General features: G+C 72.8%; 44 protein-coding genes, 1 tRNA gene, 2 pseudogenes and 1 riboswitch (1 of these 48 only partly in view). Of the genes and pseudogenes, 23 read left to right on the top strand and 24 right to left on the bottom strand.

Annotation, left to right across the window (positions count from 1 at the left end; translation table 11 throughout):
• Positions 1–159: 159 nt before the first annotated feature.
• Complete coding sequence (locus tag ACFVYX_RS26010; RefSeq protein ID WP_389683898.1) at positions 160–1,494, bottom strand: hypothetical protein; 1,335 nt, start codon at positions 1,492–1,494, stop codon at positions 160–162.
• A gap of 287 nt (positions 1,495–1,781) precedes the next feature.
• Between ACFVYX_RS26010 and ACFVYX_RS26005 the strand changes: the two genes are divergently transcribed.
• Positions 1,782–1,856, top strand: a tRNA-Val gene (locus tag ACFVYX_RS26005).
• A gap of 253 nt (positions 1,857–2,109) precedes the next feature.
• Here ACFVYX_RS26005 and ACFVYX_RS26000 read toward each other — a convergent pair.
• Positions 2,110–2,291 (bottom strand): annotated as a pseudogene (locus ACFVYX_RS26000) (hypothetical protein); the annotation flags it as partial.
• 161 nt (positions 2,292–2,452) lie between these two features.
• Between ACFVYX_RS26000 and ACFVYX_RS25995 the strand changes: the two are divergent.
• On the top strand, positions 2,453–2,647 hold the full coding sequence (locus tag ACFVYX_RS25995; protein ID WP_389683897.1) for a hypothetical protein: 195 nt from the start codon (positions 2,453–2,455) through the stop codon (positions 2,645–2,647).
• 404 nt (positions 2,648–3,051) lie between these two features.
• On the opposite strand, the gene ACFVYX_RS25990 is transcribed toward ACFVYX_RS25995, so the two are convergent.
• Entirely contained in the window at positions 3,052–3,594 is a 543-nt protein-coding gene (locus ACFVYX_RS25990; protein WP_389683896.1) for an SMI1/KNR4 family protein, read from the bottom strand.
• A gap of 244 nt (positions 3,595–3,838) precedes the next feature.
• Between ACFVYX_RS25990 and ACFVYX_RS25985 the strand changes: the two genes are divergently transcribed.
• Positions 3,839–4,357: a hypothetical protein gene (locus ACFVYX_RS25985; RefSeq protein WP_389683895.1), complete on the top strand. Its 519-nt coding sequence runs from the start codon at positions 3,839–3,841 to the stop codon at positions 4,355–4,357.
• 114 nt (positions 4,358–4,471) lie between these two features.
• A pseudogene (locus ACFVYX_RS25980) lies at positions 4,472–4,974 on the top strand (GNAT family N-acetyltransferase).
• A gap of 115 nt (positions 4,975–5,089) precedes the next feature.
• Here the strand turns inward: ACFVYX_RS25980 and ACFVYX_RS25975 are convergent.
• The gene (locus ACFVYX_RS25975) at positions 5,090–5,383 is read right to left on the bottom strand and encodes a hypothetical protein (RefSeq protein ID WP_389683894.1); all 294 of its coding nucleotides are present in this window, start codon (positions 5,381–5,383) and stop codon (positions 5,090–5,092) included.
• 248 nt (positions 5,384–5,631) lie between these two features.
• Here ACFVYX_RS25975 and ACFVYX_RS25970 point away from each other — a divergent pair, with 248 nt between their 5' ends.
• Positions 5,632–6,171 (top strand): DUF4231 domain-containing protein, encoded by a 540-nt coding sequence (locus tag ACFVYX_RS25970; RefSeq protein ID WP_389683893.1) that lies wholly within the window; start codon positions 5,632–5,634, stop codon positions 6,169–6,171.
• A gap of 81 nt (positions 6,172–6,252) precedes the next feature.
• Here the strand turns inward: ACFVYX_RS25970 and ACFVYX_RS25965 are convergent, their stop codons facing one another.
• Positions 6,253–6,702, bottom strand: a complete 450-nt coding sequence (locus ACFVYX_RS25965; protein ID WP_389683892.1) for a lamin tail domain-containing protein — start codon at positions 6,700–6,702, stop codon at positions 6,253–6,255.
• A 125-nt stretch (positions 6,703–6,827) separates the two neighbouring features.
• Here ACFVYX_RS25965 and ACFVYX_RS25960 point away from each other — a divergent pair, with 125 nt between their 5' ends.
• On the top strand, positions 6,828–7,634 hold the full coding sequence (locus tag ACFVYX_RS25960; protein ID WP_389683891.1) for an MBL fold metallo-hydrolase: 807 nt from the start codon (positions 6,828–6,830) through the stop codon (positions 7,632–7,634).
• Here the strand turns inward: ACFVYX_RS25960 and ACFVYX_RS25955 are convergent.
• Complete coding sequence (locus ACFVYX_RS25955; protein ID WP_389683890.1) at positions 7,576–8,334, bottom strand: GntR family transcriptional regulator; 759 nt, start codon at positions 8,332–8,334, stop codon at positions 7,576–7,578. The genes ACFVYX_RS25960 and ACFVYX_RS25955 overlap by 59 nt on opposite strands.
• 189 nt (positions 8,335–8,523) lie before the next feature.
• On the opposite strand from ACFVYX_RS25955, the gene ACFVYX_RS25950 reads away from it, so the two are divergent.
• Positions 8,524–8,748: a hypothetical protein gene (locus ACFVYX_RS25950; protein ID WP_389683889.1), complete on the top strand. Its 225-nt coding sequence runs from the start codon at positions 8,524–8,526 to the stop codon at positions 8,746–8,748.
• 155 nt (positions 8,749–8,903) lie between these two features.
• Positions 8,904–9,164: a DUF2277 domain-containing protein gene (locus tag ACFVYX_RS25945; protein WP_389683888.1), complete on the top strand. Its 261-nt coding sequence runs from the start codon at positions 8,904–8,906 to the stop codon at positions 9,162–9,164.
• Here ACFVYX_RS25945 and ACFVYX_RS25940 read toward each other — a convergent pair.
• The 5 genes from ACFVYX_RS25940 to ACFVYX_RS25920 all read right to left on the bottom strand — a co-directional run bounded on the left by ACFVYX_RS25940 (position 9,124) and on the right by ACFVYX_RS25920 (position 12,917).
• A complete protein-coding gene (locus ACFVYX_RS25940; protein ID WP_389683906.1) occupies positions 9,124–9,747 on the bottom strand; it encodes a DedA family protein in 624 nt (207 codons plus the stop codon). The genes ACFVYX_RS25945 and ACFVYX_RS25940 overlap by 41 nt on opposite strands.
• 285 nt (positions 9,748–10,032) lie before the next feature.
• The gene (locus tag ACFVYX_RS25935; protein WP_389683887.1) at positions 10,033–10,593 is read right to left on the bottom strand and encodes a DoxX family protein; all 561 of its coding nucleotides are present in this window, start codon (positions 10,591–10,593) and stop codon (positions 10,033–10,035) included.
• A gap of 184 nt (positions 10,594–10,777) precedes the next feature.
• Entirely contained in the window at positions 10,778–11,428 is a 651-nt protein-coding gene (locus ACFVYX_RS25930) for an HNH endonuclease family protein (protein WP_389683886.1), read from the bottom strand.
• 442 nt (positions 11,429–11,870) lie between these two features.
• The gene (locus tag ACFVYX_RS25925) at positions 11,871–12,539 is read right to left on the bottom strand and encodes an HAD-IA family hydrolase (protein WP_389683885.1); all 669 of its coding nucleotides are present in this window, start codon (positions 12,537–12,539) and stop codon (positions 11,871–11,873) included.
• A 162-nt stretch (positions 12,540–12,701) separates the two neighbouring features.
• Positions 12,702–12,917 carry a peptidoglycan-binding protein gene (locus tag ACFVYX_RS25920; RefSeq protein ID WP_389683884.1) on the bottom strand — a complete coding sequence of 72 codons (216 nt, stop codon included), beginning with the start codon at positions 12,915–12,917 and terminating at the stop codon, positions 12,702–12,704.
• On the opposite strand from ACFVYX_RS25920, the gene ACFVYX_RS25915 reads away from it, so the two are divergent.
• The 3 genes from ACFVYX_RS25915 to ACFVYX_RS25905 all read left to right on the top strand — a co-directional run bounded on the left by ACFVYX_RS25915 (position 12,901) and on the right by ACFVYX_RS25905 (position 16,957).
• The gene (locus ACFVYX_RS25915) at positions 12,901–13,446 is read left to right on the top strand and encodes a hypothetical protein (protein ID WP_389683883.1); all 546 of its coding nucleotides are present in this window, start codon (positions 12,901–12,903) and stop codon (positions 13,444–13,446) included. The genes ACFVYX_RS25920 and ACFVYX_RS25915 overlap by 17 nt on opposite strands.
• Positions 13,447–14,040: 594 nt before the next feature.
• On the top strand, positions 14,041–16,101 hold the full coding sequence (locus ACFVYX_RS25910; protein WP_389683882.1) for a DHA2 family efflux MFS transporter permease subunit: 2,061 nt from the start codon (positions 14,041–14,043) through the stop codon (positions 16,099–16,101).
• A gap of 106 nt (positions 16,102–16,207) precedes the next feature.
• Positions 16,208–16,957 (top strand): hypothetical protein, encoded by a 750-nt coding sequence (locus ACFVYX_RS25905; protein WP_389683881.1) that lies wholly within the window; start codon positions 16,208–16,210, stop codon positions 16,955–16,957.
• Between the two features lie 20 nt (positions 16,958–16,977).
• Here ACFVYX_RS25905 and ACFVYX_RS25900 read toward each other — a convergent pair whose 3' ends face one another.
• Together ACFVYX_RS25900 and ACFVYX_RS25895 are read right to left on the bottom strand one after the other, a co-directional pair.
• Positions 16,978–17,463 (bottom strand): GNAT family N-acetyltransferase, encoded by a 486-nt coding sequence (locus ACFVYX_RS25900; protein WP_389683880.1) that lies wholly within the window; start codon positions 17,461–17,463, stop codon positions 16,978–16,980.
• A gap of 65 nt (positions 17,464–17,528) precedes the next feature.
• Entirely contained in the window at positions 17,529–17,855 is a 327-nt protein-coding gene (locus ACFVYX_RS25895; RefSeq protein ID WP_389683879.1) for an antibiotic biosynthesis monooxygenase family protein, read from the bottom strand.
• A 12-nt stretch (positions 17,856–17,867) separates the two neighbouring features.
• On the opposite strand from ACFVYX_RS25895, the gene ACFVYX_RS25890 reads away from it, so the two are divergent.
• Positions 17,868–19,031, top strand: a complete 1,164-nt coding sequence (locus ACFVYX_RS25890) for a serpin family protein (RefSeq protein ID WP_389683878.1) — start codon at positions 17,868–17,870, stop codon at positions 19,029–19,031.
• Between the two features lie 104 nt (positions 19,032–19,135).
• Here the strand turns inward: ACFVYX_RS25890 and ACFVYX_RS25885 are convergent, their stop codons facing one another.
• The 3 genes from ACFVYX_RS25885 to ACFVYX_RS25875 are packed head-to-tail and all read right to left on the bottom strand — an operon-like array spanning position 19,136 to position 22,239.
• On the bottom strand, positions 19,136–19,816 hold the full coding sequence (locus tag ACFVYX_RS25885) for an O-methyltransferase (RefSeq protein WP_389683877.1): 681 nt from the start codon (positions 19,814–19,816) through the stop codon (positions 19,136–19,138).
• The gene (locus ACFVYX_RS25880; protein ID WP_389683876.1) at positions 19,813–20,934 is read right to left on the bottom strand and encodes a DUF2330 domain-containing protein; all 1,122 of its coding nucleotides are present in this window, start codon (positions 20,932–20,934) and stop codon (positions 19,813–19,815) included. The genes ACFVYX_RS25885 and ACFVYX_RS25880 overlap by 4 nt, the downstream gene beginning before the upstream one ends.
• Positions 20,935–20,979: 45 nt before the next feature.
• The gene (locus ACFVYX_RS25875; RefSeq protein ID WP_389683875.1) at positions 20,980–22,239 is read right to left on the bottom strand and encodes a cytochrome P450; all 1,260 of its coding nucleotides are present in this window, start codon (positions 22,237–22,239) and stop codon (positions 20,980–20,982) included.
• A gap of 228 nt (positions 22,240–22,467) precedes the next feature.
• Here ACFVYX_RS25875 and ACFVYX_RS25870 point away from each other — a divergent pair, with 228 nt between their 5' ends.
• A complete protein-coding gene (locus ACFVYX_RS25870; protein WP_389683874.1) occupies positions 22,468–23,646 on the top strand; it encodes a steroid 3-ketoacyl-CoA thiolase in 1,179 nt (392 codons plus the stop codon).
• Between the two features lie 91 nt (positions 23,647–23,737).
• On the opposite strand, the gene ACFVYX_RS25865 is transcribed toward ACFVYX_RS25870, so the two are convergent.
• From ACFVYX_RS25865 to ACFVYX_RS25840, 6 genes are all read right to left on the bottom strand, one after another.
• A complete protein-coding gene (locus tag ACFVYX_RS25865) occupies positions 23,738–24,139 on the bottom strand; it encodes a transglycosylase SLT domain-containing protein (RefSeq protein ID WP_389683873.1) in 402 nt (133 codons plus the stop codon).
• A gap of 286 nt (positions 24,140–24,425) precedes the next feature.
• A complete protein-coding gene (locus ACFVYX_RS25860) occupies positions 24,426–25,310 on the bottom strand; it encodes an ECF transporter S component (protein WP_389683872.1) in 885 nt (294 codons plus the stop codon).
• Positions 25,307–27,001: an ABC transporter ATP-binding protein gene (locus ACFVYX_RS25855; protein ID WP_389683871.1), complete on the bottom strand. Its 1,695-nt coding sequence runs from the start codon at positions 26,999–27,001 to the stop codon at positions 25,307–25,309. The genes ACFVYX_RS25860 and ACFVYX_RS25855 overlap by 4 nt, the downstream gene beginning before the upstream one ends.
• The gene (locus ACFVYX_RS25850) at positions 26,998–28,215 is read right to left on the bottom strand and encodes an energy-coupling factor transporter transmembrane component T (protein WP_389683870.1); all 1,218 of its coding nucleotides are present in this window, start codon (positions 28,213–28,215) and stop codon (positions 26,998–27,000) included. Before ACFVYX_RS25850 ends, ACFVYX_RS25855 begins: the two co-directional genes overlap by 4 nt.
• A gap of 212 nt (positions 28,216–28,427) precedes the next feature.
• The gene (locus ACFVYX_RS25845) at positions 28,428–29,096 is read right to left on the bottom strand and encodes an SCO2322 family protein (protein WP_389683869.1); all 669 of its coding nucleotides are present in this window, start codon (positions 29,094–29,096) and stop codon (positions 28,428–28,430) included.
• Positions 29,097–29,110: 14 nt separating this feature from the next.
• Positions 29,111–30,361, bottom strand: coding sequence for a prenyltransferase/squalene oxidase repeat-containing protein (locus tag ACFVYX_RS25840; RefSeq protein ID WP_389683868.1), 1,251 nt, complete (start codon positions 30,359–30,361; stop codon positions 29,111–29,113).
• A gap of 95 nt (positions 30,362–30,456) precedes the next feature.
• A riboswitch (cobalamin riboswitch) is annotated at positions 30,457–30,531 on the bottom strand.
• A gap of 289 nt (positions 30,532–30,820) precedes the next feature.
• Between ACFVYX_RS25840 and ACFVYX_RS25835 the strand changes: the two genes are divergently transcribed.
• Positions 30,821–32,476: a serine/threonine-protein kinase gene (locus ACFVYX_RS25835; RefSeq protein WP_389683867.1), complete on the top strand. Its 1,656-nt coding sequence runs from the start codon at positions 30,821–30,823 to the stop codon at positions 32,474–32,476.
• 4 nt (positions 32,477–32,480) lie between these two features.
• Here the strand turns inward: ACFVYX_RS25835 and ACFVYX_RS25830 are convergent, their stop codons facing one another.
• Positions 32,481–33,518, bottom strand: coding sequence for an MBL fold metallo-hydrolase (locus tag ACFVYX_RS25830; RefSeq protein WP_389683866.1), 1,038 nt, complete (start codon positions 33,516–33,518; stop codon positions 32,481–32,483).
• Positions 33,519–33,640: 122 nt separating this feature from the next.
• Between ACFVYX_RS25830 and ACFVYX_RS25825 the strand changes: the two genes are divergently transcribed.
• The 4 genes from ACFVYX_RS25825 (at position 33,641) to ACFVYX_RS25810 (ending at position 36,702) form a co-directional block, all read left to right on the top strand.
• Positions 33,641–35,113, top strand: a complete 1,473-nt coding sequence (locus ACFVYX_RS25825) for an aldehyde dehydrogenase (RefSeq protein ID WP_389683865.1) — start codon at positions 33,641–33,643, stop codon at positions 35,111–35,113.
• On the top strand, positions 35,113–35,346 hold the full coding sequence (locus ACFVYX_RS25820) for a ferredoxin (RefSeq protein WP_389683864.1): 234 nt from the start codon (positions 35,113–35,115) through the stop codon (positions 35,344–35,346). The genes ACFVYX_RS25825 and ACFVYX_RS25820 overlap by 1 nt, the downstream gene beginning before the upstream one ends.
• A gap of 131 nt (positions 35,347–35,477) precedes the next feature.
• A complete protein-coding gene (locus tag ACFVYX_RS25815; RefSeq protein ID WP_389683863.1) occupies positions 35,478–36,053 on the top strand; it encodes a hypothetical protein in 576 nt (191 codons plus the stop codon).
• Between the two features lie 100 nt (positions 36,054–36,153).
• Positions 36,154–36,702 carry a hypothetical protein gene (locus ACFVYX_RS25810; RefSeq protein ID WP_389683862.1) on the top strand — a complete coding sequence of 183 codons (549 nt, stop codon included), beginning with the start codon at positions 36,154–36,156 and terminating at the stop codon, positions 36,700–36,702.
• 146 nt (positions 36,703–36,848) lie between these two features.
• On the opposite strand, the gene ACFVYX_RS25805 is transcribed toward ACFVYX_RS25810, so the two are convergent.
• Positions 36,849–37,481 carry a TetR family transcriptional regulator gene (locus ACFVYX_RS25805; RefSeq protein WP_389683861.1) on the bottom strand — a complete coding sequence of 211 codons (633 nt, stop codon included), beginning with the start codon at positions 37,479–37,481 and terminating at the stop codon, positions 36,849–36,851.
• A 262-nt stretch (positions 37,482–37,743) separates the two neighbouring features.
• On the opposite strand from ACFVYX_RS25805, the gene ACFVYX_RS25800 reads away from it, so the two are divergent.
• The 5 genes from ACFVYX_RS25800 to ACFVYX_RS25780 all read left to right on the top strand — a co-directional run.
• Positions 37,744–39,066 carry a glycosyltransferase family 4 protein gene (locus tag ACFVYX_RS25800; RefSeq protein ID WP_389683860.1) on the top strand — a complete coding sequence of 441 codons (1,323 nt, stop codon included), beginning with the start codon at positions 37,744–37,746 and terminating at the stop codon, positions 39,064–39,066.
• Positions 39,067–39,235: 169 nt separating this feature from the next.
• The gene (locus tag ACFVYX_RS25795; protein ID WP_389683859.1) at positions 39,236–39,979 is read left to right on the top strand and encodes a class I SAM-dependent methyltransferase; all 744 of its coding nucleotides are present in this window, start codon (positions 39,236–39,238) and stop codon (positions 39,977–39,979) included.
• A complete protein-coding gene (locus ACFVYX_RS25790; RefSeq protein ID WP_389683858.1) occupies positions 39,976–41,064 on the top strand; it encodes a prenyltransferase in 1,089 nt (362 codons plus the stop codon). The genes ACFVYX_RS25795 and ACFVYX_RS25790 overlap by 4 nt, the downstream gene beginning before the upstream one ends.
• A 136-nt stretch (positions 41,065–41,200) precedes the next feature.
• Positions 41,201–42,961, top strand: coding sequence for an aminotransferase class I/II-fold pyridoxal phosphate-dependent enzyme (locus ACFVYX_RS25785; RefSeq protein ID WP_389683857.1), 1,761 nt, complete (start codon positions 41,201–41,203; stop codon positions 42,959–42,961).
• Positions 42,958–43,073 carry the 5' portion of a phosphatidate cytidylyltransferase gene (locus ACFVYX_RS25780; RefSeq protein WP_389683856.1) on the top strand. Its footprint extends 688 nt past the window's final position, so the window shows 116 of its 804 coding nt (coding positions 1–116); it begins with the start codon at positions 42,958–42,960; its stop codon lies beyond the right edge, outside the window. Before ACFVYX_RS25785 ends, ACFVYX_RS25780 begins: the two co-directional genes overlap by 4 nt.

Raw genomic sequence — 43,073 nt, 5'->3', positions numbered from 1 at the left:
CCTCGCCGCGTTGTCGTCGGTCGGCATGGCTCCGCCATGCCTCCTTCCTCCGCCTCGCGATGCACGGCACCGGACGCCACTCCCTGCTCCGGCCTGATCGACAAGACACCCCTAGAGCCTGCGCGCGCCTGTGCGCAGGGGCGCCCTCGGCCTCCCCGGTCAGTGACCGGCGCCCCGCTCCTCCCGGATCTGCCCGACGACGTGCGCGGCCGTGGCCCGTACGCCCTCCAGCTCAGTCAGGAAGTGCCAGTAGTCGGGGTGCCGGCCCTCCAGGGTGTCGACGGCACGGTCGAGCCGGGCGACGGCTTCGTCGAGGGGCCGGGCGTGACGCGGGTCGGGCGTGCTCCTGCCGTCCATCGCGAGCCGCTGGGCGTCCCGTACGGCGAACCGGGCCCGGTCGATCTCCTCCCTCGGGTCCTTCGCGACGGCGTCCAGGCGGCGCAGCCGGTCCCTCGCGGCCGAGACGGCCTCGTCGGTGGAGTCGAGCAGCGCGCGGACGGTGGAGAGCAGCGAGGTCGCGTCGGGCCACCGCTGCTCGGCGCGGGCCTCCGCCGCCGCGGCGAGCCGGTCCTCGGCCTGCCGGAGCGTCGTGGCGGCCTGCTCCGGCACATGCTGGAGGTCCTGCCAGCAGGGCGCGGTGAAGCGCCGCCGCAGCTCCGAGAGGACCGGCTCGACGGCGCCGGTGCGGGTGGTGAGCGCCTCGGTGCGGGTACGGAGGGAGACGAGCCGCCGGTCGATCTCGGCGGCCCGCTCGGGCAGGCGCTCCGCCTCGGCCCGTACGGCTTCGGCGTCGCGGAGGACCCGGTCGGCGCGCTGGAGGGTCTCGGGGACGCCGTGGCGGCCGGCGCCCTCGTTCAGCCGGGTGAGCTCGGGCCCGAGGGCGGCGAGCCGGGCGGCGAGGTCGTCGGCGCGCAGCCCGCTCTCCCGTACGCCGTCGAGTGCGCCGCTCGCGCCGCGCAGGGCCTGCCGGGCGCGCTCGACAGCGGGGGCGAGGCGGGCGAGCTGTGTCTCGGCGCGATCGAGCAGCGGCCCGAGACCCTGCTCGAACCGGTCGAGCTCGTCCTTCGCCCGGTCCAGCTCCTCCTTGGCCCGGGTCAGTTCCCCGCGGGCCCGGCCGGCGGTCGCGGCGTCGAGCTCGTCACGGTCGAGGTCGTGGGCGTCGACGGCGCTGATATAGGTGTGGCTGACCTCGTCGATACGGCGCCCGAGGGCCGCGAACCCCTCGACGGCGCGGCGCGCCTCGGGGGAACTGTCGACCGCGGTGATGGTCTCGATGGAGATGCGCAGTCCGCGCTGAGCGGTGTCGAGCTCGTAGAAGGCCGAGGCGGCGGCATCCTTGGCAGCCTGCGCCTCGGCCCGCTGGCCCTCGCCGCGCCCACCGAACCAGCGACGGGTACCGCCACCGGCGAAGGCGTGCGGCAGCAGAGCACCGACGAGCAGGGGCAACGCGAGAGCGAGCCGGAAGGACGACCCCCCACGCCCCGTCCGAGCCACTCCCCGGCCCGGCGCATCACGCCGCCGGACGCCGCCGGCCCCCCTAGCGTCGCTCGCCGCCACGTACCTCTCCCCGTGCTGTGTCCGCCGTGCCCGGTCCGATTCATTCTCCCACCAGGTAGGGACGAACACACGGGCCGATCAGTTCGCCGAAGACATAAACCTCCTCGTCAACGAAGAGTCACCACCCGACAACCCACCGTCCCCACCCGAGCGGGAACACCCACCGAGCAGGCATCCGTTTGCGGCACCCACGGGTGCGCCATGTAGGCTGTTGCCTCTTCCACGGGTGCGTAGCTCAGGGGTAGAGCGCTGCTCTTACAAAGCAGATGTCGGCGGTTCGAAACCGTCCGCGCCCACCAGTGCAGAGGCCCCCAGCCGATCATGGCTGGGGGCCTTTGACATCCACATCTGACACCGGCTGACCGACCACGATGAAGGTGACTTCTCCATCCAGGTCCTGCTCGCAGAGGACGCCACCTACGTGGGGGAACACCAAGCGGGTACGACCGGTGAGCGTCACGGGACGCGGTCGGCTTCCCAGGCGGAGGTCCGAGATGCTGTCCCTGCGCTGGGTAGCCGATCAGACGCGCCGGTGAACTGAACTCGAAGGCCCTACGGCCGGGGACGACTCCTGAGCAGCCGGTCCAGGTGCTCACAGCCTCCCGCTGGGTGTCCTGGACGACGGGGGTGTAGACGTCCATCGTCACGGCGATCTGGCTGTGCCCGACGATCTCCATCACGACCCGGGGTAGGACGCCGGCGGCGGTGAGGAGCGTCGCCGTACCCTGCCGGGCGGATCCAGAAGGCGGCGCTCGTGACGTACATCCGGTGGACGTCCCACAGCGACCAGGGCAGGCTCGTGGAGGCGGCGGACATCGTCGCGCCCGCCGCCCGGTGCGAGATCGTCTACGCGATCCCGGTCAATCGCTGACAGAGCACCACACAAGGGGGAGTCATGGAGTCGCTCGGTTTCGCCATCGGCGGTCTGGTCTGGGGTGCACCTGTTGCCGCTCTCGTGGTGCTGGTGGTCGTGTCTGCCGGGGTCAGCCGATGGCGGCGGAAGGCCATCGCAGCCCTGGAGAACGGCGAGCCAGATGCCGACAGGCAGCGCGCATCCGGGCGGCCGGTCGGCACGGCGGAAGAAGTCTGAGCGTGTCCCCGGAGCGTGTGCTGTCGGCGTGCTGCCGTCCGCCGCGATTGCGCCTCCCCCTTGGCGGCTAGCGCTGGAAGCATTCCTGCGTCCGACGACGAAGGGGGACAGGATGGTTCAGCCGAAGTGCGGTGCTCCTACCCAGAGCGGAGGCCGCTGCCAGAACAAGGCGATCACAGGTACCTCGCGATGCTCCAAGCACCAGGGACCGTGGTCCCCGTACGGGGTCGAGCAGCGGAAGAAGAAGGAAGCCGAAGCCAAGATGCGGAAGCTCCGGAAGAAGCGATAGAGGCCACCAAGTGGGCCGGCTGACACCCAGAACTGACCTCAACGGCGACGGACCCCTTCGGGAGGCACCCGACATTCGAACCGTCCGTAACCTGCGACGGGTCAGTACGGAGCGTTCAGTCCCACCAATCGTTCCCGGAGTGCCAGCGCTGCACCCACTCCTCGAAGCCCCACGCCTGGTCACCGGGCGCCGGGACGGCACCGACGTCGGCGATCATCCAGACCTCGCCGCGCCGGGGGCCAGTGGTCAGCAGGAGCCAGAACGACTGCCCGTCCTCGGACCCGAGAACGATGGACCCGTTGCTGAACGCGGCGTCGATCCGCGGGTCCTCGGGGTCGACACTCTCATCGTCCTCCCACGGCCAAGCTGCCCCCAGGGGGAATGGTTCGCCTGGCTGTCGCGGGCCGAGGTCGGGCCACGTGTCGGGCAGCCAGCCGAGCGGCTGCAGACCGCCATCGCCGGCAGGGCCGAGGCCGGACCCGTTGCTGATCTCCGCGATGAACGTCCTGTACGGCTCCGGGAGGACCACCCGGTTCTCCCGCTCCCACTCCGCGACGGCTTCATGTCCGAGCGCCGGCTCGCGCCATTCCGGCGGGAACGCAGAGCGCAGGAAGTCGAGAGTGGCTTCGGCGGGAGGCTGGTCACGTGTGTCTGGCACGGCAGCATCCTGGCAGAAGGGGCTGACACCCCTTCGCGGCTGCCTCACTCCGGAGCTGCCCAGGTCGTGAACATCGAGCAGAGTCGAAAGCGGATGCCTCCCGAAGTGGTGGACATCCGCTGTCTGTTCTCATGGACAAAGCCATGCCCCAGAGCGGCCGCACGCAGGGACCGGAGTCGTGAACCTCAGGGGCGGGATCGGCGTCACAATGATGGGGGCTGTTATCCACTCGGGAGGGGTGTGAATGGCGGATGATCTGCAGTTCAGCTGGGAACTGAGCGGCGCGGGGTGGGCCACGTACCGCATTGCCGACGGCACTTCGGAGCATCGGGGCCACGTCGGCTACTGCACGGACGCCTTCGCCGACCTGCTGTACGCCATGACAGGGCTCTACGGGAACTCGACCGGCGAACGCTTCTCGTTCGACCTCGAACCCGTCGAGCTGAGGTGGCGCCTCCGCCGACGGGGAGGGGATGTGGGCATCGCCGTCTACCGGTTCCCGGACGGGGCGACGAGTTGGGGCTCGCCCGACGACACGGGCGGCACCCTTGTCTGGAGCTCGGCTCAGCCCCGCAGCGTGCTGAGTCACGCGGTGATGGAGGCCGCCGAGACGGTGCTGCGGGTTCACGGCGAGGCCGGGTACCAGGAGAAGTGGATGCTGCACCCGTTCCCGGTCGCCGCTCTGCAGGACCTGCGGCGGCTCCACCGGCGCGGTGACGACTGCCGGCACGAGCAGTGCCGGAGCATCCCCGCACTGACGTGAGCTGAGGTCATTGACGCGGACGAATGGTGACTCTCGCGGTCTCCGTTCGCCACCTCGGCCTTTCGCCCGGTGCTTCAGTGTGGTTCGTGATGACCCGTGGGGCAGAGTGGGGGCATGACGACGTACGAGACGATGCCGTTCCACCTGGAGACCGAGCGGCTCATACTGCGGCCGTGGGACGAGTCGGACGCCGCTGAGTTCTGTGCCCTCCTCTCCGAACGCGGCAAGGGAACCCCCACGGTTGAGGCATCCGGACGTCCATCGCGGAGCTGCTCTCCGCGACGGCGGCTACGGGGATCGCCCTGTTGCCCATTCAGCGCCGTGACGAAGGTGACTTCATCGGCTACTGCGGGCTGATCATCGGACGATCCACCCTGGAGGAGCCCGAAATCGCCTATGAGCTGTTCCAGCACTCGCATGGGCGTGGCTATGCCACCGAGGCGGCTCGCGCGGTGCTCGATGCCGCCGTCGCGACCGGGCGGAAGCGGCTCTGGTCGACCGTCGGCGCGTGGAACGCCCCGTCGCTCCGTGTCCTAGAGAAGCTCGGGTTCGAGCGGGATCACGTCTCGACGGAAGACAACGGTGAAGTCGTCTGGCTCACACGCTCGTTGCCGTGACGTGGACCGGTGCGCCGTGAGCGGTCGTCTCCGCGGACGGCGGGGAGGACGGCGTGCGGGAGGGTGCCCGGCGGCTACCTGGTCCGGCCGTCCCGATCAGGGGCCTGAACCGGCCCTACCGGACGACGACGTTGTGGGCCGGAATGATCGTGGGCTGTACGTCGGCATGGCCGAGGTCCGCCAGGATCGGGCCGAAGGCCTTCGCGTGGGTTTCGAGGGCTTCCACGCTCTCCCAGACCTCGGTCACGCGGAACCCTCCGTCGACCGGCCCCGCCGCGTGGGAGATGAGGCCCGTGTTCGGCAGGTCCGCGAAGCGTGTGAAGCCCTGGCCGTCGGTGACGCGTGCGATGACGGCGTCGTAGAGCTCGTGTCCGGCGTCAGGGAAGTCGAAGGTGACGATGATGGCCATGGGGATGCCCCTCTCTCGGTCCGCCGCGAGGCTGCGGCAACGCCGGTGATGCTAGCGGTACGTGGTCGAGAGGGTGCACGGCGTGACGGTCTGTTCGTCGGTGGTCGGCGCTGCGGCTCGTGGCCCTCTGGGGCGGGCTGTACGGGCCCTCCGGGTGCGAGGGTGGCGTCTCGTCCCGTGGTTGTCTGCCTTGGTGGCACCGATGGCAGGGAGTTGACGGGTATTCAGCGCGACGGTGTACTTCCCGTATGGCTGACGTGGGGGACGCGCCCGAAACCGGGGTGCAGGGCGGTGAGATGACGCCGCAGCGGTACATCGAGACGAGGCTCTCGCAGTACCAGGAGTGGTACGACTCCAAGGCGACCCGGATGAAGGCGATGCATCTGCGGATGCGTACGGTCTCCGTCGTCGGCGCGGCGCTGGTACCGGTGTTCGTCAATCTCGATCTGGGCTTCGCGCGGGCCACGGCCACCGTTCTGAGTGTGGTCGTCGTCGCCGCCGTGTCGCTGGAGAGCGTCTACCGGTATCGCGAGCAGTGGAAGAACTACCGTTCGACCGAGCAGCTCCTCGGGCACGAGCGGGTCTACTTCGAGGCCAAGGTGGGGCCGTACCACGGCCTGCCGAAGCGGGAGGCGTTCTCGCTGCTGGTCGCCCGGGTCGAGAAGGCCATCGCCAACGAGAACTCCGCGACCCTGAACGTGATGACGCTCGGTGGGCAGGTCGGCGCCGACGTGCAGCAGCACGGCATCCCGTCTCCGCGGGTGTCGATGGAGTCCAGTCCGGACTAGGGCCCGTTCGTCGCGGATCGCGCCGGACCGGAGCCCCGGGGGCGTCCCCGGGGCCCCTCGTGTCTCAGGTGCGGTGCGCGGTCAGCACCACTTGTAGTCCACCCGCGTCGAGTTGTACGAGCAGACGTCGATGCGCGTGCCGTTCGACTTCTTCAGGGTCGCCGTATCGCGGTCGTTGTTCCAGACGTACGCGCCGCGGTTCTGGTAGACGTTCGCGGAGGTGTTCGCGCCGCGGCCCGTGCGGACCGTCACGATCTTGCCCTTGCCCAGCGTGAAGTTGCCGAAGGTGTACTTGTGGTTGGCCGCGTCCGTGAGCGTCCAGCCCCGCAGGTTGACCGCCGCGCCGGTCGTGTTGCGTATCTGCACGTACTCGGCGTTGAGGCTCGTGTTCGAGCGGAGGTCCGAGCCGGGGCTGTCGTAGTAGATCTTGTACAGGTGGACCGAGCCGGCGGCCTGTGCCTGCGTGGGCAGCAGCAGGATGCCGGAGGCGGCGGCCGCGGACACGGCCGCGAACGTGCGTGCGCGAAGCATGAATGTCCCTCAGTTTCTGCCGGGCGCCCGCCGATGGGGCCCGACGGGCACACAGAATACGCATGACCTTCACGTCGTCCGCACAAGAACGGGAGAGTCGGCGGGAGCTGATTTAGGGTTGTCCTATGTTCGACGAGTCCCTGCGTCTCACCGTCCTCGGCTCCGCCACCCCCTTCGCCCGGCCGGACAACGCCTGCTCCGGTCTCCTCGTCGAAGGCGGCGGGGCCCGCGTCTGGGTCGACGCCGGCAGCGGCACCCTCGCCGAGCTCCAGCGGTACGTCGCCCTCGGTGACGTCGACGCCGTGTGGATCTCCCATCTGCACGCCGACCACTCCGCCGACCTCCTCACCGCCTACTACGCCCTGCTGTACGCGGGCCTCGACGTGCCGCTTCCGGTGCCCCTCCTCGGTCCGCCCGGAATCGCCGACCGGCTCGCCGGGTTCCTCACCAACGGACCCGACCGCAGCCCCGTGGAGCAGGCCTTCGCCGTGGACGAGCTGTACGACGGGCATGCCGTACGGATCGGTGGGCTCACCCTGCGGTCCCGGGCCGTCACCCACGGCCCGCCGGCCTTCGCGCTGCGCGTGGAGGACGGGGACGGGCGGTCCCTCGTCTACTCCGGCGACTGCGAACCCTGCCCCTCGCTCGTCGAACTCGCCCGGGACTGCGACCTGTTCGTGTGCGAGGCCGACGGCGAGGTGCCCGGCCACCACTCCGCCGCGCAGGCCGGCCGGAGCGCGGCCGAGGCCGGTGCCCACCGGCTCGTCGTGACCCACGTCGGGGCGGGGACGCGGCCCGAGGACGCCGTCGCGCTGGCCGCCGCCGAGTTCCCCGGCGAGGTCGCCCACGCCGATCCCGGGCGCCGGTTCGAGGTCACGCGTCGAAGTCGTACTCCAGGACGTACGCCGACGAGTCCAGCGTCATCTCGTTGAGCTCCACGGCCGTCCCGGCCCCGGTGAACGCCGTACGCCCGATCAGGACCACCGGCGTCCCGAACTCCAGGGCCAGCCGGTCCGACTCGTCCGCCGTGGGCATCCGGCAGCGGATCTCCTCACGGAACCGCACCGGCCGGTGACCCAGCTCCGTCAGCCGCGCGTACGTGCCGCCCGGGCCCGTGTCCGGCTCGGTGATCGGCGTACCGCGCACCAGCTCCGCGGAGAGGTACGAGACGGACAGCAGCACCGGCTTGGCATCCAGGACGAAACGCCGGCTCCGGACACAGACCGGAGCGCCCGGCGCCAGACCCAGCGCCTCCGCGACCCGCGCGCCCGCCTCCGTCTCCCCCACCTCGATCTGGTCGACGACCAGATCCCGGTCCTCCACGTCGGCCGACCAGACCGAACGCCCGGTGCCCCACCGCTCGCCGGACAGCCGAGGGATGCCCCGGCGGCGCAGCGGGCGGAAGACGCGGACGAAGACCCCGGCGCCCTTGCGGGCCTCGGCGAGACCCTCGTTGCGGAGCACGGAGAGGGCCTGCCGCGCCGTCATCCGGGCCACCGCGTACGCCGTCATGAGGTCGTTCTCGCCGGGGAGCCGGTCGCCGGGCCCGAAGGCGCCCGACTGGATCGCGGTTCTCAACTCATCGGCGATGCGCTGGTACTTGGGGCGACGAGCGCTGTCCTGGTCAGTCACGGGCGGACCACTCCCTTCATTTGCGGGACACCCTACGGCGCGCCCCGCGGCCAGGGTGCACACGTGTGCGCCGCCCCGCCCCGCCGATCCATCCATCGGGGGACATCTCTAGAGATACGTTGACAGGGCGGGGCCGCCGGGCTTCCCTGGGTGTCCCCCCAAGCTTCAGGACCGGGACGGAGGGGAAGCGTGCAGCCACTGCCCGAGGTCGGTGACCTCGTCCGCGACACCGCCACCGGACGGGTCGGTTTCTATGTGGAGAGCGTCTCCGGGCGCTTTCGGATCCGGGCCGTCCACGGCGGCGTCGAGTGGGAGGCCGAACCCGTCGACGTACAGCTCGCCACGCCCCTGCGTGAGCTTCGGGCCAGGGCCGCCGAGATCAACGCGCGTAGCAGACGGGGCCTCGGCACCTGACGAGGCCGGGAAGAAGGCGGGGGCTCTCTGCCCTGATGAGGTCGGGAAGGCGGAGGGGCCCCCTCTGCCCTGACGCGGCCGGGCGGGTGGGGGAGCGGGGGCGCCCGGTGGGCGCCTTCTCGGCGGTTGTCAGTGGGGCGCGCCACACTGGAGGCATGTGCCGCAGCATCAAGACGCTCCGACCGCCCGCGCTGCCCGAGGAGGCGACCGAGGACGACATCCGCGCCGCCGCCCTGCAGTACGTCCGCAAGGTCTCCGGGTTCCGCGCCCCCGCCGCTCACAACCGTGAGGTCTTCGAGCGGGCCGTGGAGGAGATCGCCGAGGCGACCGCGAGACTCCTCGACGGCCTTGAGGTGCGCGGGGCGCACCCCGGTGTCAGGACGCAGCCGCGGGAGCCGCAGCCGGACGCCGTATGAGACAGGCGGCGAGACCGCCCGCCAGGAAGAGCGCGAGGGTCGACACCCCCGCGCTGAACCAGGTCGCGCCCAGCCACTGACCGCCGAGCCAGCCGAGCCCCACGCTGTACGAGGCCCAGGTGACACCCGCGAGCGCCGACCACGGCAGGAACTCCTCGACGCGCCGCTTCGCCGCGCCCGCGCCGAGCGAGACCACGGACCGGCCCGCCGGGGCGAAGCGCGCGAGGACGACGAGGAGGCCGCCGCCCCGGGCCAGCGCGGTGCCGAGACGTTCCTGCGCCACGGAAAGGCGCTTCGACCGGGCGATGGCCCGGTCGAGCCTGGCACCGCCCCGCCGTGCGAGCCGGTACGCCAGGAAGTCGCCGAGGACCGAGGCCGTGGCCGCGCAGAGGAGCAGGGGGAGCAGTGACGGTACGCCGGGGGTGGCCGCGGTGGCCGTCGCCGCGGCGGTGGCGGCGGTGATCACCAGGAAGCCGCTCGGCAGCACGGGCAGGAAGACGTCGAGCAGGATCGACGTCGCCACCACCGGGTAGATCCATGGGCCGGCGGTGAGCGACCGCAGCGATCCCAGGCTGTCGAGCAGATTCACAGGGCCAGAGCCTACGCGGGGGCGGGGAACCGCCTGCGGGGCGGGTGCCGGGGGCCCTGGTACGCGGGGGCGTGCCGGTGACGTGAAGGGCCGTGCGGGCGGCGGGTCGAGGGCGTGAAGGGCCGTGCGGGCGGCGGGTCGAGGGCACACCGAGGGCGGGTCGGGGATGCCCGCGTACCACTCGGCGGAGGGGCGCGGACGCCGCGTCCGCGCCCGGCGCCGCGACGGCGTCGTCGCCGTACGGCGCCCGTACCGCTCCGCCGAGTGAACAGTGAAGGGTCAGGCGGCGACCGGCGTGCCGTGTTCCTTGGGGGTCTCGCCCGTCCTGGGGGGCGTCGCGCCCGCGCCGCCCCGGGTTCCGAAGAGCCGGTCCAGGGCCAGTGCGCCCGGTCCGGTGAACACGAGCAGCGCGAAGGCCCAACAGAACAGGGCAGCGGTCTCGCCGCCGTTCTGCAGCGGGAAGAGGGACGCGGGCTGGTGGACCTTGAAGTACGCGTACGCCATCGAGCCGGAGGCGAGGAACGCGGCGCTCCGGGTGCCGAGGCCGGCCAGGACCAGGACGCCGGCGCCGAGCTGGATCACGGCCGCGTACCAGCCCGGCCAGGTGCCGGCCGGGATCGTGCCACCGCCCATCGCGCCGCCGAGGACGCCGAAGAGCGAGGCGGCGCCGTGGCAGGCGAAGAGCAGGCCGATGACGATCCGGAAGAGACCGAGCGCGTACGACTGGGCCTGGTTCAGGGGGCCCGCGAGGCCGTTCGCGCCGTTCTGGCCGGGTGAACCGTGCGAGCCGGGTGCGTGGTGGGGTGTCGTCGCGTCGGTCGCGTTGACGGGGTTGTCCATGGGGGGACTCCTTCGGCCTGACCGCGTCCGTGGGGTGGACGGGCAGTGGGGACGGGAACCGATGAGCCGCTAGGTTAGGCACCCCTCACTAATACTTGCAAGTTCAACATTCGACCGCCGGGAGGGTGTGGCAGGCCTCACCCTCTCAGCGGCCGTCGTTGACGCGGATTCAGCGGGTCTGGGGTCAGCAGCCGTTGAGGACGGACTGGAGGGCGCTCTTCTCGGCGGAGTCGATGCTGAGCTTCCAGTGGTACTTCACGTGCACCCACGCGCGGGCGTACGTGCAGCGGTAGGCGGTCCTGGAGGGCAGCCACTCGGCCGGGTCGAGGTCGCCCTTCGCCTGGTTGACGTTGTCCGTCACGGCTATGAGCTGCGGCCGGGTCAGGTCGTTCGCGAAGGCCTGGCGCTGCGAGGTGGTCCACGCGTTGGCGCCCGAGCGCCATGCCTCGGAGAGGGCGACGACGTGGTCGATGTCGAGGTCGGACGCGACGGTCCAGGTGGCGCCGTCGTACTCGGAGTACCAGCTGCCGCTGACGGAGGCGCAGCTGGAGTCCGTGACGACGTTCACGCCGTCGCGCTTGAGGACGGTCTCGCGGGTGTTGCAGGCGCCGGACTGGGTGATCCAGTGCGGGAAGAGGTCCCTGCTGTAGCCGGTGGAGGAACCTTCCGCCTTCACGGTGAGGGCGGCCAGGTAGGTACGGGCCGTGGTGGCGCTGACCGGGGTGGGCATGGCCGCCTGCGCGGCCGGCGCGGTGGCGAGGAAGCCGGTGACGGTGAGGGCGGCGGAGGTGGCGAGAACGGCGATTCGACGCGCGTAGACCATGCCGACGGGCATGTGAACTCCCTTGAGATGGGGGGACTGTGGCCGGGTGCCGTCCCCGCGGGGGGTGCCGGGCGGCGGCCCGGTCATCGTGGCGGCGCCAGGTTTCGGTGGGGGATGCGCCAGGTAACAGAGTGGCGACATGGACACGTCACATCAAGGGGTGTGAAGTGCCCGATGAAGTCCGGGGCTTCATGGGGAGTGAAGTACCCGATGAAGCACGGGGCTTCATGGGGAGTGAAGTACCCGATGAAGCCCGGGGCTTCAGCGGCGGGCGGAGCCCCGGGCGTACGGCGTGAGACCCCGGGCTCGTTTCCGGCCGGGGGGGCGGGTGTGCGAAGGGGCCGCAGCTCGCTTCCCGGCTCGGGGCCGGGCGTGCGACGAGACCCCGGGCCGTGTCCCCGGCCCGGGGTCTCGTCGTGTCTTGAGGCGGCTCCCGTCGTGCGGGAGCGGTGTCCTACGGGAGGACGGTCAGGAGGATCGAACCGTCGGCCGCGGGCTCGACCCGCAGGTGGGTGAGGTCGGCGACGTGGACGTCCGGCGCGAAGGCCGCCGCCCGCGGGCCCACGCCCACGATCCTCATGCCGGCCGCGCGGCCCGCCAGGATGCCGGCCTCGGAGTCCTCGAAGACGACGCAGTCCGCGGGGTCGAAGCCCAGCTCGGCCGCGCCCTTCAGGAAGCCCTCGGGGTCCGGCTTGCTCGCCCCCACTCGCTCCGCGGTGACCCGGGTCTCCGGCATCGGCAGTGCCGCCGCGCCCATCCGGGCCTGCGCGAGCGCCTCGTCCGCCGAGGTCACCAGGGCGTGCGGCAGCTCCGCGAGCGCGGCCATGAAGGCGAGGGCGCCGGGAACGGGGACGACGCCGTCGAGGTCGGCGGTCTCCTCGGCCAGCATGACCCGGTTGTCGGCGTAGTTCTCGTCCATCGGGCGGTCCGGGAGGAGGACGGCCATCGTCGCGTACCCCTGGCGGCCGTGCACCACCCGGAGTACGGCGTCCGTGTCGAGGCCCTGCCGCTCCGCCCAGCGTCGCCAGCAGCGTTCGACGACGGCGTCCGAGTTGACGAGGGTGCCGTCCATGTCGAGGAGGAGGGCGCGGGCGGTGAGCGTTGCCGGGGTGGTGGCGGGCATCGGGTCTCCAGAGGGGTGGTACGGAGAACGAAGCGGTCCCGCCCACCGGTCAGGGTATGCGGGCGGGGCCACTTTGTTTTTCTACGATACAAAACCGAGGGCCGTCTTGGCCAGCCGGTCCGCATACCGGGATCCGGAGCGGCCCGGGCGGCGGCCCCCGGTTCAGAGGTCGGAAGTGCTCTCCTCCAGGATCCGGCGCGTGTCCGGGCCGTACACGCCCACCGGGTCGCCCGGGATGTACCGCCACGACTGGTAGAGGGCCACCGCGTCCCGGACCTCCTCGTCGTACCTGCCGTCGATGCGACCGTGGTACACCCAGACGGCGGTGAGCCGCCGCTGGAGCTCCCGTACCTCCTGCCCGGTGGAGCCGAGGCTCAAGGTCAGCGCCTCCCCACCCTCCTCCGGCGCCTCCGTCGGAGGCGCCGTCGTGGCCGGCGCCGTCGTCGTCGTCGGCGGCGCGATCCCCGGCGCCGAGGACGAGGAGGGGGACGCCGTCGGCGCCGCAGCGCCCGTGGTGCTCGCCGAGGCGCTGGGTGACGCGGTGGTGCGGGTCGCGGAGGGGCTGGGCGTCGGTGACGCGGATGTCCGGCGCGGGGTGGGGGAGGAGGAGGCCGGCTCCGGACTCTCGGACGAGGCGGACGGCGACGGGGCCTCCGACACGGCCAGGTTCAGGGACGCGCTCGTGGTCACCTCGGGCACGGCCGCCCGGTCATCGGCCCCGTCCCCGCCGCCGAGCACCGCCGCCGCCAGGGCCGCCGTGCCCGCCACGGCGACGGCGGTGACGGCCGCCACCACCAGTCCCCGCCGACGGCCCCGGCCCCGCTCCTCGGTGGACGGTGGCGGTACGGCCCCGACGCCGCGCAGCAGCAGCGGCATCGTCTCCGAGGGGTCACCCCCGGGGTGGTGAGGGCCGGGGTACGGCTCCGCTCCATGAGCGTCGGCCGGGTAGGCCCCCGCCCCCTGAGTGTCAGCTCCGTACGCCCCGGGTGCGGGTGCGGGTGCGGGTGCCGGTACCGGCGCGGTGACGGTTCCCCCGTCCGGCCGGATCGCCGCCAACTGCGCCGTCGGCGGGTCGTCGGCGCCGCCCTCCACCCCGTACGGGCTGTCCCCCTCCCCGTACGGGCTGTCCTCCGTCCCGTAAGGGCCGTTCCCCACCCCGTAAAGACCGTCCCCTGCCCCGTAAAGACCGCCCTCCCCCTCCGGCGAGTCCAGCGTCACGTACGGCCTGATCCTGAGCGGATCGAAGTCCTCGGCCGCCGCCAGTTCCGCCCGGGCGCAGGCGCAGCCAGGTCTGTCTACACCACATTCAGGACAGACGTGTCCGGTCATGATGGGTCCCCTCCCCGATACAACTGCGAGCGATTATGCAGCCCGCCCCGTTCCGGCGGGCGAACAGTCGTGCCCCTCCGGAGGCCGTAACCGGACATTCGGACCAGGATGGAGAGGCCGTCCCATGGGCCGTCCGGCGGGACGCCCGACGAGACGCCCCGAGGAGACGCCCATGGCCCAGGAAGCAAGCCCCTCCCAGCTCGGCGGCGCCCCCGCGCCGGGGGAGGGGCAGAGCCACCGCACCGTCCTCGTCGCGATCGGCGCGCTCCTGCTCGGCATGCTGCTCGCCGCCCTCGACCAGACCATCGTCTCCACCGCCCTGCCGACGATCGTCAGCGAGCTCGGCGGCATGGAGCACCTGTCCTGGGTCGTCACCGCCTACATGCTGGCGTCCACGGCGGCCACCCCGCTCTGGGGCAAGCTCGGCGACCAGTACGGGCGCAAGAAGCTCTTCCAGGCGGCCATCGTCCTCTTCCTCATCGGCTCCGCCCTCTGCGGCATCGCCCAGAACATGCCGCAGCTCATCGCCTTCCGCGCGATCCAGGGCCTCGGCGGCGGCGGACTCATGGTCCTGTCGATGGCGATCGTCGGCGACCTCGTGTCCCCCCGGGAGCGCGGCAAGTACCAGGGTCTCTTCGGCGCCGTCTTCGGCGCCACCAGCGTCCTGGGCCCGCTGCTCGGCGGCCTCTTCACCGAGCACCTCTCCTGGCGCTGGGTCTTCTACATCAACCTGCCCATCGGGATCGTCGCCCTCTTCGTGATCGCCGCCGTGCTGCACATCCCGGTCCGCTCCACCCGGCACACCATCGACTACCTCGGCACCTTCCTCATCGCCTCCGTCGCCACCTGTCTTGTCCTCGTGGCCTCCCTCGGAGGCACCACCTGGGCGTGGGGCTCGGCGCAGATCATCGGCCTCGCCGTCCTCGGAGCCGTACTCCTCGTCTGGTTCGTGCGGGTCGAGCGGCGGGCCGCCGAGCCCGTACTGCCGCTCAAGCTGTTCCGGATCCGGACGTTCACCCTGGTCTCCGTCATCAGCTTCGTCGTCGGCTTCGCGATGTTCGGCGCCATGACCTATCTGCCGACCTTCCTCCAGGTCGTGCAGGGCGTCACCCCGACCATGTCCGGCGTGCACATGCTGCCCATGGTCGCCGGCATGCTGATCACCTCCACGGCCTCCGGCCAGATCGTCTCCCGCACCGGCCGCTGGAAGGTCTTCCCCATCGCCGGCACCGCCCTCACCGGCCTCGGACTGCTCCTCCTCAACGAACTGACGGAGACCAGCTCCACCTGGGAGATGAGCGTCTACTTCTTCGTCTTCGGCGCGGGACTCGGCCTCGTCATGCAGGTCCTCGTCCTGGTCGTGCAGAACGCCGTCGCGTACGAGGACCTCGGCGTCGCCACCTCCGGCGCCACCTTCTTCCGCTCCATCGGAGCCTCCTTCGGTGTCGCCGTCTTCGGCACGATCTTCACCAACCGCCTCACCCACAAGCTCGACGACGTCTTCGCCGCGGCGGGACCGGACCTGCCGCCGGGCATCGGCCCCGAGCAGGTCGCCGCCGACCCCCGCACCCTCACCGCGCTCCCGCCCGACCTGCGCCCCTCCGTCATCCACGCGTACGCCACGTCCATCACGGACGTCTTCCTGTACGCCGCACCCGTCGTCCTCGTCGCCTTCGTCGTCGCCTGGTTCCTCAAGGAGGACAAGCTGCGGGCCTCGGTCACCGCGCCCGACACCAGCCAGACGCTCGCCTCCAACCCCGTCGAACGCTCCTCGTACGACGAATGCGCCCGCGCCCTCTCCGTCCTCGGCTCCCGCGAGGGCCGCAAGGCGATCTACGAGAAGATCACCGCCCGCGCCGGGCTCGACCTGCTGCCCGCCGCGAGCTGGCTGCTGCTCCGCGTCCGCCGCCACGGCACCGTCGAACCGGCCCGGCTCGCCGAGACCGTGCCCGTACCGCTGCGGGTGATCACGGAGGCCTCCCGGCAGGTGGAGGAACGGCGCCTGGTCACCCGGGAGGGGCTCCAGCTCGTGCTCACCGAGGAGGGCGTAGCGGTGGCGACGCGGCTCGCGGCGGCCCGGGAGGAGTCCCTCGCCGAACTCCTCGGCGACTGGTGGGGACCCGACCGGCCCACCGACCTCGTCCAGCTGGTGGAGGAGCTGACGGCCGAGCTCTGCGGCTCGGACGGGGAACGGCCCCACGACCCGGACCCGCCCCGCGACCACCACGCGTAGGGGCGTCGTACGGCGCGGCTCCCCTCTCCCGAAGCCGCTTGATCAGTGCTCGGACGGCCTCAGTACGCTGTCCCCTCCAAGATCACGGCACAGGGGGACGGGCAGGATGAGCAGCGAACAACCACACCAGGGCGGGTACGGCGGACAGCCCGGCTACGGGGCGCCCGGAGCGCCCGGCGGATACGGAGCACCGGTACAGTTCGTCCCCGCCCGCCCGGCCTCCCACCGAGGGGCCTGGATAGGCGCGGGAGCCACGCTCCTCGCGGCGGTGATCGGCGTCGTCGGTACGTACGTGGTGACCAGCAACAACACCCCGCCCGCGCCGCCCGCCGCGCAGGGCCCGGCGCCCTCGGCCACCACGGCCGGCGCTCCGGGCGGCGAGGCGGCTTCCCCGGCCGCGTCGCAGAGCCCGGACACCTCGACGTCCCCGGAGTCACAGGGACCCGGGACGGCCCCGACGCCGCCCGCGAAGCCGGCCGGCACCGTCGAGTGGCAGGGCGCCCTGGCGATCACGTACGCGGACGCGAAGGACCTGGACTCCGCGCCCCCCGTGGAGTCCGAGATCAACGAGGAGAACGACTTCTCCATCCACCCCTTCGGCACCAGCCACATGCTGAACCCCGAGGGCGGGACCAAGGCGCTGGTGTGGAAGGACTCCACGAAGGCGCCCTCGCACACGGACTGCGCGGGCGTCGTCGACACCCTGGGCACCACCGCGAGCATGAAGATGAAGACCGGTCTAGTCCTCTGCGCCCGCACGAACGACGGCAGGCTCGCCCGGCTCACCGTCAAGGAACTGACCGGGCAGGCCAACGACATGAGCGGGGTCTTCGACGTCGTCGTCTGGAGCGGCTGACCGCGACCGGCCCCGGCGGGTCAGAGCTCCTTGCCGTACCAGATGTCCATGTACGGGCCGGTGCAGTACGCCGGTATCTCCGCGTACCCGTGCCGCGTGTACAGGGCGCGCGCCTCGACCAGGTCCAGCCGCGTGTTGAGGACCATCCGGCGCGCACCGAGCGCACGGGCCGCGTCCTCGAGGCCGTCCATCAGGACGCCGGCGCCGCCGAGGCCGCGGAAGGCGTGACGCAGGAAGACCCGGGTCAGCTCGGCGCGTTCCTCGTCGAGGATCAGGACTCCTCCGCAGGCGGCGGGCTTCCCCTCGTACCGCCCGACCAGGAACTGCCCGGTCGGCGGGGTCAGCAGCTCGACCCCGTCACCGGCCAGCCCCTCGTCGACCTCCGCCTCGGTGGCCGGTCGCTTCCAGTAGCGGCTGGCGACGTCGTCGTAGTAGTCGCGGCGCAGGGAGGTCGCGTCGGGGGTGTCGACGCGCTCGGGGGAGAAAGACCAGGTCATGCGCGCCATTCTGCGGCGCGCACGACCCGGGGCGCAGCTCGGTTTCGCGCGGCCGGTCCGGCCCGCGGCGCAACTCAGTTCTTGGGCGACGCCTGCTGGACGACCTCGAACGACCACAGGGTGGACCCGGAGGCAGCGGGCTTCGGCCGCTCCCCGCCCTCACCGCCGCCACCCTGGTGCGCGGCCTTCATGGAACCGTTCATCCAGGCCTGGAAGTCCTCCTCGCTGCGCCAGCGGGTGTACACCAGGTACTGGTCGGTGCCCTCAAGGGGGCGCAGCAGCTCGAACCACTCGAACCCGTCGGACCCCTCGACGGCCCCGGCCCGCGACGCGAACCGCTGCTCAAGAACCTCGCGCTGCTCGGCCGGAACGGTCAGGACGTTGATCTTCACGATGCTCATGGAAGGCAGGATATGACCCACCACCCCGGCGTCCTTCCGGTGGACGCGATACAGGTTCTGGCCGCGCGGTGGCTGCCCCGTCTGGGGGACGGCGACTTCGTCGTCTCGCCCGCCGGGTTGTGGCTCGCGCTCGGGGCCGTCGCCTCCGGGGCGCGGGGGCGGACCGGGGAGGAACTGCGGGGGCTGCTCGGGGTCGAGGGGGAAGGGGCCGCCGAGGCCGTGACCCGTCTCGGGCGACAGCTCGGACGGTCCGGTGGGGTCTCGGCGGCGACCGGGGTGTGGAGCAGGATGCCGGTCCGGGAGACGTTTCGGCGGGGGCTGCCCGACGTCCGGTTCGGCCTGCTGCCCGGGGCCGTCTGGTTCGCGCTGCCCGATGACGTCTTCGGGGCGACCGACGACATGTCCCTCGGTGACATCCCCGACGCCCAGGAGGAGCTGGACGCCTGGGTGCGCGACGCCACCCGAGGGCGGATCGCGCGGTTGCCGCTCGATCTCGACGGGTCCGAGGACCTCGTCCTGCTCAACGCCCTCGCGCTGAAGGTCTCCTGGCTGACCGCCTTTCCCGCGCACCTCACCCGTGACGAGCCCTTCACCGACGGGTACGGCGACACCCGGCCCGTACCGACCATGCGGCGGCGGATCCCGGCCGGGTGGGTCTGGTCCGTGGACGGGATCACCGTCGTGGAGCTGCCCTGCGCGGGGGAGGGGGAGGGCGGTCCGCGCGTGCGGTTCGTGCTCGGGCAGCCGGAGGCCGGGCCCGGCGAGGTGCTGCCCGCCGCCTGGGCCGGAGCCGGTGAGCGGCGGCCGCTCGCCGCCGAATCGGCCGATCTCACCCTGCCGCGCTTCACCCTCCGTACGAAGACCGACGCGATCGAGCACCTGGCCGCGCTCGGTATCGGCCGGGCGCTGCGGCCGGGCGCCGACTTCTCGGGGATCTCCGCGGCGGACCTGTACATCGACACGGTCGTGCAGGAGGCGGTGGTCGAGATCGCGGAGGAGGGTGTGGAGGCCGCCGCCGTCACCCAGGTGGCGATGCCGCGCAGCGCGGCCCGGCCCCGTCACCAGGTGGTGGAACGGATCGCCTTCGACCGGCCCTTCGGAGTCGTCGTCCTCGACGGTTCGGGCGAGGTGCCGCTGTTCGCGGGCTGGCGGCGGAGCGCGCCCGCAGCCGGTTGACGGCAGGGCGCACCCCCGGGCGGCTGACGGCCGGAGTGTGTTCCCGGGTCAGCTGACGGCCCGGCGCGCCCCCGGCCGGCTGACGGCCGGAGCGCGTCCCCGGGTCAGCTGACGACGCGGGCGAAGAGCAGGCCGTCGTAGCCCTTCGTGCCGACCGTCTGGAGGGCCGTCGCGTCCAGGCGCGGTTCGGCGGCGACGAGGTCGAACAGTTCGCGGGTGCCGGTGATCGCCGGGTCGTCCGGGTGCGGGGTGGCGATCCGCCCGCCGCGCACCACGTTGTCGACGATGATCAGCGTGCCGGGGCGGGAGAGCCGCAGGGCCCACTCCACATAGCGCGGGTTGTTGACCTTGTCGGCGTCGATGAAGACCAGGTCGAAGGGGCCCGCGCCCTCCGCCTCCAGCCGCGGCAGGCTGTCCAGGGCCGCGCCCGTGCGGACCTCGACGAGCTTGTCGAGGCCCGCGCGGGCGATGTTGGCGCGGGCGACGTCCGCGTGGGCGGGGTCGTACTCGAGGGTGATCAGCCGTCCGTCGGCGGGCAGGGCGCGGGCCAGCCAGATGGTGCTGTAGCCGCCGAGGGTGCCGATCTCCAGGATGCTCCGGGCGCCCTGCGTCAGGGCGAGCAGGTGCAGCAGTTTGCCCTGGTTGGGGGCGACGGCGATCTCGGGCAGGCCGGCCGCCGTGGAGGCGGTGAGTGCGGCGGTGAGCGCCTCGTCGGCCGGTGCGATCGTCCGGCCGAAGTAGTCGTCCACCGCGTTCCACTGAGGGTTGACCTGAGGGTTCGTCATACGGCCGAACGTACACCGGCGCCGGTGGCCGCGCGGCGCCGATTTCCCGCGCGTACGACCAGGATCGCCGCGAATATGGCGAGCAGCAGGCCGCCGCCCGTCGTGAGCAGCCAGACGGGGATGCCGCCGGCGACCGTCAGCAGCCGGTCGTGGTACTCGACCTCGCGGTACGGGGTGTCGGCGACGGTCCTCAGATGGTGGTCGTCGTCGATCCGGGCCGGGTTCGGGAACTCCTGCTCCAGGACCGTCAGATGGACCGGTCCCTGGCCGGCGAGACCGGCGACGGCGCCTTCGGGGCGTTCGATCCGGCCGGCGAAGGTGACCTCGGGGCGGTCGCCGCCGATGGCGGAGCGGGGCTCCATCCGGTGGTCGGCCAGGATGGAGAGGCCGAGGGTCTGGTCGTTCGCCGCGAGGCGGGAGAGGCGCATGGGGTAGACGAGTTCGGAGGAGGCGAAGGTGATGCGGAGGGGGGTCAGCTCGCCCTGAAGGACGGCGTCCTTCTCCTGGGGCGCGAGGCGGACGGCGACGTACTCCCACTTCCTGTCCACGTACGGCTGGAGCGCGCCGGTCAGCCGCTCGGGCAGCTCGAAGCCGTTGGCGCGGAGCCAGTCACCGAGTGCCTTCGGGTCCGTGGCGGTCAGCCGGGCGACGTCGAAGGGGCCGAGCCGCTCGCGGCCGACGACCCCGACGCCGGAACCCGCGCCGGGCGGCGGGGCCCCGGCCCCGTCGCCGTATCCGCCGCCGAAGGGCCAGTCGTCCGCGCGCGGCCAGAAGTAGAAGCGGTCGCGCCGCTCGGGCTCCGTGAGGCGTTCGATCTCGTCGAAGAGCGCCGGGTCGCCGAGGGTGACGCCGGCTCGGCTCGGTACCGGCATGATCCAGGCGGCGTGCCGGGCGTTGCCGTGGACGTTGAAGCGCATGACGATCGTCTCGGTGCGCCCGTCCCAGTGGACGGCCGACTCCTCCCGGTCGACGCCGATGCGCTCGGCCTTCGACGGGATCATGGCACCGCAGCCGCAGGCGTACGCCGGTGCGACGAGCGAGCCGAGCTGGAGCGCGAGCAGCGCGACGATGGTGGTCAGGATTCTGGTGGCCTGGCTTGTTCTGGGTGTCCCCCGCATGCGGGGTGGGACGTCCCCCGTGGCGTTCCGGTTCCGGGCCGGTCGTCAGGCGGAGGCGCCGCCTCCCGCGCGGACCCGGAGTTCCTTCACGCCGTTCAGCCAGGCCGCCCGCAGCCGGCGCGGCTCGCCGGCGAGCGTCAGGTCGGGCAGGGCTTCCGCGACCGCGTTGAAGATCAGCTCGATCTCCTTGATCGCGAGGGACTTGCCGAGGCAGAAGTGCGGTCCACCGCCGCCGAAGCCGAGGTGCGGGTTGGGGTCGCGGGTGATGTCGAAGCGTTCGGGGTCGGTGAACACCTCGGGGTCGTTGTTGGCGGAGGAGTAGAAGAGCCCGATCCGGTCGCCCTTGGCGATCTTCTGACCGCCGAGTTCGGTGTCCTGGGTCGCGGTCCGCTGGAAGGAGACCACGGGGGTCGCCCAGCGCACGATCTCCTCGGCGGCGGTCGCCGGGCGTTCCCGCTTGTAGCGTTCCCACTCGTCGGGGTGGGTGAGGAAGGCGTGCATGCCGTGGCTGATGGCGTTGCGGGTGGTCTCGTTGCCGGCGACGGCGAGCAGCAGGACGAAGAAGCCGAACTCGTCGGAGGACAGGTTGCCCTGGCCCTCGGCGGCGACGAGTTGGCTGACGATGTCGGCGGCGGGGCATTCCTTGCGGGCCGCGGCCATGTTCATCGCGTAGCCGATGAGCTCCATGGCGGCCTCGGCGCCGATCTCCTCGGTGATGGCGTACTCGGGGTCGTCGTACGCGACCATCTTGTTCGACCAGTCGAAGATGCGGGAGCGGTCCTCCTGGGGGACGCCGATGAGTTCGGCGATGGCCTGGAGGGGCAGTTCGACGGCGACCTTCGTGACGAAGTCGAGGCTGCCGTCGGCGTCCGCGCCGCGCTTGGCCTCGTCGACGATGGCGTGGGCGCGGTCGCGCAGCGCGGTCTCCAGGTTCCGTATCGCGCGGGGGGTGAAGCCGCGCTGGACGATCTGGCGGACGCGGGTGTGCTCGGGCGGGTCCATGTTAAGCATGATCAGCTTCTGGACCTCGATCTGGTCCCGGGTGATGTGCTCGTTGAAGCGGATGACGGCGGTGTTCTCGTTCGACGAGAACAGTTCGGGGTGGGTGGAGACGTACTTGACGTCCGCGTGGCGCGTGACGGCCCAGTACCCGCCGTCCTCGAAGCCCGTGACGCCGGGCGGCTGGGGGCACCACCACACGGGTGCGGTCTGCCGCAGCCGGGCGAACTCGGGGAAGGGGATGCGGTCGCGGAGCAGATCGGGGTCGGTGGCGTCGAACCCTTCGGGGAGATGGGGGCAGGGCATCGGCAACACACTCCATATCTGATGGGCCATCAGGAGTTGCCGGGAAAGTTAGTAACGAGTTCTACAAGTAGCAAGGGGCGGAACGGGAAGTGTTGCCTCCCGGACCCTTGCGTACCCGCGGTAGCAGTCATAAGACTGCTCTGAGAACTAGAACGCGTACTAGTTCCCCCGTGACGCCGACCGACGGGCTGCCGGGACGCCCCGTCCGGTCGAGGAGAGGACGAGCCCATGGCCGCGGAACCCGTCATCGTCGAAGCCGTACGCACCCCCATCGGCAAGCGCGGAGGCGCGCTCGCCAACCTCCACCCCGCCTACCTCCTGGGCGAGACCTACCGCGAACTCCTCGGCCGCACCGGCATCCACGCCGACTGCGTCGAACAGATCGTCGGCGGTACGGTCACCCACGCCGGCGAACAGTCCATGAACCCGGCGCGCACCGCCTGGCTCACCATGGGCCTCCCCTACGAGACGGCCGCCACCACGGTCGACTGCCAGTGCGGCTCCTCGCAGCAGGCGAGCCACATGGTCGCCAACATGGTCGCGGCCGGGGTCATCGACATCGGCATCAGCTGCGGCGTCGAGGCCATGTCCCGCGTACCGCTCGGCTCCGGCTCCAAGCACGGCCCCGGCAAGCCCTTCCCCGACGAGTGGAACGTCGACCTCCCCAACCAGTTCCAGGCCGCCGAACGCATCGCCCGCCACCGCGGCCTCACCCGCGAACGCGTCGACGCCCTCGGTCTGCTCTCCCAGGAGCGGGCCGCCCACGCCTGGGCCGAGGAGCGCTTCAAGCGCGAGACCTTCGCCGTCCAGGTCCCCACCACGGAGGAGGAACAGGCCGCGGGGCAGGGCATGTGGCGGCTCGTCGACCGGGACGAGGGCCTGCGCGACACCACCATGGAAGGCCTCGCCCGCCTCAAGCCCGTCATGCCGACCGCCGTCCACACCGCCGGGAACTCCTCGCAGATCTCCGACGGTGCCGCCGCGCTGATGTGGGCCTCCAAGCGGATGGCCCGCGCCCTCAAGCTCCGGCCCCGTGCCCGGATCGTCGCCCAGGCGCTCGTCGGCGCCGACCCGCACTTCCACCTCGACGGGCCGATCGACGCCACGCGGGCGGTCCTCGGCAAGGCCGGGATGTCCCTCAGGGACATCGACCTCGTCGAGATCAACGAGGCCTTCGCCTCCGTGGTGCTGAGCTGGGCGCAGGTCTTCGAGCGGGACCTCGACGGCCTGGACAAGGTCAACGTCAACGGCGGCGCCATCGCCCTCGGCCACCCCGTCGGCGCGACCGGGGCGCGGCTCATCACCACCGCCCTGCACGAGCTGGAACGCGCGGACAAGGAGTTCGCGCTCATCACGATGTGCGCGGGCGGTGCGGTGGCGACCGGGACGATCATCCAGCGGCTGTAGGGCCGGACCGGACCGCCAGGAAACGCCGCAGGCCCCGCCCTCCCTGTGCGGGAGGCGGGGCCTTGCGGGTGCGCTGTGCGGCGGGTGACTCTTAGTACCAGCCGTTGGCCTGCCAGAACGCCCAGGCGGCGTTCGGGGAGCCGTAGCGCTCGTTCATGTAGTTGAGACCCCACTTGATCTGCGTGGCGGGGTTCGTCTTCCAGTCGGAACCGGCCGAGGACATCTTCGAGGCCGGGAGGGCCTGGACCAGGCCGTAGGCGCCGCTGGAGGAGTTGGTGGCGGTGTGGTTCCAGCCGGACTCGTGCGAGACGATCTTGCTGAAGGACGCGTACTGCGAAGCGGGGACGATCTGCTTGGCGAGCTCCTGCGGGCTGGCGGCGGAAGCCGTGCCCGTCGTGCCCAGCACCGCACCGGACGCGCCCAGCAGCACGGCTGCGGAGGCGGCGATCTTCTTGTTGCGGGCAGAGACACGAGTGGTGAGCGAGCGGAACAAGGTGTCGACCTAACGTCGGGAACAAGGGCCGCGCCAGGCGATTTCGGCAAGCCGGAACCAGAGCCCGGGAGACCCGGGAGCTGGGGGGAACCGGCCGTCCGAGGCGCTGCGGTGAGCACCGGCTGCCTGGCGACGTCCACCAGACAACCAGGGCCGGAACGCCGATGCAACGACCCCCTGTACGAGGAAGGTTCGGACCGGGGGCCCCGGTACCTGGAGGGCACCTCGGGGGGTTTCCGCAGGTCATGCCCCGTGATGGGTGATTTGTACGGGTACCGCCCGGCTACTATTCCGCCTCGTACGTGACGTAGGTCCTGTGGGGCGCCTCACCCGGCGGGCCCCCCGCGGGGGCCCTGAATGTGACCTGGGCCTCGAAGTTCGCCCGCCGTGTCGCCCGGCGCAGCGCCTTCAGGAGCGTGCCGCCGACCGTGAGGGTGAGGACGACGGTCAGGACGGCCCGGCCGAGGTCCCAGCCCAGCGAGGTCGCCACCAGGAAGGCGAGGAAACGGGCCAGGTTCACGGGCGCCGGATCCCCCGGGACGAAGAAGATCCCGCCCGAGCCGCCGGCCCCCTCGCCGCCCCCGCCGCTGAGCGTCACCCAGCCGTAGAGATTGGTGACCGTGCCGTACGCGAACGCCGCCGCGAACCCGTACGCGGACAGCATCAGCAGCTCGGCCCGGCCCCGAAGCCTCCGGGGCCCCGGCAGGAGCCCGGCCCCCATCGTGAACCAGCCCATCGCGAGCATCTGCGTCGGCATCCAGGGGCCCACGCCCCCCGTGAGCAGCGCCGACGCGAACATCGTGACCGAGCCGAGGACGAATCCGAAGCCCGGCCCGAGGACCCGGCCGCTCAGCACCATCAGGAAGAACATCGGCTCGAGCCCGGCCGTCCCCGCCCCCAGCGGCCGCAGGGCCGCGCCGACGGCGGCGAGCACCCCCAGCATCGCCACCGCCTTGGCGTCCATCCCGCAGTCGGCGATCGTGGCGACGACCACCGCGATCAGCAGCGGAAGGAGCGCGGCGAAGAGCCAGGGCGCGTCGGCGGCGTGCGTCGTGACGGCCGAGTCGGCGTCGGCGAACAGGGGCCAGCAGATGGCGATGAGCCCGATCACGGAGACCAGGAGCAGTGCCGCCACGGAGCGTGGTCCGAGCCGCACGGGCTGTACGCTCACAGCGCCTCCCTCACCTGCTCGACCGTGAGCCAGGGCCGCGGGGCGAGGATCTTCGCCACCTGCGGCGAGAACGCGGGCGAGGAGACGACGACCTCGGCCGTCGGGCCGTCCGCGACCAGCTCGCCGTCCGCGACGATCACCACCCGGTGCGCCAGCTCGGCCGCCAGCTCCACGTCGTGCGTGGCGAGGACGATCGCGTGCCCGTCCGCGGCGAGGGCGCGGAGGTGGGTGACCAGGCGGGCCTTCGCCGCGTAGTCCAGACCGCGGGTCGGCTCGTCCAGGAGGAGCAGCGGCGGGCGACCGGTCAGGACGACGGCAAGCGCGAGCGCCAGGCGCTGCCCCTCGGACAGGTCCCGTGGATGCGTCTCGTCCGCCACCCCCGGCAGCAGTTCCGACACCAGCGCCCGGCAGGTCCCGGGGGCCGCGCCCGCGTCCGCGTCGGCCGCGGCGCACTCGGCGGCGACGGTGTCCGCGTACAGCAGGTCGCGCGGCTCCTGCGGGACGAGGCCGACCTGGCGGATCAGCTCGCGGGGGTCCGTGGCGTGCGGGGCCCGCCCGGCGACGCGGACGGTGCCGGCGGTCGGGGCGATCATGCCGACCAGGGCCGAGAGGAGGGTGGACTTCCCGGCGCCGTTGCGGCCCATGAGGGCGACGGTCTCGCCGGGGTGGACCTGGAGGTCGATGCGGCGCAGGGCTTCCACGCGGCCGCGGCGGACGGCGAGGGCCTCTACGTGGAGGAGAGGAGTGGGGGTGTCGGGTTGGGTGCGGCGCCGCTTGAAGAGGGTGAGTCCCCCGCCCCTCCCCTTCCCGAAACCGGGGGCTCCGCCCCCGGACCCCCGCGCCTCGAACGCCGGCGGGGCTGAGGGTGCCGGGACCCGACCCTCCAGCCGCGCCTTCAGGCCGCCCGCCCTCCGCCGCGCGTCCCGCACCGTCAGTGGCAGCGGGTCCCATCCCGCGAGCCGACCGAGCCCCACCACCGGCGGATGCACCGGCGACACCGCCATGATCTCGGCGGGGGAGCCCATCACGCCCTCCGGCAGCAGCAGCACCTGGTCCGCGTACTGCACCACCCGTTCAAGCCGGTGCTCCGCGAGGAGGACCGTCGTGCCGAGGTCGTGCACCAGGCGCTGGAGGACCGCGAGGACCTCCTCCGCCGCCGACGGGTCGAGCGCCGAGGTCGGCTCGTCGAGGACGAGGACCTTGGGGTGCGGGGTGAGGACGGAGCCGATCGCCACCCGCTGGCGCTGGCCGCCGGAGAGCGTGGCGATGGGGCGGTCGCGGAGCTCCGCGAGACCGAGGAGGTCGAGGGTCTCCTCGACGCGGCGGCGCATGACACCGGGGGCGAGGCCGAGGGACTCCATGCCGTACGCCAGCTCGTCCTCGACCGTGTCGGTGACGAAGTGCGCGGACGGGTCCTGGCCGACCGTGCCCACCAGGTCCGCGAGCTCGCGCGGCGGATGGGTGCGGGTGTCGCGGCCGTCGACGGTGACGCGCCCGGTCAGGGTGCCGCCCGAGAAGTGGGGCACGAGTCCGGAGACCGCGCCGAGGAGGGTCGACTTGCCGACGCCCGAGGGGCCGACGAGCAGCACGAGCTCGCCCTCGGGGACGGTGAGGTCCACGTCCCGCAGGGTCGGCGGCTGCTGCCCGTCGGACCCCTCGTAGATCACCGAGACGTTCTCGAAGCGGATCACGCGTTCTCCTTGGGAACGGGGGCCACGAACGCGGGCAGCAGCCCCGCCAGGACCGATGCGGCGGGCCAGAGCGGGAGCTCCGGCGCCTCCAGGGGGACGACCCCGGGGTGAAGCGCGTCCGGCGCGTACGCGTTCGCCCAGATCATCAGGACGGCGACCGCCACGCCGGAGCCGGAGACCAGCCAGGCCCGGGCGCCCCAGAGGTCGGGCCGGTAGCGGGTGCGGACCGTCCGGCGCCCGCCGAGCCGCAGCCCGGCCATGGCCGCGAGGAGCCCGGCGCCGAGCAGCGGAAGCCCGTACCGCGCGCCCTCCGCCGCGAGCAGCCCGTACGAACCGGCGCAGACGCCGAGGAGCCCGCCGAGGGTCAGCACGTTCGTCATACGCCGGACGGAGGCCGGGACCCGCGCCGTCCGCCCGTAACCGCGCGCGTCCATCGAGGCCGCGACGGCGATCGACCGTTCGAGCGCTCCCTCCAGGACCGGCAGGCCGATCTGGAGGACCGCGCGGACACCGCCGGTCGGGCGGCCGCGCAGCCGTCGGGCGGTCCGCAGCCGGACCACGTCGGCGACCATGTTCGGCGCGAAGGTCATCGCCACGACGACGGCGACCCCGGCCTCGTACAGCGCTCCCGGCAGCGACTTGAGCAGCCGCGCCGGATTGGCGAGCGCGTTCGCCGCGCCCACGCAGATCAGCAGGGCCGCCAGCTTGGCACCGTCGTACACCGCGAAGACCAGCTGCTCTGCCGTCACCCGCCCCCCGATCCGTACCCCCTCGGCCCAGTCGGGCAGCGGCACCTCGGGCAGCGTGAACAGGGCGTGCGTCCCCGGGATGGGGGAGCCGAGGAGCAGGGAGAAGACGACCCGCAGGAAGACGACGAACAGGCCGAGCTTCACGAACGCGCCGTACGAGCGGGCCCAGGGCGCGTCCGTACGGCGGGCCGCCACGACATAGCCGGCGACCCCGACGATCAGGCCGAGCAGCAGGGGGTTGGTCGTACGGGAGGCGGCGACGGCGAGGCCGAGCGCCCACAGCCACCACGCGCCCGCGTGCAGGGCGTTGGCACGGCTCGCCTCGGGGGCCGTGAACACACCGAGGCCAGGAACCGCGCTCTTCCGCGGCGGCGGGCTTTCGGCACCGGCGCCGAGACCGGGCCGACGCCACCGGTCGCCGTCCCGGCCATCGCGGTCGCCGTCCCGCTCGGGAACCGCCCTCATCCGCGGCGGCGGGCTTTCGCGGTCGCCGTCCCGCCCATGGCGGTCGCCGTTCCGCTCGGGAACCGCCCTCATCCGTGGCGGCGGGCTTTCGCGGTCGCCGTCCCGCCCATGGCGGTCGCCGTCCCGCTCGGGAACCGCCCTCATCCGTGGCGGCGGGCTTTCGCGGTCGCCGTCCCGCCCATGGCGGTCGCCGTTCCGCTCGGGAACCGCACTCATCCGCGGCGGCGGGCCTTCCAGATCGCCGCCCCGCCCAGGGCCAGGACGGCGGCCCCGCCCGCGAGCACGCCGAAGGACGGGCCGCCGCCCTCGTCCCCGGCGCTCGGGGCCGCCGACACCGGGGCCCTTCCGTTCTCCTTCTCCCGCGGCTTCTCCGCCACCTGCTCGCCGCAGCCGCGCTCCGGGTAGCCGGCGATCCCGCACAGCATGGCCGCGCTGTCGTACCGCAGGGGCTTCACCACCGTGGCGAGCGCCTCCGCGCCCGTCGCGTCCTCGCGGACCTGCGCGCAGCCGGTATCGATCCGCTTCCCGGGCGGCGCCTCGCCGGGCGGGGCGTCCGCCGGGCCGCCGAAGTCGACGACGACCGCGACCCGCTTGGCGCCGCCCTTCTGCTCCACGTCCCCGCAGATCTTCGCGAAGTCGGGCGCGAAGGAGGGCACGGAGGTGTCGTCCGTGCCGTTGCTGACCGCGAAGCGGAAACCGATCGCGTCGCCGTCGGCGGGGCGGGCGGTCGCCGGCCCCTGGGTGGCGTACGCCCACGACGTGCCGCCGTCGCTCTCCCAGAACGACCAGTAGCGGTAGCCGGCCGCCTGGGCCGGAGTCGCGGCGACCGCCGTCAGGGCGAGCAGCGCCCCGGCCGCGGCGCCCGCGACCCGCGCGGTCACCCCACCGGCGGTTCTCACTTCTTGCGCCCGCTGACGAGGAAGCCGATGCCGACGCCGACGACCATGCCGATGCCGATGATCCACCAGATGTCGAAGCCGGACTCCTCGTCGTCGCTCGTCGAGGACGCGGAGGTGTCGGGGGCCTTGGGCGCGGGACCGGTGGCGTTGAGCTGCTCCACCAGGTCCGCCGTACCGAACTCGCGCGGGTCGGTGTCCGTCGCGCGGGCGGCCAGGATCAGCTGCGCGTAGGCGGCGGGGCCGCTCTCCTTCGCCCAGGCGGCGGAGTTCTTCTCCAGCCACTCGAGGGCGGGCTGCGCCTCCTTGGCGGCGCCGGAGGCGGCGAGCGCGACGACGGCGTCGGCCGTGTTGCCGATGTCGGGCTGCTCGGTCGTGTCGGTGGCGCCCGGCATCGGCGGCAGGGTGAGGTGGCCGGTCTTCGCGAGGGCCTTCGCCAGGTAGGAGGCGCCGTTGAGCGCGGCCCGCTCGACCGTCGGCTTCGACAGGTCGGTGCAGACCGGGGGCTGCTCGGGGGACGCCTTGGTGGCGACGACGCTCTTGCCGAGCCCGGCGAGGGTGGCGGCGGCGGTGGCGTCGGCGTTCGCGAGCAGCTTGCCGGTCTTGTCCGGCTGGTACGTGAAGGCGCCCGCACCGGCCTTGTCCGAGCAGGGCAGGGCGAAGGAGAGGAGCGCGTCGTAGGGCGTGCGGCCTTCGGCGGAGGTGAACGAGCCGGGCCTCACCCCGGTCGCGGCGAGCGCGCCGACGACGACCGAGGTGGAGTTGGCGTCGCTGGCGCCGCCGGCGCTGTATCCCCAGCCGCCATCCTTGTTCTGCACGGTACGCAGCCAGTCGGAGCCGGCCTTGACGGCCTGGTCGATCTTCCGCGGGTCGACGGCCTGGCGGCGGACGGCCCGGAGCGCCTGCACGGCGACGGCGGTGGCGTTGGTGTCCCGCATCGTCTTCGCGTCGCAGGCCTTCGTGACGTCCGCGCGGTACGAGCTGAACGAGCCGTCCTCGCACTGCTGGCCGAGGAGCCAGTCCACGGCCTGGTCGGCGGGCTGGAAACCGGTGGCGCGCTGGGCGAGGAAGGCGAGCGACTGGCGCCAGACACCGTCGTAGGTCGGGTCCTTCGTGCCGTACAGGCCGGGCGGGACCGTGACGGCCGACGGGGAGGGGGAGGGCGCGGCGCTGGCGGCCCCGGCTGCTCCGGTGCCGAGCAGGACGGCGGCGGCGGCGAGCGCGGCGGCGCCTCGGCGGACGGTGTTCATGGGGCCCTCTCCTGCGGCCGGGCACCGGCACGCCTCAGGGGCACCAGGCTCCGGCTCCGTATTCCTCGACGGTGCCGGCGGTCACGTCCCGGACGGGGCATTCCGACTCGCCGCTCACGGAGAACGGCTCACGGTTGCGCGGTCAGTGCCGGATTCGCACCGGCTTCCCCCCGTACGGGCATGATGACGACGGGCCCACTCTACCGGCCCGTACGGCCCCGTCCCCGGGGGGTGCGAGGCGGCTCACACCGGGACGGGAGGCGGGCTTCCGGGTGATCCCGGACGGGCTTCGCGGGCGCGCTGCCGGAGAGCGGACCGCTGTGCCATGCTGACGGCCGCGCCCGTGGGCGGAGGTCACGGGAGACCACGTACGCACGAGACCACGCGCGCACGCGCGCGCGTGGACGACGGTGTGACGCGCGGGCGCGATGACGACGGCGTCCTCACGGGGGGTACGGAATGCGGCCGTTGACCGAGAGCGACCCGCGGGCGGTCGGTTCCTACCGGCTGCTCTACCGCCTGGGTGAGGGCGGCATGGGCCGCGTCTACCTGGGCCGGTCGCGGGGCGGCCGCACGGTCGCGCTGAAGGTGGTGCACGACGCGATCGCGGGTGACCCCGGCTTCCGTACGCGCTTCGCCCGCGAGGTACGGGCCGCCCAGTCGTTACGGGGAGCGGGCACCGTCCCGGTCCTGGACGCCGACCCCGACGCGGAGGTCCCCTGGCTGGCCACCGCGTACGTGCCGGGGCCCGCGCTCTCCGAGGCGGTCATCGGGCACGGGCCGCTGCCCGGACCGGCCCTGTGGCGCCTGCTCTCCGGCCTCGCGCACGCCCTCGAAGGGGTGCACCGGGCGGGGCTCGTGCACCGGGACGTGAAACCGTCCAACGTCCTGCTCTCGCTGTCCGGCCCCCTGCTGATCGACTTCGGCATCGCGCGCTCCGCCGACGAGACGGCCCTGACGGGGACGGGTCTGGTCGTCGGTTCGCCCGGGTTCATGTCGCCGGAGCAGGCGGAGGGGCGGCCGGTCGGGCCCGCGGCGGACGTCTTCTCCCTCGGCGCGGTGCTGGCGTTCGCGGCGACCGGGCGGGGGCCCTTCGGGGGCGGCTCGGTGGCTGAGCTGCTGTACCGGCTCGTCCACCACGAGCCCGACCTCAGGGGGGCCGAGGGACCCTTCGCGGAGCTCGTACGCCGCTGCCTGGCCAAGCGGCCGGAGGAGCGCCCCCCGGTGGCGGAGCTCGCGGCCGCCGCCGATGCCCACCTGGGGGACAACGGGTCCTGGCTCCCGGCGCCGGTGGTCGCGGCCATCGCCCAGAAGGCGGAGGAACTGCTCAACGCGGAGGCGGAGCCGGAGCCGGAGTCCGCCGGTACGGGCAGCGGGACGGCCGCGCCCACGAGCGCCGCCGATGCGACGGCGGGCGCCCTCACCGCCGTACTCCCGCAGCCGCAGCCGCAGCCGTCACCACCGACCGCTGTGCTGCCCGCTCCCGCGTCCGCGTCCGTGCCCGCTCCGGCACCGGCTCCCGCTCCCGCCCGGACCCCTGCCCGGACCCCCGCCCGGACGGCCGTCCGTGGCCCGGCCGCCGTGCCGCGAGCGCGGGCGTCGTCGAAGGGGGTGCCGTCCGCGCGGGAGGTCGCCGTGCGCACGCTGACCGCCGGCCTGGGCAGGCCCGCCCTCGGGCTGTTCTACCTGGTGCCGATGCTGGCGTTCCTCGTGGGCGGGGTCGACCTCATGAACCGGGCGGCGGACCACCCTTCGCTCTCCGACCAGGCGGGCGGCGCCTATCAATGGGCGATGAACGACTGGTGGCGCCTGCCCGCGACCCTGCTCCTCATCGTCGCGATGGCCGGGCTCCACATCTACCGGCGGCGGCTCCCGACGGTCCCGCAGGGCAGGGTCCGGCTGTGGGCCGCCGGTGTCGCCGTCTACTGGATGGCGCTGTGCGTCGTGCTGACGCTGCACCTCCTCTGGTTCCTGTTCGTCCACAACGGTTACGCGTACGGGGAGGGCGGCGGGCAGCACTACCTGTGGTGGGTGGCGCTGCCGGTGATGATCCTCGGAGGCGGCTTCTCCCCGATCGTCCTGGTCATGTCGGTCATCCGTCTGGTGAAGGCCTGAGGTCTCACACCGCCACGTACTCCACGGGGTCGGTGCCCGCCACCGGCTCCGCGCGGCCCAGCTTCACCAGGCGGCGGACGTGCGCCTCGGCCTCGCTGACGGCGATGTTCCGCGACCCGTGGGGGATCTGCTCCCAGGGGCGGTTCCACTCCATCCGCTCGGCGAGCTGCCAGGGCGTGAGGGGTGCGGCGAGGAGGCCGAGGAGCCCGGTGAGCCGTTCCTCGTGGTGGTCGAGGAGTTCGCGGACCCGGCCGGCGGCGTCGGTGAAGGCGTGCTGATGGGCGGGGAGGACCTCGGCGACACCGAGGCGGCCGACGCGTTCGAGGGAGTCGAGGTAGTCGCCGAGGGGGTCCGTGACGGCGTCGTCGTCGGGGTCCTCGTACAGCCCGATGTGCGGGGAGATCCCCGGCAGCAGATGGTCGCCGGAGAAGAGACGGCCGTGGCCGGGGAGCCGGGAGGGGTGCTCCTCCTCCAGGTGGAGGCAGACGTGGCCGGGGGTGTGCCCCGGGGTCCAGATCGCGCGCAGCCGCCGTCCGGCCAGGTCGAGCAGCTCGCCCGGGACGATCTCGCGGTCGGGCAGGGCGGAGCGCAGACCGGGCAGGGTGTCCATGCGGCCGGAGGCACGGGCGGCCCGCAGCGGGGCGACGTGGTCGTCGGGGGCGCCGACGGTGGCGAGCTTGTGGGCGAGGTAGTCGAGCCAGGTGCCGGGTCCGGACTCGCGGGTGCGGCGGACGACGGCGGTGTCGGCGGCGTGCATGGCGATCCAGGCGCCGGACTCCTCGCGGACCCGGCCGGAGAGACCGTGGTGGTCGGGGTGGTGGTGGGTGATGACGACGCCGTGGACGTCCGCGACGCCGAGGCCCAGCGCGCCGAGCCCCGCGGTCAGTTCGACCCAGGAGGCCGGGTCGTCCCATCCGGTGTCGACGAGGACCGGGCCGAGTCCGGTGTCGAGGACGTGGACCAGGGTGTGGCCGAGCGGGTTGTCGGGGATGGGCACCCGGAGCGACCAGACGCCTCCGCCGTGCTCGGTCACCTGCGTCATGGGCGGGTCCTCGTCTCTCCAGGGCGGTGCGGAGCGTGCTCGACCGTTGCCCATCATAACTAGAACTGGTATCAGTTCTGAGACATCGTCAGGGAATTCCTTCTCCTCTGGAGGCGGCGGTCATGGCCGAGCTTGTCGAGCACGGAAAGCTGTTCATCGGCGGGGAGTTGACCGACCCGCTCGGCGAGGAGGTCATCGAGGTCATCTCCCCGCACACCGAGGAGGTCATCGGACGCGTCCCGCACGCCTCCGCCGCCGACGTCGACCGGGCCGTGGCCGCCGCGCGCCGGGCCTTCGACGAGGGGCCGTGGCCGCGGATGGCGGTGGAGGAACGGATCGCCGTCGTCAGTCGCATCAAGGACGCGATCGCCGTCCGCCACGAGGAGATCGCCCGCTCCATCAGCGCGCAGAACGGCTCCCCGTACTCCTGGTCCGTCCTCGCCCAGGCACTCGGCGCCATGATGGTCTGGGACGCGGCGATCACCGTCGCCCGCGACTTCACGTACGAGGAGCGGCGCGGCGGCATCCTCGGGCCGCTGCTCGTCCGGCGCGAGCCGGTCGGCGTGGTCGCGGCCGTCGTCCCGTGGAACGTGCCGCAGTTCACCGCCGCCGCCAAGCTCGGGCCCGCCCTGCTCGCCGGCTGCACGGTCGTCCTCAAGCCGTCGCCCGAATCGCCCCTGGACTCGTACATCCTCGCCGACATCGCCACCGAGGCGGGGCTGCCCGAGGGCGTGCTCAGCATCCTGCCCGCCGACCGTGAGGTCAGCGAGTACCTCGTCGGCCACCCCGGCGTCGACAAGGTCTCCTTCACCGGCTCGGTCGCCGCCGGCAGGCGCGTCATGGAGGTCGCCTCCCGCAACCTCACCCGCGTCACCCTCGAACTCGGCGGCAAGTCGGCCGCGGTGATCCTGCCCGACGCGGATCCGGCGACCGCCGTCGCCGGGATCGTCCCGGCCGCCTGGATGAACAACGGCCAGGCGTGCGTCGCCCAGACCCGTATCCTCGCTCCCCGCTCCCGGTACGAGGAGATCGCCGAGGCCTTCGCCGCGGCGGCCGGCGCGCTCGTCGTCGGCGACCCGCTCGACCCGGCCACCCAGGTCGGCCCGCTCGTCGCCCGCCGCCAGCAGCGGCGCTCCCTCGACTACATCGGCATCGGCCAGGCGGAGGGCGCCAAGGTCCTCGCGGGCGGCGGCCGCCCGGCCGGGCTCGACCGCGGCTGGTACGTCGAGCCGACGCTCTTCGGCGGCGTCGACAACTCCATGCGGATCGCCCGCGAGGAGATCTTCGGACCGGTCATCTGCCTCCTGCCGTACGGGGACGAGGCCGAGGCCCTGCGGATCGCGAACGACTCCGACTTCGGGCTCAGCGGCAGCGTCTGGACCGGGGACGTCGAGCACGGCATCGACTTCGCCCGGGAGGTGCGCACCGGCACCTTCAACGTCAACACCTTCAGCCTCGACATGCTCGGTCCCTTCGGCGGCTACAAGAACTCCGGCCTGGGCCGGGAGTTCGGCCCCGAGGGCTTCGGCGAGTACCTGGAGCACAAGATGATCCACCTGCCTGGCGGCTACGAGGACCCGGCCGGGGACGCGTGATGGGCGACCGCTGGCACGTCGAGGTCGACCGGGGCGTCTGCATCGGCTCCGGCATGTGCGTGAACCACGCCCCGGACGGCTTCCGCCTCGACGCGGCCCGCCAGTCGCACCCGCGCGCCCCGGAGACCGACGCGGGCGAACTCCTGCTGGCGGCGGCGGAGGGCTGCCCGGTGGAGGCGATCCTGATCACCCTGGCGGAGGGGGGAGAACCGGTGTTCCCGCCGGAGGAGTGACCGGGCGCCGGTGAGCGGCCCGGTCGAGGAGCGGCCGGGGCCGCCGCGCCCGTCGGGACCGCCTGTGACCTGGGCCTGCCGCGTGTGTGACACTCGCTCGGCACAGCGGGGACACAGGGAGCGGGGACGTCATGCGGGGTCGGGGTACACGGTGGGCGGCGGTCGCGGGCGTGACGGCGGTGGCGCTTCTCGGGGCGGCGTGCGGTCCCGGCGCGGGGGCGGAGACCTTCGGGCGTGAGGCGGCGCACACCGAGATCGTCGCCGCCGTCGAGGACGCGGGGCTGCCCGAATCCGACCTTCCGGGGTTCGGCGGGCCGACCCCCACGGGCTCCGCGCCCGCGCCCACGGCGTCCACGGAACGGGAACGGGTGGCGGAGCGCGCCGCTGCCTGCTCCGCGGGCTGGCAGTACATCGGTCCCGTCACCGAAGGCTCGCGCGGCGGGTTCGACAAGGCGGTCGCCGCCCTCGCGGGGGAGCGGTGGAGCCAGTCACAGCGCCAGGTGGAGAAGCTGGACGACAAGGGCGGCACCGGCGTCGCGGTCACGCTCAAGAAGCGGGGCTGGACGCTGTACGCCCGTCACCACAGCGCGCGGCAGGGGCTGAGCATGGAGATGATCTCCTTCCAGGCCTCGGAGGACGCGTGCATGGCGCGGTTCACCGACAAGGAGTGGGACTCCCTGTTCGGGGACGACCGCGAACGGCCCTGACGGGAGGACGCCCTTGCGCGTGTCCGCCGTTTCCACGTGCAAAACTGTGCCCTTGTCTACGGGGGCAAGAGGCCTTCGTGCGTGCCGATTTGGGAGAACTGTGCGCAAGGCGATGATGGCGGCCGCGGCCGCCGGTGTGGTGCTGCTGGTCGCGGGCTGTGGCAGCGAGGGCGGTTCGGACAAGGGCGGTTCGTCCTCCGCGGGCTCGACCACCTCGGGCGGTTCGGGTTCCGGCGGTTCGGGTTCCGGCGGTTCGGGCGGTGAGCGGCTCACCGGCGCCGCGGTCACCAAGGAGCTGGACGACGCGGCGAAGGCGGCCGGATTCGAGCAGGACGCCTCGGGTGAGGAGATCCCGGCCGAGCTCAAGGACTGCATGGTCAGCTGGACGGCCGACGCCGAGAAGGCCGCGGACCCGAAGAAGTCCTACACCGACACGGTCGCGGCTCTGGTCAAGGGCGGCTGGCAGGAGGAGCGGAGCCACGAGCAGGCCGGTTCGGTGATCAAGTCCCTGAAGAAGAGCGGCTGGCAGCTGAACGCCAGCGACCACTCCACGGGCCCGGTGAAGCTCGTGATGTTCGTCGGCGCCGACTCCAGCCCGGAGTGCGCGGCGCTCATCGCCAAGGACAACGCGAAGAACGCGAAGCCCTGACCTCTCACGCCGTCGCCCGCCCCGCCGCGGAATCCGCGGGGGGCGCGGGTGGCGCCGCCCGCGGGCGTACAGGGTGAGGGGCCACGGCTGCTCCGCCCGCCCCGACGCCTCCGCCCACGCGGCGGGGGGCCCGGAGCGGGCCGGCGTCAGTGCCGCGCGGGCTCGCGCTCCGGTGCCGTCAGGTCGATCAGCCGGCAGACCGTCTCGATGTCGATCTTCACCTGTGCGATCGAGGCGCGCCCGGAGAGCCAGGTGATCAGCGCCGAGTGCCAGGTGTGCTCGATCACCCGGACCGCCGACAGCTGCTCCGGGGTGGGGTGTTCCGCCCCCATCGCGTCCAGGATGATCGCCGTCGTCAGCCGCGAGACCGTGTCGACCTCGGGGCTCACCCCCCGGTCCGCGAAGGTCAGCGCCCGCACCATCGCGTCGGCGAGCTGCGGCTCGCGCTGGAGCGCGCGGAAGGCGCGCATCAGGGTCTCCGCGACCCGTTCCGCCGGGTCGGTGCCCGCGGGCGGCCGCTTCCGCAGGGTGGTGTGCATGTGCTGGAGCTGGTCCTGCATGGTCGCGACCAGCAGATGGATCTTGGACGGGAAGTAGCGGTACAGCGTCCCCAGGGCCACCCCGGCCGCCTCGGCGACCTCCCGCATCTGCACGGCGTCGAAGCCGCCCCGCGCCGCGAGCTGGGCGCTGGCGTTCAGGATGCGGCGGCGCCGCGCCTCCTGGCGCTCCGTGAGGGGCGGCGACGCGGGTCTGTGGTCCGCTCTGTTGTCTGCGGTCATGAGGTCCCGTTCCGTGCGGTGGGGAGCGACAGTATGGCCGTGCGGGCGCCGTGGCGCGAATCACCTGTTCCGGCTCTCACCACGGGGCTACCTGCCGGTAGATTCTGTCCTCCTTGAAGGATCAAGAAGGTCGGGAAGACCGGGCCTGCGATCGGTCGGACGATCAGGCCGGCGATCACGCGACCGTTCAAGTCTGTAACTTGTTCTAGATTAGCGCGACCGGTTACGCTCCGGCGAAACGCACGCTCGAAGGGGGTCGCGCATGACCGCTGAGGCCATAGAGGCAGGCCCCCGCCAGGGTGTCACCGCGACCGGTGACGCTCCGCTGCGGATCGCTCTCCTGACGTACAAGGGAAACCCGTTCTGCGGCGGTCAGGGCGTCTACGTCCGGCACCTCTCCCGCGAACTCGCGCGCCTCGGCCACAGCGTCGAGGTCATCGGCTCCCAGCCGTACCCCACCCTCGACGAGGGCGTGCCGCTGACCGAGGTCGCCAGCCTCGACCTCTACCGCTCGCCGGACCCCTTCCGGACCCCGAAGCGCGACGAGTACCGGGACTGGATCGACGCCCTGGAAGTCGCCACCATGTGGACGGGCGGCTTCCCCGAGCCGCTCACCTTCTCCCTGCGGGCCCGGCGCCTGCTCGCCGCCCGCCGCGGCGACTTCGACGTCGTCCACGACAACCAGACCCTCGGGTACGGGCTCCTCGGCGGCCCGCGCGCGATCGGCGCGCCGCTCGTCACCACGATCCACCACCCGATCACCGTCGACCGGCAGCTCGAACTGGACGCGGCCGCCGACTGGAAGCGCCGCGCCTCCGTCCGCCGCTGGTACGCCTTCACCGGCATGCAGAAGAAGGTCGCCCGCCGCCTGCCGTCCGTCCTCACCGTCTCCGGCACCTCCCGCCGGGAGATCGTCGAGCACCTCGGCGTACGCGAGGACCGCATCGAGGTCGTCCACATCGGCGCCGACACCGGTCTGTGGTCCCCGGACCCGTCCGTCGCCGAGGTCCCCGGCCGGATCGTCACCACCTCCAGCGCCGACGTCCCCCTCAAGGGCCTGATCCATCTGATCGAGGCGCTCGCCAAGCTCCGCACGGAGAACCCGGACGCGCACCTCGTCGTCGTCGGCAAGCGCGCCGAGGACGGGCCGGTCGCCCAGGCCATCGAGCGGTACGGGCTCGACGGCGCCGTCGAGTTCGTCAAGGGCATCAGCGACGCCGAGCTCGTCGACCTGGTGCGGTCCGCGCAGGTGTCCTGCGTGCCGTCGCTGTACGAGGGGTTCTCGCTGCCGGCGGCGGAGGCGATGGCTACCGGGACGCCCCTGGTCGCCACGACCGGGGGTGCGATTCCCGAGGTCGCCGGGCCCGACGGCGAGACCTGCCTCGCGGTGCCGCCGGGCGACGCGGGGGCGCTGGCGGCGGCGCTCGGCCGGGTCCTGGGGGACCCCGAGCTCCGGGGCCGTCTCGGTGCGGCGGGGCGCGCGCGGGTGCTTGAGCGGTTCACGTGGGCGCGTGCCGCGCAGGGTACTGCCGAGCTCTACCGCGAGGCGGTCGCCCGCGCCGGGGCGCGCGGGGGCGCCCGGTGACACCTCGCCGCCGATGCCGGGTGCGGCCCGGTGGGTGGGTTGTGCCCACCCTCCCCCGAGCTCTCGGCTTCGTTCGAGCAGGGGGAACCCCCATCGCCCCGCGGAACGCCTGCCCACAACCTGGTGCCTGCCCCGACCACCCTTCAACCCCGAATGCAAGGACGACCCCGTGCTGACCGTGGACTTCACCCGCTTCCCGCTCGCCCCCGGCGACCGTGTGCTCGATCTGGGCTGTGGTGCGGGCCGGCACGCCTTCGAGTGCTACCGGCGCGGCGCCCAGGTCGTGGCCCTCGACCGGAACGGCGAGGAGATCCGCGAGGTCGCCACCTGGTTCGCGGCGATGAAGGAGGCAGGGGAGGCCCCCGCCGGCGCGACGGCCACCGCGATGGAGGGCGACGCCCTCAACCTGCCCTTCCCCGACGAGTCCTTCGACGTCGTCATCATCTCCGAGGTCATGGAGCACATCCCGGACGACAAGGGCGTGCTCGCCGAGATGGTCCGTGTCCTCAGGCCGGGCGGCCGGATCGCGATCACCGTCCCCCGCTACGGCCCCGAGAAGGTCTGCTGGGCGCTCTCCGACGCGTACCACGAGGTCGAGGGCGGCCACATCCGCATCTACAGGGCCGACGAGCTCCTCGCCAAGATCCGGCAGGCCGGCCTGAAGCCGTACGGCACCCACCACGCCCACGCGCTGCACTCGCCGTACTGGTGGCTGAAGTGCGCGTTCGGAGTCGGCAGGGACGGTAAAGACGCAGCGCTGCCGGTCCGCGCGTACCACAAGCTCCTCGTCTGGGACATCATGAAGAAGCCCGCCCTGACCCGGGTCGCCGAGCAGCTGCTCAACCCGGTCGTCGGCAAGAGCTTCGTGGCGTACGCGACCAAGCCCCACCACCCGAAGGCCGACACCAAGTGACGTATCCCGAGCGGATCGCGGAGCACCTCGTCCTCCCGGGGGTGCTCACCGCCGAGCAGGCCGCCGAGACCGTCGCCGGGATACTCGCCGTCCAGCGCGAGGACGGCGCCCTGCCCTGGTTCCGGGGCCACCACCTCGACCCGTGGGACCACATCGAGGCCGCCATGGCCCTGGACGCGGCCGGGGAGCACACGGCCGCCGCCCGCGCCTACGAGTGGCTCGCCCGGCACCAGAACAGCGACGGCTCCTGGTACGCGGCCTATCACGACGGCGAGCCCGACCAGGTCACCGACCGGAGCAGGGAGTCCAACTTCGTCGCGTACATCGCGGTCGGCGTCTGGCACCACCACCTGTCGACCGGCGACGACGCCTTCCTCGACCGGATGTGGCCCGTCGTCTACGCGGCCGTCGAGTTCGTCCTCGGGCTCCAGCAGCCCGGCGGGCAGATCGGCTGGAAGCGCGAGGCCGACGGCACGCCGGTGAACGACGCGCTTCTCACCGGCAGTTCGTCGATCCACCAGGCGCTGCGGTGCGCCCTCGCCATCGCCGAGGCCCGCGAGGAACCGCAGCCCGACTGGGAGCTGGCGGCCGGGGCGCTCGGCCATGCCGTCCGCAACCACCCCGAGCGCTTCCTCGACAAGTCCCGCTACTCGATGGACTGGTACTACCCGGTCCTCGGCGGCGCGGTCACGGGCGCTCAGGCGCAGGCCCGTATCGACGCCGGCTGGGACGCGTTCGTCGTGCCGGGACTCGGTGTGCGCTGCGTGGTCCCCAACCCGTGGGTCACCGGCGGCGAGAGCTGCGAACTGGCCCTCGCCCTCTGGATGATGGGGGAGTCCGACCGTGCCCTCACCATCCTCCAGGACATCCAGCACCTGCGCGCGGAGAACGGCATGTACTGGACGGGGTACGTCTTCGAGGGCGAGACGGAGAGCGACAAGGCCGTGTGGCCCGAGGAGCAGACCAGCTGGACCGCCGGCTCCCTGCTGCTCGCGGTCGCGGCCCTCGGCGGCGAGGAGGCCACCGGCGCCGTCTTCGGCGGCGAACGCCTCCCCAGGGGCCTCGAACCGGACTGCTGCCCCTGACCCGGGCCGCCCCGGGGCCTGGGCGGATCCGGCGGGCGCCGGGCTTCCCCGGCAGGGTGAGTACGCGTACTCAGGTGCCGCCGACCGGAGTTCTCCATGCTGGTGCGCGAACGCCGTACCGACGCAAGGGGATCCCATGGACCACGCTCTCCAGCTGCGCACCGCCACGCCCGGGGACCGCGACTGGATCCACGAGCTGCGCCATCGCGTGTACGCGGAGGAGCTGGGGCAGCATCCGGTGGACCCGTCGGGCCGGCTGAGCGACGGGCTCGACGGCGACAACGTGTATCTCGTGGCCGCGCGCGGGGAGACGCGGATCGGCTTCGTCAGCCTCACCCCGCCGTGGGCCGGCCGCTACTCCCTCGACAAGTACCTGACACGCGAGGAGCTGCCGGTCCTGACGGAGGAGGCGCCGTTCGAGATCCGCGTCCTGACCGTCGAGGAACGCTGGCGGTCCACCGCGGCGGCGCCGCTCCTCATGTACGCGGCGCTGCGCTGGGCCGCGGCATGCGGCGGCCGCCAGGTGGTGGCGATGGGACGCACGGAGCTGCTCGACATGTACCTCGCCGCGGGGCTTCGGCCGCTGGGGCGGACGGTCCGCTCGGGCGCCGTCTCGTTCGAGGTCCTGAGCGGTTCCGTCGCCGAGCTGACGAGGACGGTCGGGGAGCGCCACGGACGGACCCTGGAGCGGCTGCGGCAGGGCCTCGACTGGCGGCTCGACGTGCCGTTCGCGCCCCGCGCGGACGGCTGTGAGCACGGCGGTGCCTTCTTTTCCGCCATCGGCACGGACTTCCGGACGTTGACCCGCCGTCACGAGGTGGTCGCCGCCGACGTCCTCGACGCCTGGTTCCCGCCGTCCCCGGCGGTCCGCGCGGTCCTTTCGGAGGACCCGGGGTGGTCGGCGCGGACCTCGCCGCCGACGGGCGCGGAAGGGCTGCTCGCGGAGATCGCCGCGGTCCGCGGGCTTCCGGCGGAGTCACTGGTCGTCGGGGCGGGCTCCTCCGACCTGATCTTCCGGGCCTTCGGCCGGTGGCTGACGCCGGGAAGCCGGGTCCTCCTGCTCGACCCGGGCTACGGCGAGTACGCCCACGTCACCGAGCGGGTCATCGGCTGCCGGGTCGACCGGCTCCCGCTGAGCCGGGAGGACGGCTGGCTGCTCGACCCGGCCCGGCTCGCCGCCGCGACCCGGAGCGGACGCTACGACCTCGTGGTCGTGGTCAACCCGAACAACCCGACCGGCCGCCACGCCCCCGCCGCCGCGCTGCGGGCGGTGATCGAGGCCTCGCCCGCGCGGACCCGGTGGTGGATCGACGAGGCGTACCTGGGCTATGTCGACCCCGCGGACTCGCTGGCCGGGCTCGCCGCGACCGACCCCCGGGTCGTGGTCTGCACCTCGCTGTCGAAGATGTACGCGCTGTCGGGGATGCGGGCCGCCTATCTGGTGGCGGACCCGGACACGGCGGGGGAGCTGCGCCGCTGGACGCCGCCGTGGCCCGTGAGCCTGCCGGCCCAGCTGGCCGCCGTCACCGCGCTGCGCGACCCCGCGTACTACGCGGAACGCTGGGCCCGCACCCATGTGCTGCGCCGGGAGCTCGCCGCAGCGCTCACGGAGCTCGACGGCTTCTCCTCGGTCGACGAGGGGGTGGCGAACTTCCTCACGGTGACCCTGCCGCCGGACGGGCCGAGCGCGGCCCGTCTCGTACGGGAATGCCGCCGCCACGACGTGTACCTGCGGGACCTGTCGCCGATGTCCCCGGCGTACGAGGGGCGGACCGTCCGGGTCGCCGTCCGTGACACGGCGGAGAACGCGCGGATCGTGGCGGCGTGCCGGAGCGCCCTGGACGCGCTGCGGGGCGCTCCGGCGGCGGTGGCGCCGGGCGCGCGGGTCTCGCCGTGACGACGGTCGCCGGTCTCGTGCCGTACCTCGGCGGGGCACTGGCGGTCGGAGGGGTCGCGGTGGCGGCGACCCGGCGGCGTGAGCTGATGGTCCGCTGGTGCGTGTGGGCGCT

The organism is Streptomyces sp. NPDC058326 (assembly GCF_042879855.1).
GTDB lineage: Bacteria > Actinomycetota > Actinomycetes > Streptomycetales > Streptomycetaceae > Streptomyces.
This window is presented reverse-complemented; position numbering and strand designations above follow the sequence as displayed.

Bases quoted from the DNA above. Each gene is read 5' to 3' on its own strand.
- ACFVYX_RS25880 (WP_389683876.1), bottom strand. From the start codon at position 20,934: ATGCGGGGGACACCCAGAACAAGCCAGGCCACCAGAATCCTGACCACC.
- ACFVYX_RS25925 (WP_389683885.1), bottom strand. From the start codon at position 12,539: ATGCCCGCCACCACCCCGGCAACGCTCACCGCCCGCGCCCTCCTCCTC.
- ACFVYX_RS25785 (WP_389683857.1), top strand. From the start codon at position 41,201: ATGGACCACGCTCTCCAGCTGCGCACCGCCACGCCCGGGGACCGCGAC.
- ACFVYX_RS25905 (WP_389683881.1), top strand. From the start codon at position 16,208: ATGAGCAGCGAACAACCACACCAGGGCGGGTACGGCGGACAGCCCGGC.
- ACFVYX_RS25815 (WP_389683863.1), top strand. From the start codon at position 35,478: ATGCGGGGTCGGGGTACACGGTGGGCGGCGGTCGCGGGCGTGACGGCG.
- ACFVYX_RS25820 (WP_389683864.1), top strand. From the start codon at position 35,113: ATGGGCGACCGCTGGCACGTCGAGGTCGACCGGGGCGTCTGCATCGGC.
- ACFVYX_RS25850 (WP_389683870.1), bottom strand. From the start codon at position 28,215: ATGAGGGCGGTTCCCGAGCGGGACGGCGACCGCGATGGCCGGGACGGC.
- ACFVYX_RS25930 (WP_389683886.1), bottom strand. From the start codon at position 11,428: ATGCCCGTCGGCATGGTCTACGCGCGTCGAATCGCCGTTCTCGCCACC.
- ACFVYX_RS25945 (WP_389683888.1), top strand. From the start codon at position 8,904: ATGTGCCGCAGCATCAAGACGCTCCGACCGCCCGCGCTGCCCGAGGAG.
- ACFVYX_RS25965 (WP_389683892.1), bottom strand. From the start codon at position 6,702: ATGCTTCGCGCACGCACGTTCGCGGCCGTGTCCGCGGCCGCCGCCTCC.
- ACFVYX_RS25985 (WP_389683895.1), top strand. From the start codon at position 3,839: ATGGCGGATGATCTGCAGTTCAGCTGGGAACTGAGCGGCGCGGGGTGG.
- ACFVYX_RS25825 (WP_389683865.1), top strand. From the start codon at position 33,641: ATGGCCGAGCTTGTCGAGCACGGAAAGCTGTTCATCGGCGGGGAGTTG.
- ACFVYX_RS25995 (WP_389683897.1), top strand. From the start codon at position 2,453: ATGGAGTCGCTCGGTTTCGCCATCGGCGGTCTGGTCTGGGGTGCACCT.
- ACFVYX_RS25895 (WP_389683879.1), bottom strand. From the start codon at position 17,855: ATGAGCATCGTGAAGATCAACGTCCTGACCGTTCCGGCCGAGCAGCGC.
- ACFVYX_RS25890 (WP_389683878.1), top strand. From the start codon at position 17,868: ATGACCCACCACCCCGGCGTCCTTCCGGTGGACGCGATACAGGTTCTG.
- ACFVYX_RS25805 (WP_389683861.1), bottom strand. From the start codon at position 37,481: ATGACCGCAGACAACAGAGCGGACCACAGACCCGCGTCGCCGCCCCTC.
- ACFVYX_RS25835 (WP_389683867.1), top strand. From the start codon at position 30,821: ATGCGGCCGTTGACCGAGAGCGACCCGCGGGCGGTCGGTTCCTACCGG.
- ACFVYX_RS25870 (WP_389683874.1), top strand. From the start codon at position 22,468: ATGGCCGCGGAACCCGTCATCGTCGAAGCCGTACGCACCCCCATCGGC.
- ACFVYX_RS25900 (WP_389683880.1), bottom strand. From the start codon at position 17,463: ATGGCGCGCATGACCTGGTCTTTCTCCCCCGAGCGCGTCGACACCCCC.
- ACFVYX_RS25840 (WP_389683868.1), bottom strand. From the start codon at position 30,361: ATGAACACCGTCCGCCGAGGCGCCGCCGCGCTCGCCGCCGCCGCCGTC.
- ACFVYX_RS25910 (WP_389683882.1), top strand. From the start codon at position 14,041: ATGGCCCAGGAAGCAAGCCCCTCCCAGCTCGGCGGCGCCCCCGCGCCG.
- ACFVYX_RS25830 (WP_389683866.1), bottom strand. From the start codon at position 33,518: ATGACGCAGGTGACCGAGCACGGCGGAGGCGTCTGGTCGCTCCGGGTG.
- ACFVYX_RS25970 (WP_389683893.1), top strand. From the start codon at position 5,632: ATGGCTGACGTGGGGGACGCGCCCGAAACCGGGGTGCAGGGCGGTGAG.
- ACFVYX_RS25800 (WP_389683860.1), top strand. From the start codon at position 37,744: ATGACCGCTGAGGCCATAGAGGCAGGCCCCCGCCAGGGTGTCACCGCG.
- ACFVYX_RS25875 (WP_389683875.1), bottom strand. From the start codon at position 22,239: ATGCCCTGCCCCCATCTCCCCGAAGGGTTCGACGCCACCGACCCCGAT.
- ACFVYX_RS25885 (WP_389683877.1), bottom strand. From the start codon at position 19,816: ATGACGAACCCTCAGGTCAACCCTCAGTGGAACGCGGTGGACGACTAC.
- ACFVYX_RS25960 (WP_389683891.1), top strand. From the start codon at position 6,828: ATGTTCGACGAGTCCCTGCGTCTCACCGTCCTCGGCTCCGCCACCCCC.
- ACFVYX_RS25935 (WP_389683887.1), bottom strand. From the start codon at position 10,593: ATGGACAACCCCGTCAACGCGACCGACGCGACGACACCCCACCACGCA.
- ACFVYX_RS25975 (WP_389683894.1), bottom strand. From the start codon at position 5,383: ATGGCCATCATCGTCACCTTCGACTTCCCTGACGCCGGACACGAGCTC.